The sequence below is a fragment of the Acetobacter garciniae genome (genome assembly GCF_017377735.1).
Taxonomy (GTDB): Bacteria; Pseudomonadota; Alphaproteobacteria; order Acetobacterales; family Acetobacteraceae; genus Acetobacter; species Acetobacter garciniae.
Map to the genome: position 1 here is coordinate 1 of NZ_JAFVMH010000003.1, position 54899 is coordinate 54899.

At 58.0% G+C, this 54899-nt stretch carries 64 protein-coding genes and 1 pseudogene (1 of these 65 running past the window's edge); 42 read left to right on the forward strand and 23 right to left on the reverse strand.

Annotation, left to right across the window (positions count from 1 at the left end; genetic code table 11):
- Window positions 1-238: pseudogene (locus tag J2D77_RS07625) on the forward strand (DUF932 domain-containing protein); the annotation flags it as partial.
- Between the two features lie 77 nt (window positions 239-315).
- On the opposite strand, the gene J2D77_RS07630 reads toward J2D77_RS07625, so the two are convergent.
- Window positions 316-591 (reverse strand): HU family DNA-binding protein, encoded by a 276-nt coding sequence (locus tag J2D77_RS07630; protein WP_078527149.1) that lies wholly within the window; start codon window positions 589-591, stop codon window positions 316-318.
- 89 nt (window positions 592-680) lie between these two features.
- Between J2D77_RS07630 and J2D77_RS07635 the strand changes: the two genes are divergently transcribed.
- The 16 genes from J2D77_RS07635 to J2D77_RS07710 all read left to right on the forward strand — a co-directional run bounded on the left by J2D77_RS07635 (window position 681) and on the right by J2D77_RS07710 (window position 12065).
- A complete protein-coding gene (locus tag J2D77_RS07635; RefSeq protein WP_078527151.1) occupies window positions 681-1760 on the forward strand; it encodes a DUF7146 domain-containing protein in 1080 nt (359 codons plus the stop codon).
- A 312-nt stretch (window positions 1761-2072) separates the two neighbouring features.
- Entirely contained in the window at window positions 2073-3008 is a 936-nt protein-coding gene (locus tag J2D77_RS07640; protein WP_078527153.1) for a DUF2493 domain-containing protein, read from the forward strand.
- Between the two features lie 537 nt (window positions 3009-3545).
- Window positions 3546-3761 (forward strand): hypothetical protein, encoded by a 216-nt coding sequence (locus J2D77_RS07645; RefSeq protein ID WP_078527155.1) that lies wholly within the window; start codon window positions 3546-3548, stop codon window positions 3759-3761.
- A gap of 18 nt (window positions 3762-3779) precedes the next feature.
- Entirely contained in the window at window positions 3780-4103 is a 324-nt protein-coding gene (locus J2D77_RS07650; RefSeq protein WP_007396851.1) for a DUF736 domain-containing protein, read from the forward strand.
- Window positions 4104-4446: 343 nt separating this feature from the next.
- Window positions 4447-4584 (forward strand): hypothetical protein, encoded by a 138-nt coding sequence (locus J2D77_RS07655; protein WP_167370233.1) that lies wholly within the window; start codon window positions 4447-4449, stop codon window positions 4582-4584.
- A gap of 265 nt (window positions 4585-4849) precedes the next feature.
- On the forward strand, window positions 4850-5035 hold the full coding sequence (locus J2D77_RS07660; RefSeq protein ID WP_456304736.1) for an XRE family transcriptional regulator: 186 nt from the start codon (window positions 4850-4852) through the stop codon (window positions 5033-5035).
- Window positions 5036-5180: 145 nt separating this feature from the next.
- Entirely contained in the window at window positions 5181-5444 is a 264-nt protein-coding gene (locus J2D77_RS07665; protein WP_078527159.1) for a DUF2285 domain-containing protein, read from the forward strand.
- 138 nt (window positions 5445-5582) lie between these two features.
- On the forward strand, window positions 5583-5801 hold the full coding sequence (locus J2D77_RS07670; RefSeq protein WP_078527161.1) for a transcriptional regulator domain-containing protein: 219 nt from the start codon (window positions 5583-5585) through the stop codon (window positions 5799-5801).
- A 19-nt stretch (window positions 5802-5820) separates the two neighbouring features.
- Window positions 5821-6369, forward strand: a complete 549-nt coding sequence (locus J2D77_RS07675) for a DUF2285 domain-containing protein (protein WP_230975644.1) — start codon at window positions 5821-5823, stop codon at window positions 6367-6369.
- A gap of 220 nt (window positions 6370-6589) precedes the next feature.
- Complete coding sequence (locus J2D77_RS07680) at window positions 6590-6841, forward strand: helix-turn-helix transcriptional regulator (protein ID WP_078527163.1); 252 nt, start codon at window positions 6590-6592, stop codon at window positions 6839-6841.
- A gap of 13 nt (window positions 6842-6854) precedes the next feature.
- Entirely contained in the window at window positions 6855-7934 is a 1080-nt protein-coding gene (locus J2D77_RS07685) for a replication initiator protein A (protein WP_078528172.1), read from the forward strand.
- Window positions 7931-8428, forward strand: coding sequence for a DUF2840 domain-containing protein (locus J2D77_RS07690; RefSeq protein WP_078527165.1), 498 nt, complete (start codon window positions 7931-7933; stop codon window positions 8426-8428). Before J2D77_RS07685 ends, J2D77_RS07690 begins: the two co-directional genes overlap by 4 nt.
- A complete protein-coding gene (locus tag J2D77_RS07695; RefSeq protein WP_078527167.1) occupies window positions 8425-8982 on the forward strand; it encodes a S26 family signal peptidase in 558 nt (185 codons plus the stop codon). The genes J2D77_RS07690 and J2D77_RS07695 overlap by 4 nt, the downstream gene beginning before the upstream one ends.
- 1 nt (window position 8983) lies before the next feature.
- A complete protein-coding gene (locus tag J2D77_RS07700; RefSeq protein WP_039733991.1) occupies window positions 8984-9322 on the forward strand; it encodes a DUF736 domain-containing protein in 339 nt (112 codons plus the stop codon).
- A gap of 4 nt (window positions 9323-9326) precedes the next feature.
- Entirely contained in the window at window positions 9327-10043 is a 717-nt protein-coding gene (locus tag J2D77_RS07705) for a lytic transglycosylase domain-containing protein (RefSeq protein ID WP_078527169.1), read from the forward strand.
- 282 nt (window positions 10044-10325) lie between these two features.
- On the forward strand, window positions 10326-12065 hold the full coding sequence (locus tag J2D77_RS07710) for a relaxase/mobilization nuclease domain-containing protein (protein ID WP_078527171.1): 1740 nt from the start codon (window positions 10326-10328) through the stop codon (window positions 12063-12065).
- 12 nt (window positions 12066-12077) lie between these two features.
- On the opposite strand, the gene J2D77_RS07715 is transcribed toward J2D77_RS07710, so the two are convergent.
- Both J2D77_RS07715 and J2D77_RS07720 read right to left on the reverse strand, forming a co-directional pair.
- Window positions 12078-12506, reverse strand: a complete 429-nt coding sequence (locus J2D77_RS07715; protein ID WP_078527173.1) for a type II toxin-antitoxin system VapC family toxin — start codon at window positions 12504-12506, stop codon at window positions 12078-12080.
- Window positions 12506-12760, reverse strand: coding sequence for a type II toxin-antitoxin system Phd/YefM family antitoxin (locus J2D77_RS07720; RefSeq protein WP_078527175.1), 255 nt, complete (start codon window positions 12758-12760; stop codon window positions 12506-12508). Before J2D77_RS07720 ends, J2D77_RS07715 begins: the two co-directional genes overlap by 1 nt.
- 221 nt (window positions 12761-12981) lie before the next feature.
- On the opposite strand from J2D77_RS07720, the gene J2D77_RS07725 reads away from it, so the two are divergent.
- Complete coding sequence (locus J2D77_RS07725; RefSeq protein WP_078527177.1) at window positions 12982-13800, forward strand: abortive infection family protein; 819 nt, start codon at window positions 12982-12984, stop codon at window positions 13798-13800.
- Between the two features lie 94 nt (window positions 13801-13894).
- Here the strand turns inward: J2D77_RS07725 and J2D77_RS07730 are convergent, their stop codons facing one another.
- Window positions 13895-14068 (reverse strand): hypothetical protein, encoded by a 174-nt coding sequence (locus J2D77_RS07730; protein WP_165399215.1) that lies wholly within the window; start codon window positions 14066-14068, stop codon window positions 13895-13897.
- A 174-nt stretch (window positions 14069-14242) separates the two neighbouring features.
- Between J2D77_RS07730 and J2D77_RS07735 the strand changes: the two genes are divergently transcribed.
- The 12 genes from J2D77_RS07735 (at window position 14243) to J2D77_RS07790 (ending at window position 26190) form a co-directional block, all read left to right on the forward strand.
- Window positions 14243-16243 carry a conjugal transfer protein TraG gene (locus J2D77_RS07735; protein ID WP_078527179.1) on the forward strand — a complete coding sequence of 667 codons (2001 nt, stop codon included), beginning with the start codon at window positions 14243-14245 and terminating at the stop codon, window positions 16241-16243.
- A 7-nt stretch (window positions 16244-16250) separates the two neighbouring features.
- Window positions 16251-16697, forward strand: a complete 447-nt coding sequence (locus J2D77_RS07740; protein ID WP_023979799.1) for a hypothetical protein — start codon at window positions 16251-16253, stop codon at window positions 16695-16697.
- A gap of 194 nt (window positions 16698-16891) precedes the next feature.
- A complete protein-coding gene (gene trbB, locus J2D77_RS07745; protein ID WP_078528175.1) occupies window positions 16892-17848 on the forward strand; it encodes a P-type conjugative transfer ATPase TrbB in 957 nt (318 codons plus the stop codon).
- Window positions 17845-18213, forward strand: coding sequence for a TrbC/VirB2 family protein (locus J2D77_RS07750; RefSeq protein ID WP_078527181.1), 369 nt, complete (start codon window positions 17845-17847; stop codon window positions 18211-18213). Before trbB ends, J2D77_RS07750 begins: the two co-directional genes overlap by 4 nt.
- Window positions 18213-18488 carry a VirB3 family type IV secretion system protein gene (locus J2D77_RS07755; RefSeq protein WP_078527183.1) on the forward strand — a complete coding sequence of 92 codons (276 nt, stop codon included), beginning with the start codon at window positions 18213-18215 and terminating at the stop codon, window positions 18486-18488. Before J2D77_RS07750 ends, J2D77_RS07755 begins: the two co-directional genes overlap by 1 nt.
- Window positions 18489-18501: 13 nt before the next feature.
- Window positions 18502-20943, forward strand: coding sequence for a conjugal transfer protein TrbE (gene trbE / locus J2D77_RS07760; protein WP_207845735.1), 2442 nt, complete (start codon window positions 18502-18504; stop codon window positions 20941-20943).
- A complete protein-coding gene (trbJ, locus tag J2D77_RS07765) occupies window positions 20940-21674 on the forward strand; it encodes a P-type conjugative transfer protein TrbJ (RefSeq protein ID WP_078527187.1) in 735 nt (244 codons plus the stop codon). The genes trbE and trbJ overlap by 4 nt, the downstream gene beginning before the upstream one ends.
- A 5-nt stretch (window positions 21675-21679) precedes the next feature.
- The gene (trbL, locus tag J2D77_RS07770; protein WP_078527189.1) at window positions 21680-23092 is read left to right on the forward strand and encodes a P-type conjugative transfer protein TrbL; all 1413 of its coding nucleotides are present in this window, start codon (window positions 21680-21682) and stop codon (window positions 23090-23092) included.
- A 5-nt stretch (window positions 23093-23097) separates the two neighbouring features.
- Window positions 23098-23781, forward strand: a complete 684-nt coding sequence (gene trbF, locus J2D77_RS07775) for a conjugal transfer protein TrbF (RefSeq protein WP_207845736.1) — start codon at window positions 23098-23100, stop codon at window positions 23779-23781.
- Window positions 23778-24779, forward strand: a complete 1002-nt coding sequence (gene trbG, locus J2D77_RS07780) for a P-type conjugative transfer protein TrbG (RefSeq protein WP_207845737.1) — start codon at window positions 23778-23780, stop codon at window positions 24777-24779. The genes trbF and trbG overlap by 4 nt, the downstream gene beginning before the upstream one ends.
- A complete protein-coding gene (locus J2D77_RS07785; protein ID WP_078527193.1) occupies window positions 24776-25954 on the forward strand; it encodes a TrbI/VirB10 family protein in 1179 nt (392 codons plus the stop codon). Before trbG ends, J2D77_RS07785 begins: the two co-directional genes overlap by 4 nt.
- Window positions 25951-26190: a DUF2274 domain-containing protein gene (locus J2D77_RS07790; RefSeq protein WP_078527195.1), complete on the forward strand. Its 240-nt coding sequence runs from the start codon at window positions 25951-25953 to the stop codon at window positions 26188-26190. Before J2D77_RS07785 ends, J2D77_RS07790 begins: the two co-directional genes overlap by 4 nt.
- 1 nt (window position 26191) lies before the next feature.
- On the opposite strand, the gene J2D77_RS07795 is transcribed toward J2D77_RS07790, so the two are convergent.
- From J2D77_RS07795 to J2D77_RS07855, 13 genes are all read right to left on the reverse strand, one after another.
- Window positions 26192-27112 (reverse strand): LysR family transcriptional regulator, encoded by a 921-nt coding sequence (locus tag J2D77_RS07795; protein WP_078527197.1) that lies wholly within the window; start codon window positions 27110-27112, stop codon window positions 26192-26194.
- 179 nt (window positions 27113-27291) lie between these two features.
- On the reverse strand, window positions 27292-28182 hold the full coding sequence (locus tag J2D77_RS07800; RefSeq protein ID WP_078527199.1) for a CopD family protein: 891 nt from the start codon (window positions 28180-28182) through the stop codon (window positions 27292-27294).
- The gene (gene copC, locus J2D77_RS07805; RefSeq protein ID WP_078527201.1) at window positions 28179-28556 is read right to left on the reverse strand and encodes a copper homeostasis periplasmic binding protein CopC; all 378 of its coding nucleotides are present in this window, start codon (window positions 28554-28556) and stop codon (window positions 28179-28181) included. Before copC ends, J2D77_RS07800 begins: the two co-directional genes overlap by 4 nt.
- A 99-nt stretch (window positions 28557-28655) precedes the next feature.
- Window positions 28656-29945 carry an aminotransferase class III-fold pyridoxal phosphate-dependent enzyme gene (locus tag J2D77_RS07810; RefSeq protein WP_230975645.1) on the reverse strand — a complete coding sequence of 430 codons (1290 nt, stop codon included), beginning with the start codon at window positions 29943-29945 and terminating at the stop codon, window positions 28656-28658.
- A gap of 47 nt (window positions 29946-29992) precedes the next feature.
- A complete protein-coding gene (locus J2D77_RS07815) occupies window positions 29993-31168 on the reverse strand; it encodes a methanobactin export MATE transporter MbnM (protein WP_230975646.1) in 1176 nt (391 codons plus the stop codon).
- Window position 31169: 1 nt separating this feature from the next.
- On the reverse strand, window positions 31170-32039 hold the full coding sequence (locus J2D77_RS07820; RefSeq protein WP_230975647.1) for an MbnP family copper-binding protein: 870 nt from the start codon (window positions 32037-32039) through the stop codon (window positions 31170-31172).
- A gap of 41 nt (window positions 32040-32080) precedes the next feature.
- Entirely contained in the window at window positions 32081-32668 is a 588-nt protein-coding gene (gene mbnC / locus J2D77_RS07825; RefSeq protein ID WP_124297930.1) for a methanobactin biosynthesis protein MbnC, read from the reverse strand.
- On the reverse strand, window positions 32665-33471 hold the full coding sequence (gene mbnB, locus J2D77_RS07830) for a methanobactin biosynthesis protein MbnB (protein WP_078527205.1): 807 nt from the start codon (window positions 33469-33471) through the stop codon (window positions 32665-32667). Before mbnB ends, mbnC begins: the two co-directional genes overlap by 4 nt.
- A 59-nt stretch (window positions 33472-33530) precedes the next feature.
- Window positions 33531-33626 carry a methanobactin gene (mbnA, locus tag J2D77_RS07835; RefSeq protein WP_120357830.1) on the reverse strand — a complete coding sequence of 32 codons (96 nt, stop codon included), beginning with the start codon at window positions 33624-33626 and terminating at the stop codon, window positions 33531-33533.
- A 100-nt stretch (window positions 33627-33726) separates the two neighbouring features.
- Complete coding sequence (locus tag J2D77_RS07840; RefSeq protein ID WP_110571425.1) at window positions 33727-35943, reverse strand: TonB-dependent receptor domain-containing protein; 2217 nt, start codon at window positions 35941-35943, stop codon at window positions 33727-33729.
- Between the two features lie 145 nt (window positions 35944-36088).
- Window positions 36089-36580: a DUF2946 family protein gene (locus tag J2D77_RS17260; RefSeq protein WP_078527209.1), complete on the reverse strand. Its 492-nt coding sequence runs from the start codon at window positions 36578-36580 to the stop codon at window positions 36089-36091.
- Window positions 36581-36881: 301 nt separating this feature from the next.
- Complete coding sequence (locus tag J2D77_RS07850) at window positions 36882-37964, reverse strand: IS5 family transposase (RefSeq protein ID WP_167370262.1); 1083 nt, start codon at window positions 37962-37964, stop codon at window positions 36882-36884.
- An 80-nt stretch (window positions 37965-38044) separates the two neighbouring features.
- Window positions 38045-39214, reverse strand: a complete 1170-nt coding sequence (locus tag J2D77_RS07855) for a site-specific integrase (RefSeq protein ID WP_078527213.1) — start codon at window positions 39212-39214, stop codon at window positions 38045-38047.
- A 434-nt stretch (window positions 39215-39648) separates the two neighbouring features.
- On the opposite strand from J2D77_RS07855, the gene J2D77_RS07860 reads away from it, so the two are divergent.
- From J2D77_RS07860 to J2D77_RS17520, 5 genes are all read left to right on the forward strand, one after another.
- Entirely contained in the window at window positions 39649-40155 is a 507-nt protein-coding gene (locus J2D77_RS07860) for an RNA polymerase sigma factor (protein ID WP_207845738.1), read from the forward strand.
- A gap of 134 nt (window positions 40156-40289) precedes the next feature.
- Window positions 40290-41258 carry a FecR family protein gene (locus J2D77_RS07865; protein ID WP_207845739.1) on the forward strand — a complete coding sequence of 323 codons (969 nt, stop codon included), beginning with the start codon at window positions 40290-40292 and terminating at the stop codon, window positions 41256-41258.
- A gap of 200 nt (window positions 41259-41458) precedes the next feature.
- Window positions 41459-44029, forward strand: coding sequence for a TonB-dependent siderophore receptor (locus J2D77_RS07870; protein WP_207845740.1), 2571 nt, complete (start codon window positions 41459-41461; stop codon window positions 44027-44029).
- A gap of 194 nt (window positions 44030-44223) precedes the next feature.
- Window positions 44224-44436 (forward strand): transcriptional regulator domain-containing protein, encoded by a 213-nt coding sequence (locus tag J2D77_RS07875; protein ID WP_207845741.1) that lies wholly within the window; start codon window positions 44224-44226, stop codon window positions 44434-44436.
- A complete protein-coding gene (locus J2D77_RS17520) occupies window positions 44399-45004 on the forward strand; it encodes a DUF2285 domain-containing protein (protein ID WP_207845742.1) in 606 nt (201 codons plus the stop codon). Before J2D77_RS07875 ends, J2D77_RS17520 begins: the two co-directional genes overlap by 38 nt.
- Before the next feature lie 42 nt (window positions 45005-45046).
- On the opposite strand, the gene J2D77_RS07885 is transcribed toward J2D77_RS17520, so the two are convergent.
- Window positions 45047-45517 (reverse strand): hypothetical protein, encoded by a 471-nt coding sequence (locus J2D77_RS07885; protein ID WP_207845743.1) that lies wholly within the window; start codon window positions 45515-45517, stop codon window positions 45047-45049.
- A 653-nt stretch (window positions 45518-46170) separates the two neighbouring features.
- Between J2D77_RS07885 and J2D77_RS07890 the strand changes: the two genes are divergently transcribed.
- From J2D77_RS07890 to J2D77_RS07905, 4 genes are all read left to right on the forward strand, one after another.
- On the forward strand, window positions 46171-46407 hold the full coding sequence (locus J2D77_RS07890; RefSeq protein WP_007398869.1) for a type II toxin-antitoxin system Phd/YefM family antitoxin: 237 nt from the start codon (window positions 46171-46173) through the stop codon (window positions 46405-46407).
- A gap of 1 nt (window position 46408) precedes the next feature.
- Window positions 46409-46858 (forward strand): type II toxin-antitoxin system VapC family toxin, encoded by a 450-nt coding sequence (locus J2D77_RS07895; RefSeq protein ID WP_207845744.1) that lies wholly within the window; start codon window positions 46409-46411, stop codon window positions 46856-46858.
- 167 nt (window positions 46859-47025) lie between these two features.
- Window positions 47026-47256 carry a hypothetical protein gene (locus tag J2D77_RS07900; RefSeq protein WP_207845745.1) on the forward strand — a complete coding sequence of 77 codons (231 nt, stop codon included), beginning with the start codon at window positions 47026-47028 and terminating at the stop codon, window positions 47254-47256.
- Window positions 47257-48963 (forward strand): recombinase family protein, encoded by a 1707-nt coding sequence (locus J2D77_RS07905; RefSeq protein ID WP_207845746.1) that lies wholly within the window; start codon window positions 47257-47259, stop codon window positions 48961-48963.
- 212 nt (window positions 48964-49175) lie between these two features.
- Here J2D77_RS07905 and J2D77_RS07910 read toward each other — a convergent pair whose 3' ends face one another.
- A complete protein-coding gene (locus J2D77_RS07910; RefSeq protein ID WP_207845747.1) occupies window positions 49176-49946 on the reverse strand; it encodes an alpha/beta fold hydrolase in 771 nt (256 codons plus the stop codon).
- 27 nt (window positions 49947-49973) lie between these two features.
- Window positions 49974-51194 (reverse strand): acyl-CoA dehydrogenase family protein, encoded by a 1221-nt coding sequence (locus J2D77_RS07915; protein ID WP_207845748.1) that lies wholly within the window; start codon window positions 51192-51194, stop codon window positions 49974-49976.
- 170 nt (window positions 51195-51364) lie between these two features.
- Here J2D77_RS07915 and J2D77_RS07920 point away from each other — a divergent pair, with 170 nt between their 5' ends.
- The 3 genes from J2D77_RS07920 (at window position 51365) to J2D77_RS07930 (ending at window position 54004) form a co-directional block, all read left to right on the forward strand.
- Window positions 51365-51799, forward strand: a complete 435-nt coding sequence (locus tag J2D77_RS07920) for a cupin domain-containing protein (protein WP_207845749.1) — start codon at window positions 51365-51367, stop codon at window positions 51797-51799.
- An 82-nt stretch (window positions 51800-51881) separates the two neighbouring features.
- A complete protein-coding gene (locus tag J2D77_RS07925; protein ID WP_207845750.1) occupies window positions 51882-53108 on the forward strand; it encodes a flavin-dependent oxidoreductase in 1227 nt (408 codons plus the stop codon).
- Complete coding sequence (locus tag J2D77_RS07930; protein ID WP_207845751.1) at window positions 53105-54004, forward strand: alpha/beta hydrolase; 900 nt, start codon at window positions 53105-53107, stop codon at window positions 54002-54004. The genes J2D77_RS07925 and J2D77_RS07930 overlap by 4 nt, the downstream gene beginning before the upstream one ends.
- Here the strand turns inward: J2D77_RS07930 and J2D77_RS07935 are convergent.
- The 3 genes in view from J2D77_RS07935 to J2D77_RS07945 are tightly spaced (each overlapping or abutting the next) and all read right to left on the reverse strand, a layout consistent with a single transcriptional unit that may run on beyond the window.
- On the reverse strand, window positions 53982-54386 hold the full coding sequence (locus J2D77_RS07935; RefSeq protein WP_207845752.1) for an acyl-CoA thioesterase: 405 nt from the start codon (window positions 54384-54386) through the stop codon (window positions 53982-53984). The two genes, J2D77_RS07930 and J2D77_RS07935, sit on opposite strands and share 23 nt — an antisense overlap.
- Complete coding sequence (locus tag J2D77_RS07940) at window positions 54379-54789, reverse strand: RidA family protein (RefSeq protein ID WP_207845753.1); 411 nt, start codon at window positions 54787-54789, stop codon at window positions 54379-54381. The genes J2D77_RS07935 and J2D77_RS07940 overlap by 8 nt, the downstream gene beginning before the upstream one ends.
- On the reverse strand, window positions 54782-54899 hold the 3' portion of the coding sequence (locus J2D77_RS07945) for an acyl-CoA thioesterase (RefSeq protein WP_207845754.1). The gene runs 302 nt beyond the window's last position; 118 of the gene's 420 nt are visible here — the last part of the coding sequence; its start codon lies off the right edge, out of view; the stop codon is at window positions 54782-54784. Before J2D77_RS07945 ends, J2D77_RS07940 begins: the two co-directional genes overlap by 8 nt.

The following is a 54899-nucleotide window of genomic DNA, read 5'->3' on the forward strand; positions in this document are numbered from 1 at the left end:
TCGAGCGCTGGTGGCAAAAACCGACGAAGATCGGGAAACCTTCCTGCGTCGTCGTGGGTTCTCCAAACCGGAAACCACCAGGATCATCGAAACAGTGCTGAACGAGGAGGGACGCAAGCCCGAGAGCGTGTTCGATTTCGTACAGGGAATTACGGCGTTGGCCCGTACGAAGACCAACCAGGACACACGACTGGATCTGGAGGGCAGGGCACGCAAGCTGATGGAGAAGGTCGGATGAACGCGCCCATCATCAGAAAGTGGCATGATGGGGAAGGGGCGGCGGACGAGGTCCGCCGCCTTTTGCCTGTCGGCAGGTCAGTCGTTCAGGTTGTCCTTGAGCGCCTTGGCGGGCGTGAAGGCCAGCTTGCGCGAGGCCGCGATCTGGATGGTCGCTCCCGTGGCCGGGTTGCGGCCTTCGCGGGCGGCGACTTCCCTGACCTTGAACTTGCCGAAGTTTGGCAGGGTGATTTCATCACCGGCCTTGGCGGCAGTGGTCATCGCCTCGATCAGGGCGTCCAGCACCTTGCGGGTATCGGTCTTGCTCGTGTCGGTGGTGGTGGCGATATGATCGACCAGATCGGCAATCTTCATGAAACTATCCTTTTGCATTCGGGCCTGTGCCCGTTGCCTCTGCCGTTACGGGGGAATCATGGCGGCATCAAGCCTGCAGGGAGGGTGAGATGACAGATACGCAATCATGGGGTGCTGGCGATCTGGCCCGCAGGCTGGCCGAGAACGCCGAGGCGGTCTGTCGCCATTACCTCTCGGCCGGGCGACGGCACGGCAATTACTGGCTGGTCGGGGATGTTCATAACACCCCGGGGCGGTCGCTCTATGTCCGCCTGCATGGTGGACCGGACGGGCGTGGTCGCGCGGGGAAATGGACGGATGGCGCGACGGGACAGCATGGCGATCTGCTCGACATCATCCGTGAAAGCCTCGGGCTGCTGGATTTTCGTGATGTCGCCGACGAGGCCCGGCGCTTTCTCTGTCTGCCGCAGTCCGAGCCACGATCGGCCCCTGATCGCGGCCGTTCCCATGCGTTCAGCCACGATACTTCGGGGCAGGCATCTGGCACCGCAGACGCCGCACGTCGGCTCTGGTCCATGTCCCGCCCGATTGCGGGCACACGGGCGGAAACCTGGCTGCGGCATCGTGACCTGACCCGCCTGACGGACCTGTCGTCCCTGCGTTTCCACTCGGATTGCTACTATCGCGTCGATGCCGATAGTCCGACTGAGACATGGCCCGCGCTGATCGCCGCTGTCACCGATCTGAATGGCCGCGTCACCGGTATTCATCGTACCTGGCTGGCGCGGGACGGAAAAGGCAAGGCCCCCGTCGCCATGCCCCGTCGGGCGATGGGTGACCTGCTCGGCCACGCCGTACGCTTTGGCATGGTGTCCGACGTTCTGGCCGCGGGCGAGGGGATCGAGACGGCGCTGTCGCTCCATGAGATCATGCCCGCTCTGCCACTGGCCGCCTGCCTGTCCTCGGCGCATCTCGCCGCCCTGATGTTTCCGTTCACGTTGCGCCGCCTCTACGTGCTGCGCGATGATGATCCGGCCGGGGATCATGCGGTGATGACCCTGCAGGCCCGGACGCAGGAGGCCGGGATCGAATGCCTTGTGCTGTCACCGCGTCTGGCAGATTTCAACGATGATCTCCGCTATCTCGGGCGTGGGGCGATGCGGGCGATCCTGCATCCCCAGCTTGCCCCGCAGGACGTGGTGCGGTTCCTGCATCCGGTCACGCACTGAGGCGGGCCGGGAAAGGGAGGAGGGTCATCGTCGTTTCCTGCCGTGCGGGGGCTGTCCCATTTCCTGATGGGGCGCGCCCGCGGCCTTTCAGGAAGGGGAGCGGGCGTCAGCCAGACCGGGCCTGCAATGGCGGAGACGGCTATTTTCCGCCGCGCGTGCCGCGCTTTGCATCGCGAAGCAAAATAGCCGTCTCCCTGCCATCCTCCACTGCGTTCCGGCCGCGCGTTGCGCGGTTCCGGCCCGGCCCTCGTCTGCCGCTATCCGCCCCCGGAAAGGCCGCGAGGGGCGCGGCCAGAACCGGAGGACAGACCCATGACCCGCACACAGGACGATTTCGAACCCGCCCACGCTACCTCTTCCACCGCCCATGTGCTGACGGAACTTCAGCTTTACGGCCACCGTCCGTTTGAGGACGAGCCGGACGCGAGGCCGCTGCCCGACGCCAGCCAGATCGAGGGCGCGGTTGCCGATATCTTCGACGCCCTGTCAGCCACTCTGACGGACACGCGGCTGGAACCCGATCTCGAACCGTTGCTCTGGTCCACGGTCAACGTCTTTCACCGCATGGTCGGGCAGGTAGAGCGTGATCTTGACCGCAACGAGGTGGCGCAGAAACGCAGCCAGCAGGAGCAGGATGGCAGCGAGATCCGCTCGGTGGAACTGGAGCGCCTCATCGCCGAGGGCCTGACCCTGCTGGAGCGACGCAATGCTTACGAGATCTTCCGCGACCTGGCCTGCGACCAGTTCGAACGCCTGACGATGTCGCCCTGGCGGCCACGTTCCGGTTCGCTGGTCAGCCGCAGCACCCTGACGGCGTCGATGATCGACAGCCGCGATTTCCTCAACGCCCGCCGCAAGGCCGAAACCGAATTGCTCGTGCCCCCCGGACCGAAGGTCGCGGTCACCGGCGGGCTCGACTACGAGGACCATCACCTGATCTGGAACCGTCTCGACAAGGTGCGGGAGAAGCACCCCGATATGGTGTTGCTGCATGGTGGCTCGCCCAAGGGAGCGGAATTCATCGCTTCCCGCTGGGCCGATCATCGTGATGTCGCGCAGATTGCCTTCAAACCTGACTGGAACCGGCACGGCAAGGCCGCCCCGTTCCGGCGCAACGACGCCCTGCTGAAAGTCCTGCCCATCGGGGTCATGGTGTTTCCGGGTTCCGGTATTCAGGATAATCTGGCCGACAAGGCGAAACAGATAGGCATCCCGGTCTGGAGGTTTCGCAAGGATAGTGGCGCGTAAGCGCCATTGTCTCTTTCGACTACATCCCGAAAACGATGATCGCTGCTTACGATTTTTCGCTGAGCGTCGATCGATCAGAAGTATCCGTCGGGCTCCCCGTTGCCCGCGCTTCCGGTTGAAGCAAACGGGACTGCCCGCGCGCCGGGAGGCCCCACCCGGAGAGAACGGGTGCGGGGCGTGACCTTTCGCCCCATTCCAACTGCGGGGACGATGGATGAGGGAGGCGGTGGCCCCCTTCCTCGGCGGTGAACAGGTCGAAACAGCAGCGGCGAAGGAGGGATCGTCCAGCGGGCAACCGGCTGGCAGGCCTTCGTTGGAACGACGGGTCCGTAGGATGCGGCCCGAACCGTTCGCAGCAGGGACGTGGCAGTCGGGGGCGGGTGTCAGGCCGCAGCCCGTGTCACCAGCATGGAAGACGGTCGCACCGGGCGAGCGCGATATTCTTCTGTGTCGCACGTTCCCCACCTGTCGGACCGGTCATGCCGGCATCGTCTCTCCTGGGGGGCTGTCGGGTCCGCACACCATGGCCTCTGTTGGATGGCTGATCTAGCCGAAGACCGGCTGCGCCTCGATCGGCTGGCCGCAACGGCGTTCCGGAACTTTCTTCCCCTGACGGCTGCGCCGTCATTCCTCGCGAGACAAGAAAGTTCCGGCCCTGCCGTCCTCCGCTGCGCTGCGGCCCTGAAGGGTGCTCTGCCGCTCGCCTCCGGCTGGTCGATCGCCATCGAGGCCACGGTGGTCGCGGCCCGATAACAGCATGGAGACACGACAATGGCTAACATCGGTTCCTTCAAGAAGGTGGGCGAAGGCTTCGAAGGCGAAATCGTCACCCTGGCCCTGCAGGCCCGCAACGTCCGGCTGGTGGCCGAAACCAACCGTCCCAACGACAACGCCCCCAACTACCGCGTCTATCTGGGCAGGATTGAACTCGGTGCGGCCTGGACCCGCCGCTCCAGCGAAGGGCGCACCTATCTGAGCCTGAAGCTGGATGATCCCTCTTTCGCCGCCCCGATCTTCGCAAACCTGTTCACCGACGAGGACGGCGAGGGCTACTCCCTGATCTGGACCCGGCCCCGCAGCCGGAACGGGGACTGACCCTCCCACACCCAACCCCGCCCGGTCTCCCCGGGCGGGGCCTTCCGGGTCTTTTTTTCCACGTGCTTTTCCGGGGTGTGGGTGGCAATCCTGGTCGCCCCACGTGGGACGCAGGAGGAACACGAGGCTTTCCCTTAGCCTTCCCATTGTACCATGCGCGAGGGCGAACCGCGTCAAGGACGCGTGGTCCCCCCAATTTTGCCCGACGCACCCGTGCCGGGCACGCCGAACAAAATCGGCTCCCCCACGCGCCGGCGAGCCGGTCGCCTGCGGCGATCCTTGACCCGGTCCGCCCCGGCATGAGCCGTGCGTCCTGTCTTCGAGAAACGAAAGGAGCAGGACGATGACCACGCTATACGACCACATCCAGATGCTGTGCGCCGAACTGACCAGCTTTCACCTCAGCCGGCGCGAGCGCCGGCAGATCGAGCGCGAACTCAAAGAAGCGCTTGCCCGACGCGATGCCGAGCCCCCCGCCTGACGGGGGCTTTTTTCTGGTCAGCCCGACGGTCTTGTCCGACAGGACTGGAGCCGCCTGAATGGTGCGTGGACGCCGATTCCTTTTTCCTATCGTCCGGAAAGAACGACGTTGAATATTCACAATGCGACTATTATAGTCGTATTTCTGGTGTGCAGGCCTTGCGTGTCGGATGTGATCGCGGATGATCACTGGCCGACAGGTAAGGGCGGCACGGGCACTTCTGAACTGGACACAGGAAAGGCTCGCTGAAAAGGCCCTCGTAGCATTGACCGCGCTCAAGCGCCTTGAATCCGAACGCGGTCTGGGCGTTCATGAGGGCACAATCGATCAGGTCCGTCGCGCGCTGGAAGCGGCGGGCATTCTGTTCATCGAGTCCGGACAGGGACGCGGCGTCATGTTTCTAAACGAGACTTCCGATATCCAGACGCGGCAGGGTCGGGGACGTGGCTGAGCGGATTTCTCCTGATCCGCTCCGTTCATGTCGTTCTTTTCCCCTTGCGTGCGCTGATTTCTGGCGGGGCGTGCGAGCCAGGCCGGTCAGCAATCCCGATCTTTGTTATCGAACCGATCTGGCAGCGGTATCATGAGGAGCCGCCATGACCGACCCGTCTTTCCTCGACCATCCCCCTCTCACCGTACGGGTGAACGCCTACGACGAAGCGCATCTCGGGCTCTACCTGCGCCTTCTGGTTGCGGAAGAAGAAGGGGCGGACTGGCGCGAAGTCGTTGCCGTGCTGTTCGAAATTGATCCGGTTCGTGAACCGGTGCGTGCGAAGGCTGTTCATGACAGGCATCTGGCACGGGCGCGCTGGATGACCGAAGCCGGTTTCCAGCATCTGTTGCAACCGCGCCTGCAATAGCCGGGCTTCGCCCCGGCTCGCGCATCGGCCCTGCGCTTCTCTCCCTGATAAGAAATCAGGGTCTATGCACTCCCGTTTCCGATCTGGCTGATGGAATCTCCCCCTTTTGCCGCATGGGGGACAGACAGGGAGGCCCGTATGCCCACATCCTTCTGGCGTTCACCGGAACTGCGCGACCATATCAGCCGTCTGGACCGCTCCGGTTTCGCCGTCGAATTTCTCCGCCGTAACACCACCTATCGCCGCGATTATGCCCGTCTGCAACGGCGGCTTGGCCGCCGGGGCGTGGATTCCGCTGCCGAGTGCGCGGCGTTCGCCCAACGCTGGGGGCTCTGTTTTTGTCCATGCGCCCGATAAGCCCGCTCCTCAGGGGCGCATGGTCTGGCGGCCCGAGGTTTCACCGGCCACGCTGATCCTCACACCCGCGCCACCGGATTTCGCCATTGTGACCCCGATCAATCCGGCGGTGCTCGGAACCATCCTGGCCCGTCATGATGCGGAAGACGACACGTGGCTGGTGATCGGCGATGCGACGGGCGATCTTTACCTCCGGCTTCTGAACCCGCTGGCCATCGGTCGCCCCGCTGTGCTTCTGCCGATGGATGACGCCGCCGAACTGCGTCTCGACGTGGCGCTGCGTTTCTTTCGCAGGCAGCGCGGTCAGCGCGTTGGCCTGCTTCCGCGCGCTCTTCAACTCACGCCGCTGCAGCGCGCGCGGCAGATGCAGCTCCTGCTCGCCTTCGATATTCACGAAGCGGGCGGCACCACCCGTGATATCGCCATCGCGGTCAATCGTTCATGGCAGGCCGCTTTACCGGCGGTCGAATGGCGCAACACGGCGGCGCGTCGCCATGCGGAGCGCCTGCTTCTTGACGCCCGGAACCGGGTCAGCGGCGGCTATCTGGATTTTTTACGCGGGCGATAACATAGCCGGTTTTCGCTCCTTCCCGCTGCTTTCCCCCATTTTCCTCACGCTGCTTCACGTCCGGCTCCGCCCGGCACCTCCTGCATACGCTCCGACGCGCGGGGGTGGACACTGACCTCGAAAAATCTTCGTCCACCCCCAACGCCCGCTTTCTCCGCCACCGTCATCCCGATCCGCCGCACCATCCCCGCGGCGCTTCGAGACCAGATGGAGGTATACCATGCTCGACAGACACGCGCCGTCACCGGCGCGCTACCTGCGCACACATCAGGCCGCGCAGATTCTTGGCCTTTCTCCCCGCACGCTGGAGAAATACCGCTGCCATGGCAGTGGCCCGACCTTCCGCAAGCTTGGCGGTCGTGTCGTCTACCTGATCGACGACCTCGACGCCTGGGCTGCCGCCAGCGCCTGCCGGTCCACGTCTGATCCGAATTATGACGAGGCCCGCTCCGCCGGCCTTGATCGCCGGTGAGGGGAGGATGGACATGCAGGCCCGTCATACCCTCACGGCCAGCGAGCGCAGCAGGCTCCTGCCGTTCGTTGTCGCCAGTGGCGAGATCAGCCCGCGCGACCAGCGCGATCTGATGGAGCGACCGTTTTTCTCGCTGTCCAAAACGAAGCGCACGACGCCAATCCTCTACGCGGCAGGGGACACGCGCGTCGAGGTGTTCGGGATGCCCGAGCACGGCATGGCGACGATCTGGGACGCTGACGTGCTGATCTGGGCTGCCAGCCAGATTGTCGAGGCGGAAAATCTCGGCCTTACAACGTCACGCTTCCTGCGCTTCACCCCCTACCAGTTGCTCACCGGTATTGGCCGACAGACCGGGGCGCGGGATTATGGGCTCCTCAGGGCGGCACTTGCCCGGCTCCAGTCCACCGTGGTCGCCACCACGATCCGCCACGGCCAGAACTGGCGACGGCAGCAGTTTTCCTGGATTACCGAGTGGGAAATCTGCGCCAGCCGCAACGGTCGCGCCGCTGGTGTCGAGATCGTCATTCCGGAATGGCTCTATCGTGGCGTGATCGACCGGTCGCTGGTGCTGGCCATCGACCCGGCCTATTTCCGGCTGACGGGCGGCATCGAGCGCTGGCTTTACCGCGTGGCCCGCAAACACGCGGGTCGCCAACCTACCGGCTGGACTTTCGAGATCGGGCATCTGCACCAGAAATCCGGCAGCCTGATGCGTCCCTCGGACTTTGCCATCCAGATCCGGCGTGCCGCCGCCAGCCAGCCCTTGCCAGGCTATCGCCTGAGCATTGAGCGTGCCGGCGTGCGCGAGTTGTTGCGCATCCTGCCAACCGACTTATCCACACATCCTGTGGATAATTATGTGAATAGTATCAGGACATCACACGCATCCACTATCGGGACATCACACGCAGGACTATCGGGACTTCACACGCACAAACCCCAGCTAAGTCTTTGGCCTGAAACGGCGATTCCGGCCCTTAACTTATCTAACTTAGACTCTAACTCTTATGTTGATGGGAAGCGCCGTTCTGCGGATAACCCCTCTTGCCCGTCCATTGCCCCCTTCACGGGGCCGGGAGACGGGCCATGACCCGGCATCCTCCCATCTCCCATCGGCATCCGGCGGCACTGACGCATGTCGAACTGACCTGGATCGACAGGCGCATCGAACACTGGCTGCGCTTCGGGCATTGCAGCGACGAGCAGATACTTGATGACCGCCGTCGCATTTCCAGTTTTGCGCCAGGAAGTGTTTTCGCCTTTGTGCGCTGGGCGTCCAATGACCTCGGTATCACCGTCTCCCGGCTGGATATCGTGCGCGCGGTCAGGGCTGGCGAAGTGTTCCAGACTTTGCCGTTCGTGCGTCCCGGCGGCGAAATCCTCCTGCGTGTCGATAGCTGGCCACGGGTCGAACATGTGCTTCGGGTGGTCGACGCCATTGAGGCGCTGGGTCTCGATCCGGCGGATGCGGCGCCCGAATACTGGCGGCATCTGCACCATCGCATCACGGCCGGACATGAGCCGCGTGCCTATACGCGCGAGCAGCATTCAGCATGGCTCAAGCGGCGGCAGGTGATGTCATGACCCGGCGTGGCTGGTTCTTTGCGACCTATTTCGCCGTGCTCGGTGTTGGCGCGTCGATGGTCGTTCATCCTGCGCCACGCCTGATCTGGAACGAGACGGCGAGCGTGCCCGTCGGGCTCTACCGATTGCACCCGGTTCCCGCGCCGCATGTCGGTGATCTGGTCGCTGTCCGCCTGCCCGAGCGCGAGGCGAGGCTGCTTGCAACGCGCGGTTACCTTCCTCTCGCTGTTCCCCTGCTCAAGCCCGTAGCGGCTGTCGCGGGGCAGTCCGTGTGCCGTACCGGGCAGCGCGTCACCATCGACGGAAAATTCGCAGGCGATGCGCAATCCCTCGATCACCGGGGCCGTCCATTGCCCGTCTGGCAGGGGTGCCAGCACCTCGCTCCAGACCAGCTCTTCGTCATGAACCCGGCCGAGCCACGCAGTCTCGACGGTCGGTATTTTGGCCTGTTGCCCCTGTCCACCGTCATCGGTCGCGCCACCCCGGTCTGGCTTCTGTCCGGGAGCAGGCAGCCTGTCACCGTGACCTTCAATCCGTCCCCGAAAGGGCAATGAAATGGCACAGATCGGTCTTTTCACGCGCACGAAAACCGGTTTTGCCGGGCGCATCCGCACCCTCACCGTGGCGCAGGATATCCTTCTCGTTCCGGCCGAGTTTTCCGACGCCGAACATGCCCCGGATTACCGCATCCATCTCACCGATGCCGATGGCCCGGAGGTTGGTGCTGGCTGGAAACGCACCGGCGAGAGGGCTGGTGAATACATCGCCGTAGCCCTCGACGACCCCGCCTTTGCACAGCCGATCCGTGCCAATCTCTTCCGTGCCGGTGGGGAGCGTGCGGTCTGGGTGCTGAACTGGACGCGTCCGTCACGGCGTGTCGAACGCGGGGAATGAGACCATGCGACGCACGGTTTTCCTCGCTGTTGGTGTCATTGCAATCGGTGTATCGGGCGTCATCGATCCGTCACGGGCAGCATCGGTTCCAGCGCCCGCTGACACCGATCCTTATGCTGCCGTGATCGCTGAAGCCGTGCAGCGCTTCAACATTCCCGCCACATGGATACGGGCCGTCATGAGCGCTGAGAGCGGTGGTGATATTGGCGCGATTTCATCGAAAGGCGCGCTCGGCCTCATGCAGATCATGCCCGCGACCTGGAGCGACCTTCGTACCCGTTACGGGCTGGGAAGCGATCCGTTCGATGTGCATGACAACATCCTCGCGGGCGCTGCGTTCCTGCGCGAGATGCACGATCGTTACGGCTTGCCGGGTTTCCTGGCAGCCTATAACGCCGGGCCGGGGCGCTATGAGGACTACCGTGATCGGCAACGTCCGCTGCCACCCGAAACGCGCGCCTATGTCGCCGGATTGCTGTCCCTGATCGGTCAGGGCGGTGCTGAATCGTTGCTGCCGGTTTCGCATCCTGATCCGCTGTTCTGGACCCGTGCACCGATTTTCGTCATGCAATCGGACGACGCGAGGAAAGGCGTTCCGGTTGCAATGAAGCTGCCGTCGAAGGATGTTCGAAGTGACATCATCGCGCATGGTCTTGCACCTGTCAGGCCGCTTTCCGATGGGCTTTTTGTCGCTTCTTCCGCATCGGTGGCAACGCCATGAATACGCGTTCACGCATCCTTTCCCTTGCCGGTTTGCAGTGGTTCGCGCACGGCCATTGGAGCAGGCACCAGCATCGCGGATTGGGTGCTGGTAGGGTGGAACAGGCACTTTGGGGCATGGGGAATGAGAGGCGAGATAAAAGGGCGCACATTGCGCCTCGGTTGGGGTGTTGGTTTTCCTGCATTTTTTCGTTCTCCCAGCAATGTTTCCTCTTCTTCGGCAATGTTTGCCGACCCTGTTTTGCCCTGTTGCTCCGGGCTTTTTCGCACATTGGAGGGTCCGATGGCGCGCGAGAATGACTTCCAGCCCCGTCTGGGTCGTATCCGCTCGCCGCGCGCCCAGCGGCTCAAGCCCTTCGTCGCCCAGGCCCTCGCTTCGGCCCAGCGCGCCGGAGGTGGCGGGTTCCGATCGGGCCGCAGCGGCGGCGGTTCCCGTTCGTCCTTCGGGCGTGGCCGTGTCGCGGCAGCCAGGGCCAACCGCCTACTGACCAGCCGTGCCCGTCGCGTGACCGTTAAGGCCCGTGTCGTACGCCACAGTGGGCGCAAGGCGCCACTCGCCGCCCATCTTCGCTACCTGCGCCGGGACGGGGTGACGAAGGATGGCGAGAAGGCGCGGCTCTTCGGCCCCGGCATCGACGATGCCGACCCGAAGGCGTTCGCCGAACGCTGCGAGGACGACCGTCACCATTTCCGTTTCATCGTCTCGCCTGAAGATGCCCCCGATATGGCTGACCTCAAGGGTTACGCCCGCGAACTGGTCGGGCAGATGGAAAAAGACCTCGGCACGAAGCTGGACTGGGTGGGGGTGGACCACTGGAACACCCAGCACCCCCATGTCCACATTCTTGTGCGTGGCGTGGCCGAGGATGGTAGCGATCTCGTAATCTCCCGCGACTATATCAAGGAGGGCCTGCGTGCTCGCGCCCAGGATCTGGTGACGCAGGAACTCGGGCTGCGCAATGATGTTGAAATTCATCGTGCGCTGGAACGTCAGGTCGATGCCGAATACTGGACCCAGCTTGACCGGCAACTGACCCGTGATGCGGGCCGCAACGGCATCATCGACATGGCGCCAGCGCCGGATCGGCAGCCTGATCCGTTCGGGGCATTGAAGGTCGGACGTCTGCGTCGGCTGGAAGGGCTTGGTCTCGCCCATCAGGTCGGGCAGGGGCAATGGATGCTGGATGAGTCCGCCGAGGCGACGTTGCGCGAACTGGGCGAACGCGGCGACATCATCAAGCGCATCCACCGATCGCTGACCGAGCGCGGGATCGAGCGGAGCACGTCGAGTTATGTGCTGGCGGGCGAAAGCCTGGATGTTCCCGTCATCGGCAGGCTGGTTGATCGTGGTCTGGACGATGAACTGAAAGGCACGGCCTATGCGGTCATCGACGGCGTGGACGGGCGTACGCATCATATCCGCTTTCCCGATCTCGATGCGACGGGGGACAGTGTAATGGGTTCGGTGGTGGAACTGCGCGCCTTCGATGACAGGAAGGGGCAGCGTCGTGTTGCGCTGGCTGTTCGTTCTGACCTGTCGATCGAGGATCAGGTGATGGCGCGCGGGGCTACCTGGCTCGACCGGCAGGCAGTGGCGCGCGATCCTGTTGCATTGGGGCAGGCGGGCTTCGGTGCCGAAGTGCGCGAGGCGATGGAGCGGCGCACGGAGCAGTTGATCGAGCAGGGGCTTGCCGAGCGCCGCGCACAGGGATTGGTGTTGGCGCGCAACCTGATCGGGAAATTGCGGGATCGCGAGGTTCAGGAAGTCGGAGAGCGGCTGGCCACCGAGACGGGCCGGACGTTCAGCCAGTCGGCATCGGGAGATTACGTCACGGGTACCTATCGTCAGCGCATGGTGCTGGCCTCGGGTCGCTATGCGATGATCGATGACGGGCTTCAGTTCCAGCTCGTGCCGTGGACGCCATCGCTGGAGAAGCAGCGAGGCCAGCATGTGTCCGGGGTTACGCGCGGTGATGGCGGGATTGACTGGAGCTTTACCCGTAATCGGGGGCTTGGTTTATGAGTGGCGCGCAAGTTAGTCCGGTTGAGGTTCCCACGGATTGAGCAGGGGGACGCCGCATGGCAGGAAATCCACGATGTTGCGGGTCACGACCGTCTTGCCATGCACCAGCGCGGTCGCGGCGATGAGCGCATCACGCTCTGAGCGGGGGTTAGGCACATGCAATCGGGCGCAGCGCAGGGCCACCGATGCATCGACGGGTAAAATCCGCCCCTCGAACGCCGGAAGGACATACCGATCCAGCCACGTCCGCAGGATCATACCCGTCGTTTCGTCCCGCCGCTCCATACGCAGGATTCCGGTCTCCAGTTCCATGACGGTTATGGCGGAGAGGTACAGACTTTCCGCGTCGACACTATCGGCCCATTTCGCGACGTTCGGATCGGACTTTCCGGCGCGGACCTTTCTCAATTCTGAAACGACGTTCGTGTCCAGCAGGAACATCAAGAAAAATCGGCCGATCGAAGCGTGATATTCGCGCGGGGTGGGTCGAACTCGATATCTGCCAGTCCCGGCATCGCCAGCGCGTCCGCGATTTTTCGTGGGTGGTTCGTCAATCGCCGGTATTCCTCAATGCTGAGGAGGACGTGGGCAGTCCTGCCCCTGTCGGTGATGAACACCGGTCCATCGGCTGCCGCCTTTTTGGCTCGGCTGGTATCCTGGTTAAACTCGCGGCTTGAAAGTGTGGTGATGCTCATGTCATCGCCTCCCTGTCATAATGTAGTCACGTTACTACATTTGGGGCGGGGAGGCCAGTAAATTCAATGCTCGTCCGTTTGGGCCATGCATAGGTATCCTGCCATGCGGGCCGCCAGCCCGGCGCAGATGCTGGCAGAAAAGGGAAATATAGGTTAAATTTGTGGTCGCATTTTCTCTCGATTAAAAACAAAACGGAAAAGTAATTAACACTGTGAATGTGATGGAAAAAATACCTACCAGCATTATTGGGTTGTTAAGTCAGATTTTCCCTGATCGTTATACTCAGGCTGAAATAGATGCGTTGTTTCTATTCTCGGGTGCTCCAGAGCCAATCCCAGACGGAAGCAAGGCGACGAAAGTTCAGGCATGGCTGAGACAGATTAATTCAAGGTGCAATGAACCGCTGAAAATTCTCGGCTCCATATTAGATGATTTTTTGGAAAAACAGTCACCTGGGAATACGTTCTGGCTGAATTCCACTGATGACCATGTTGCGAAGCTGGCGGCAGAAAAAGATCGTATCCGCGAGACCCTGACACGCGAAGGGCTGACATATGTTCGGGGTGGCAATATCGTTAAAGGAGGTGCCGTATCGACCCTATCGCTTGATGAGAGCGTCAAGAAATATGGACTCAAATCTGTTGATATCGAGATTCAGAGGGCACTTTCGCAGATCGAACAAGATCCGCATGCTGCAGCCCAATATGCCGGGAATGTTCTTGAGGCTGTGCTTAAGGCGTATCTTGATCACAAACGAAAGGCCTATAATACAACTGATACGCTTGCAGAACTCTGGAAATCGGCAGCAGACGTGATCGGGCTGAGGCCAGCCGATTGGGATAATAAAGACCTCAAGAGGATTGCATCAGGTTTGTACGGTATCGTTGATGGCATTGCACATCTGCGTAATGCCAAAAGCAGTGCGCATGGGAGATCGGAAGAACAGTTTCAGAACATTACAATCAAGCCGCGTCATGCAAGGCTTGCAATACATTCGGCACATACGGTGTGCGCATACGTCTTGGAGCTTTTTGAGTAATCCCAAGGATCACACGAATTTTGTGTCGAGTAAGGAAAAACGGTCTTCCTGTATATGCTATGTGGTCGGAATAATAGCGAAACACGGTGACGGGTTAAAGGTTGAAGAACTTGTTGCTCAGAAAGCCCAGTTGTTCATGCAATTCTTTCATTGCGTCGATCACGCCGTCAAGTATCTGCTGATCTTCTTCGACGTTTCCGCTAGTAACTGCCGTCTTGGCATCCTGTTGTGCATGAGACGCTGGGGTATGAATAACTTGCCTTGCCAAGTCTCGACTCCTTAATGCAGATCGTGCGCGTATTCTGAGAGAATTCGAGAGCCTGCCGCACCCTGCAAGTATTTTTTCGCTCCTGAACGACCGGGCACGATCGGGGCAACAAGCTGCTTGCTTCCGATAAAATGACGGCTGTCCGCTGTTTCTCCTATGGATCGGAGAGCGCAGATGGAACAGCCCGGAACACGTATTCAATGGGGACAGGTCGCGGTGGTCCTGTCCATGATCGTCCTGTCCTGGTGGACTGCAACCGAATGGACAGCATGGGAACTGGCCTTTCAACCTGAACTCGGGCGGCCCTGGTTCGTGCTGTTTCACCGTTGGCCGGTCTATGCCCCACCGCTGTTCTTCTGGTGGTGGTATGTCTTCGATGCCTATGCCCCGGCTGTGTTCGCACGCGGCGCCTGGATCGCTGGATCTGGCGGCGTGCTGGCCTTTGCCGCTGCCGTCGCATTGTCTGTCCATCGCGCCCGCGAGGCAAAGAAGATCGAGACCTACGGATCGGCGCGCTGGGCAGGGTCGGATGAAATCGCCCAGGCCGGGCTGCTTGACCCGGATGGGGTGGTGCTTGGCCGGTACGGCAAGGCCTACCTGCGGCATGACGGGCCGGAGCATGTCCTGACCTTCGCACCGACCCGCAGCGGCAAGGGTGTCGGCATGGTCATTCCTACGCTTCTGACCTGGCCGGGTTCCGCCATCGTCCACGACATCAAGGGCGAGAACTGGGAACTGACGGCGGGATTCCGTGCCCGTTTCGGTCGCGTCGTGCTGTTCGACCCCACCAATGCGGCCTCCGCTGCCTACAACCCGTTACTGGAAATCCGGCGTGGGGAGCGGGAAGTCCGCGATGCCCAGAACGTCGCCGATATCCTCGTGGACCCGGAAGGCAGTCTGGAGAAGCGCAACCACTGGGAGAAGACTTCGCACTCCCTGCTGGTCGGCGCCATCCTGCATGTGCTCTACGCCGAGCCCGACAAGACGCTGGCCGGTGTCGCCAGTTTTCTGTCGGACCCGAAACGCCCGATCGCCACAACGCTGTCAGCGATGATGCGGACAAACCATCTCGGGAAGAAAGGACCGCACCCCGTCGTTGCCTCGGCTGCGCGCGAATTGCTGAACAAGTCTCCCAACGAGCGGTCAGGCGTGCTGTCCACCGCCATGTCCTTTCTCGGCCTCTATCGCGATCCCGTGGTTGCGGAGGTGACGCGGCGCTGCGAATGGCGGATATCCGACATAGTTGATGGTGATCGCCCGGTGACGCTCTATCTGACCGTGCCGCCATCGGACATCAGCCGCACCAAGCCACTGATCCGTCTGGTGCTGAACCAGATCGGCCGGCGCCTGACGGAAGACCTTGATGCCGCGGCGCGGCGGCGACGTGTGCTGCTGATGCTCGACGAATTCCCGGCCCTCGGGCGGCTGGATTTCTTTGAATCGGCGCTGGCCTTCATGGCGGGCTACCGGATCAAGAGCTTCCTGATCGCCCAGTCCCTCAACCAGATCGAGCGGGCCTACGGGCCGAACAATTCGATCCTCGACAACTGTCATGTCCGGGTGAGCTTCGCCACCAACGACGAACGGACGGCAAAACGTGTCTCCGACGCGCTCGGGACCGCCACCGAGATGAAGGCGATGAAGAACTACGCGGGCCACCGTCTTTCGCCCTGGCTGGGCCATCTGATGGTTTCGCGCTCGGAGACGGCACGCCCGCTGCTGACGGCGGGAGAAGTCATGCAGCTCCCGCCAGCGGATGAGATCGTCATGGCCTCCGGCCTCTATCCGATCCGTGCGAAGAAGGCCCGTTACTTCGAGGATGCGCGCTTCCAGGAACGCATTCTGCCGCCGCCAAAGCCTACGCCCCCGAAGGATGGGTGCCCGGACGACTGGAGTAGCCGTCCCCTGCCGCCCAGGCCGCCGGCACCCGATGCGGCGGCCGAAACGCGGACAGGGGACGATGAGGAAGAAGACCCGAAGCAGTCCGCCCGACGCCATCAGCCCGAACTGGACGAAGGCACTGTCGAGAAAAAGGAGCCGTTGGAGAACGAGTTCACGCCCGATCCGGTCGATGAGTTCGACGACATCGCGCCCCGCAACAACCGGATGAACGATCTCAGGCGCGGCATCGCCCGGCAGGCGTCGCTCGACCGTGGCGATGAGCTTGGACTGTGAGGCAGACATGGCGATACCGAAAAAGAAGGCCCAGATCTCCGTCTATCTCGATCCCGATGTGATGAAGACCCTGTCTGCCTATGCCGCGCGACGCGCGCAGCCGATGTCGCTGATCGTCGAGGCCGCCGTTGCTTCCTTCCTCTCGCCCGACGGGGAAGAGCGCCGCGAGGCTGCTACATCGAAGCGCCTCGACCGGCAGGACCGACGTCTCGCGCGGCTGGAGCGCGATATCGGCATCACGGTGGAGACACTAGCGCTGTTCATCCGTTTCTGGCTGACCACGACCCCGCCGCTGCCCGAACCGGCCGCGAAGGCGGCGCGCGCGCAGGCCGGGGTGCGCTACGATAATTTTGTCGCCGCCCTCGGCCGTAGGCTGGCCCAGGGGCCAAGACTCCAGCAGGAAATCCCGGAGGATGTTTTGGACCCCGGCGCACGGGATGAACCGGAGGCGTAAAATCCGCACCCCGCAAGTATTTTTGCCCTGTGTTTCGCCGCCGTTCTACGACCTCTGAATTCTTGTTGAAACGCGCTGTTTCCAGCCTTTCTTAATGATCCCCGTCGCTGTTCGTCCGTCGCGTGCGGCCCATACGGGGGAAGGTCATGTCGGTTTCCGTCATCCATGAAGGGGCCAGAGTGCGCGGCGTGTCCATGCTGCGCACAGCGATGGGGCCGGCGATTGCCCGGCACCTTGCCGATCCCTCTGTGGTCGAGGTCATGCTTAATCCCGATGGGCGGCTGTGGATCGATCGGCTGTCAGAGGGCATGGCCAACACGGGCGAAACCATCACACCTGCCGACGCCGAGCGCATCGTGCGTCTGGTTGCACACCACGTCGGGGCTGAGGTGCATGAGGGTGCGCCCCGTGTCTCGGCCGAGTTGCCAACCGGCGAACGGTTCGAGGGATTGCTGCCGCCCGTGGTGACGGCCCCCAGTTTCGCGATCCGCAAGCCCGCCGTCGCGGTGTTCACCCTCGATGACTATGTCGCCGCCGGGATCATGACAGAAGGGCTGGCGGTGTCTCTGCGCCGCGCTGTTTCGGAACGGAAGAACATCCTGGTCGCAGGCGGCACATCCACGGGCAAGACCACGCTGGTCAACGCCCTGCTGGCCGAGGTCGCGAAAACCGGCGATCGCGTCGTCCTGATCGAGGACACGCGCGAGTTGCAATGCATGGCGCCCAATCTCATCGCCCTGCGGACCCGTGAAGGCGTGATTACCCTTTCGGACCTTGTCCGGTCCGGTCTACGTCTGCGTCCTGACCGTATTCCCATCGGTGAGGTGCGCGGGGCCGAAGCCCTCGATCTGGTCAAGGCATGGGGCACCGGCCATCCGGGTGGCATCGGCACCCTGCACGCCGGATCGGTGCTGGCTGCTCTGTATCGGCTGGAACAACTCATCCAGGAGGCGGTGGTCACGGTGCCGCGCGCCATGATCGCCGAAACCATCGATGTGATCGCGGTCCTGTCCGGGCGCGGCAATTCCCGCCGCCTGTCCGAACTGGCGGAAATTGACGGTCTCGATCCCACGACCGGAACCTATCGCATCCGTCCGGTCAGCCTCTCTTCTCCCGAAACACCATTCTCTGCCAATGGAGAATCATCATGATGCCGCCTTCACGTCTGCGCGCCGTGGTGCGCGCTGTCGCACGTCCTGACCGGCATGTGCCGGATCTGCGTGTGTTTGGAACCTCCATGCTGCTGTCGCTTGCTTTCGCGTCATCGGCATGGGCGTCAGGATCCAGCATGCCGTGGGAAACGCCCCTGAACGAGATTCTGGAATCCGTGCAGGGACCGGTGGCGAAAATCATCTCGGTGATCATCATCACGGTCACGGGTCTGACCCTGGCCTTCGGGGAAACATCCGGCGGGTTCCGCCGCCTGATCCAGATTGTCTTTGGACTAAGCATCGCTTTTGCAGCGTCCAGCTTCTTCCTGTCGTTCTTCTCCTTCTCGGGCGGAGCGCTAATCTGATGGCGGGATATGACGATGACGCGGTGCCGGGCTTCCATGTCCCGGTGCATCGCTCGCTGACCGACCCGATCCTGCTGGGTGGCGCGCCCCGTGCTGTCGCCATCGCTAATGGCACGCTGGCGGCTGCGATCGCCCTTGGCCTGCGGCTGTGGCTGATCGGGGCCGCATTCTGGATCGTGGGTCATGGGCTCGCGGTCTGGGGTGCCAGGCGCGATCCTTTCTTCATCGAGGTGGGGCGGCGGCATCTGCGCTATCCCGCCTGGTTGCGGGTCTAAGGAGGGCAGGGCGATGATGTCGCTTGGCGAATATCGCAGTCGTGCCGCCCTCCTGTCTGATTTCCTGCCCTGGGCCGCGCTCGTTGAGAAAGGTGTAGTGCTGAACAAGGACGGCAGTTTCCAGCGCACGGCAAAAATTCGTGGCCCTGATCTGGACAGTGCGACACCAGCGGAACTGGTCGGTGTGACCGGTAGGTTGAACAATGCCCTGCGTCGCCTTGGCTCCGGCTGGGCGGTGTTCGTGGAGGCGCAGCGCGTTCCCGCCACGCTTTATCCCGACAGCGATTTTCCCGATGCGGCTAGTCAGATGGTCGATCTGGAGCGCCGGGAGCAGTTCGAGGACGACGGCGCGCATTTCGAGAGCCGGTATTTCCTGACCCTGGTCTGGCTGCCACCGGCGGAATCATCGGGCCGAGCCGAGCATTTTCTCTATGAAGGCAGGGAACGGGACGGCCCCGATCCGCACGGCATATTGAATTCCTTCATTGATCGTAGTGATCGTCTTCTCGCTTTACTCGATGGTTTCATGCCCGAAGCAACGTGGCTGGATGACGGCGAAACCCTGACCTATTTGCATTCGACCATTTCAACCCGGAACCAGCGCGTCAGAGTGTCGGAAATTCCGATGCATCTTGATGCGCTCCTGGTGGACCAGCCGCTGGCGGGTGGTCTGGAGCCGAAACTCGGCGATGCTTTCCTCAAGACGCTGACGATCACCGGTTTCCCCAGCCGCACCTTTCCCGGAATTCTGGACGATCTGAACCGGCTGGCGATGCCGTATCGCTGGTCTACCCGTGCCATCCTGCTCGACAAGACCGACGCCACCAAGGTTCTGACGAAGATCCGGCGGCAATGGTTTGCAAAGCGCAAGAGCCTTGCAGCCATCGTCCGGGAGGTGATGACCAATGAGGCTTCGGTCCTCGTGGACAACGACGCCGCCAACAAGGCGGCCGACGCCGATCTGGCTTTGCAGTCCCTTGGTGCTGACGATGTCGGGCAGGCCTATATCACCGCGACCGTCACGGTCTGGGATGGGTCAGCCTCCATCGCGGACGAAAAGCTTCGTCTGGTCGAAAAGATCATTCAGGGCCGCGACTTCACCTGCATGGTGGAAAGCCTGAACGCGGTGGAAGCGTGGCTGGGGAGTCTGCCCGGCCATGTCTACGCCAATGTGCGTCAGCCCCCGGTCTCGACCCTGAATCTGGCGCATATGATTCCGCTCTCTGCCGTGTGGGCCGGGCCGGAGCAGGACGGGCATTTCAGGGCAGCCCCTCTGTTCTACGGCAGGACGGCGGGTGCCACACCGTTCCGGTTCAGCCTTCACGTCGGCGATGTGGGGCATATGCTGATCGCGGGACCGACAGGCGCGGGCAAATCTGTCCTGCTGGCGTTGATGGCGTTGCAGTTCCGTCGCTATGCGGGATCGCAGATTTTCGCCTTCGATTTTGGCGGGTCGATGCGGGCGGCAACGCTGGCGATGGGCGGTGACTGGCACGATCTCGGCGGTGGGCTGACAGACGCTGATCTGTCGGGAGAACAGGGTGGCAGTGTCTCGCTCCAGCCTCTGGCGCGAATTGATGATCCCGACGAACGGAAATGGGCCAGCGAATGGCTCGGCCAGATCCTTGTCGGTGAAGGGGTAACGCTGACCCCGGAGGTGAAGTCTCACCTTTGGTCGGCCCTGAATTCCCTAGCGTCTTCGCCCGATTATGAACGCACGATCTCAGGTCTGGTCGCACTCCTCCAGTCCAACGCTCTGAAGCAGGCCCTGACGCCATACTGCCTGGGTGGCCCTTATGGTCGCCTGCTCGACGCGGATGTCGAGCGTCTGGGCGATGCCGATGTGGTGGTGTTCGAGACGGAGGGGCTGATCGGTTCTGGCGCAGCCTCTTCCGTGCTGTCCTATCTGTTCCATCGCATTGAGGGCCATCTGGATGGCCGGCCGACCCTGCTGGTGATCGACGAGGGCTGGCTGGTGCTGGATGACGGCGATTTTGCCGGCCAGCTCCGGGAATGGCTGAAAACGCTGCGCAAGAAGAACGCCAGCGTCATCTTCGCCACGCAGTCCCTGTCGGATATTGCCAATTCCCGCATTGCCCCGGCGGTGGTGGAAAGCTGTCCGACGCGCATTTTCCTGCCCAATGAGCGGGCGATCGAGCCGCAGATCATGGCGCTTTATCGGGACTTCGGCCTGAACGACCGGCAGATTGCCATCATCGCCCGTGCGGCCTCGAAGCGGGAGTATTACTGCCAGACGCAACGGGGCAACCGGTTGTTTGAACTTGGGCTTGGTCCTGTTGCCCTGGCGCTGTGCGCGGCCTCCGGCAAGGACGATCACCGGCAGATCGACAGTGTGCTGGCGGAACACGGACGTGGTGGCTTTCTGTCTGCCTGGTTCGACGTGCGTGGCGTGTCATGGGCTGCGGACCTTCTGCGGGAAGGGGACGTGTCATGAGGCAGGTGATCTTTTTCTGCGGTGCAGCGGCCCTGTTGTCGATTGGCGTGCCGGAGGCCCGGGCACAATGGGCTGTGTATGATGGAGCCAACCATGTCCAGAATGTTCTCATCGCGGCACGGACCCTCCAGCAGATCGATAATCAGATCACCTCGCTGGCCAACCAGGCACAGATGCTGGTCAATCAGGGACGTAATCTGGCGAGCCTGCCGCTTTCGACATTGTCATCGTTGCAATCAACGATTTCCCAGACCACGGCACTGCTCGCGCAGGCGCAGAACATTGCCTACAGCGTCCAGTCCGTCGAGCAGCAATATCAGCAGTCCTATACGTCGGTCTCATCGGGCATGTCCGACAGCGCCCTGTTCAGCCAGGCGCAGACAAGGTGGCAGAATTCCGTAGGCGGCTTTGAAGATGCTCTGAAACTGCAGGCGCGTGTTGTGGGGAATATTCCTTCCGACAGCAGTGCCATGACCCAACTTGTTTCGGCCAGCCAGGATTCCACAGGTGCCCTGCAGGCGGCGCAGGCCGGCAATCAGCTTCTAGCACTTCAGTCGCGCCAGTTGTCCGACATCCTGGCCGAACTCGCCGCCAACGGGCGTGCCACGGCGCTGGAGCGGGCGCGAAATGCTGCCACCGAAGCCGAGAGCGAAGCTCAGTATCAGCATTTTTCCCAATATAATGCCTATAGCCCGACTTCGGTCTCCATGTTCGGCAGCAGCGGGAACTGACCGCCATGGCGATGGGCAATGTGGGCGTTATCGACACCTTCCTGAATACCTTCACCACCACCATCGACAGCGGCTTCGGTCTGGTGAAGGGGAATGTGATTTCGCTGGCAGGTACGCTGTCGGTGCTGGATATGGTACTGGCTGGCCTGTTCTGGGCCTGGGCTGCGGATGAGGACATCATCCAGCGGCTGGTGAAGAAGACGCTGTATATCGGCTTCTTTTCCTTTCTGATCAGCAATTTTTCCAGTCTGTCGAAGACCGTCTTTGACAGTTTTGCGGCCCTCGGCCTGAAGGTCGGAGGTGGGAGTCTGGCACTCGGAGACTTCCTGCGGCCCGGCCGACTGGCATCCACGGGCTTCGATGCGGCGCAGCCGCTCCTGGACTCTGTCCACAATCTGCTTGGTCCTGTCGCCTTCTTTACGAACTTCATCCAGATCTTCGTGCTCTGCCTGTCCTGGCTGATCGTGCTGGCGGCGTTCTTCATTCTGGCCGTGCAGCTTTTCGTGGCGCTGATCGAGTTCAAGCTGACCACGCTGGCGGGTTTCATTCTGATCCCGTTCGCCCTGTTCAATCGCACGGCTTTCCTTGCCGAGAAGGTGCTGGGCAATGTCGTCTCCTCGGGCGTGAAGATCATGGTGCTGGCGGTCATTTCCGCCATTGCGTCCGTTCTGTTCGCCCAGTTCACGACGTCCTATGGCAGTGACGTTCCCACGATCGGGCAGTCCGTCTCGGTGGTGCTGGCCTCGCTTGCAATTGTCGGCCTGTCCATTTTTGGCGGCAGCATCGCCAATGGCCTGATCTCCGGTGCGCCCCAGCTTGGGGCTGGCGCGGCCGTCGGCACGGGCATGGCGGTGGGTGCCATGGGCGCTGCTGCTGCGGCCGGTGTCGGGGCTGTCGCATCCGGTGGTGCCGCAGCCCTCGGCGCCACGGCTGCCGCCGCGCGGGGCGGGGCCGCGATCGCCGGGGCCGCCACCTCCGCCTATTCGGCTGGTGCTGCTGGCGCATCAGGTGGTGCGGGCAGCATGGCCGCCGGGATCGGAGGTATGGGCCGGGCCGTCGGCGGGAACGTCGCGAATGCCGTCAAAGGGGCGGCCTCACGTGCCGGTTCATCGCTCAAGGAAAGCTATGCCGCCGGTGGACGCTGGGCCGCGCGCGGGATGGGGGAGGGAGGCGAAGGCGGCGAAGGCGGAGCCGGGGATAGTGGACCGGCACCTTCTGGAGGCGGTGGCCCGGCTGGAGGAGGTGATGGCGGTGGAAACGGCGGTCCTTCTGGTGGCGGTTCCGGCGAACCGCCCCGCTGGGCGCAAAAGATGAAGCGCCGCAATGCCGCAGCCCATGCCGCCGAGGCGGCGCATGTCATCCGCTCCGCCGATGGCGGGGGCGGAAGTTCCAGCATTGATCTTTCGGAAAAGGAATGAGGACGATGTTCCGTCGCTCCACCACACGCTACGGGACCACACCCGAGCCTGTCACCCCGTACCAGAAAGCCGCGCAGGCGTGGGATGAACGGATCGGTTCCGCCCGCATCCAGGCCCGTAACTGGCGGCTGATGGCGTTCGGCTCCCTGTTTCAGTCCGCGGGCCTTGGCGTAGGGCTGGTCTGGCAATCCGCGCGCGGCACCATCACGCCGTGGGTCGTGCAGGTGGACCGGCTGGGGCAGGCGCAGGTCGTGGCCCCCGCAACAGCGGGCTATATGCCCGCTGATCCGCAGATCGCCTGGTATCTGGCGCAGTTCGTTCACGACGTGCGCGCCCTGTCGTCGGACCCCGTTGTGGTCCGGCAGAACTGGCTGCGGTCCTATGATTTCACCACCACGTCAGGCGCGCAGACGCTCAACGATTATGCCCGTCTGAATGATCCGTTCTCGCGCATCGGGCATGAGCAGATCGAGGTGGACATCGCCTCGGTGATCCGGGCCTCGCCCGGCAGCTTCCGGGTCGCCTGGACCGAGCGTCATTACCGCGACGGCGCTTTCACCGGCACCGAGCGCTGGACCGCCATTGTGTCGGTCGTTCTGCGTACACCCCGCGACGCGGATCACCTTCGGAAAAACCCTCTGGGCATCTACGTCTCTGCCATCAACTGGTCGAAGGAGCTGAGCCAATGATCCGTCGTGCTCTTCGTGTCCTGCCGCTGCTGATCCTGCCCCTGGCCGGCTGCGCGCAGCATTACCATCCGCCGGTCATCCGCTATGATGACGCTGTTCAGGCGACACGTCTGCCGGATCCGCCGAAACCGGTACAGGTCGTCGAAGTCCCGCAGCCACTTCCCCTGCCGGGGCAGCTCAAGCCGCTGCCGTCGCGACGCACGGCCCATCCGGCCCCCGAGGCTGCCGACCCGACAGCGCGTGTGACACAGGCCAATCTGGCAGCGCGCATCCAGCCCACGCGAGCCGGGTTCATCAACGCGGTGCAGGTCTATTCTTATTCTCCGGGTGCCCTCTATCAGGTCTATGCATCGCCCGGCGAAATCACCGACATCATGCTCCAGCCAGGCGAGAAGCTGGTCGGCACCGGACCCGTGGCGGCAGGTGACACCGTACGTTGGATCATCGGTGATACCGAAAGCGGGGCAGGGGCGACGAAGCGTATCCATATCCTGGTCAAGCCGACCCGGCCGGACCTGACCACCAACCTGATCGTTAACACCGACCGGCGGACCTATCTGGCGGAACTGCGTGCCACCCCCGCCACCTATATGGCGTCGGTGTCGTGGGATTACCCCGAGGACGACCTGATCGCCTTGCACCGGCAGGACAGCGCCGCCGATGATGCCAGCCCACTGGATACAGGGCTGGACCTGAACGCGCTGAATTTCCGCTATGCCATCCAGCCGGTGAAAGGCGGGACGCCGCCCTGGCTGCCTGGCCGGGCGTTCGATGACGGTCATAAGGTCTATATAGCCTTTCCATCAGGGATCGGGCAGGGGGAACTGCCCCCTCTGTTCGTGCTGGGGGCGGATGGCGGGCCGGAACTGGTGAATTACCGGGTGCGGCAGAACTGGATGATCGTGGACCGGCTGTTCGCTGCCGCCGAACTGCGGCTGGGCGACAAGCATTCCGAGCAACGGGTGCGCATTGTTCGAACCGATGGACGGAAGTCATGACCGGGCAATCACCGGCAGAGGGCGGGACGTCCTCGCCCCCACATCCATCACCACCGCCCGATCTGCGCCTGCGGGCGGAACGGCCGCGCGTCGTGCGGCTGTCGCGCACTGTGGTCTGGGCGCTCGGTGGGGGAGGGATGCTCGCCATTGGTCTGGCACTTGGCTACGCGCTGGAGAACAGCAGCCACAAAGCGCCACTGGCCGCCAGCCAGGACACGGATGTGCGTCCGTCCGCCGATGGGCTGGCGGGGCTGCCCTCAGACTATGTCGGCAGTGGCGTCCCGAAGCTCGGTCCCGCGCTGCCCGGCGATCTCGGGCACACTATCCTGAAAGCAGAGGAGCAGGGAAAAGTCGCATCCGGTGGGGAGGATCGCCGGGCAGCGCAGGAGGTGGAGGCGGCAATCGCCAGCAAATTGTTCGTGCAGACAGGGGAGCGTGACCGTGTCGGCACACAGGCGGCGGCGCCTGTATCGGGTGCCTCAACTTCTCCGGGACCAGCAGCCCCTGCGACCGACGCACAGTCTGGCAATCGCGCTTTTCTGGCGGGTCAGCCTGACCGCGCGACGCTCAGCCCCGATCGGATCGCGCCTCCTGCTTCGCCTTATATCCTTCAGGCAGGCACCGTGATCGCGGGTGCGCTAAACACGAAAATCAGTTCCGACCTACCGGGCCAGATTACCGGCCATGTGACTCAGAACGTCTATGACAGCCCGACCGGCCACTATCTCCTGATCCCGCAGGGAAGCCTGCTGTTCGGGGCCTATAACAGCGGGATTGCCTTCGGGCAGCAGCGCACCCAGATCATCTGGACCCGGCTGATCTTTCCCGATGGCGAAAGCCTGGTGTTGGAAAAACTGCCGGGCGGCGGCGCTATCGGCCAGTCTGGCCTGTCCGACGAGGTGAACAATCACTGGGGTCAGCTTTTCAAGGCGGCTCTGGTCACGACCCTGCTCAGCGTGGGTTCGGAGGCGGGCACGTCGTGGAATGAAAACAATCTCATGCAGGCAATCCGCTCCGGCGCCAGCAACGGCTTCTCCATGGTCGGCAACCGCCTGATCGACCGCAGCCTCAACGTCCAGCCCACCCTGACCGACCGGCCGGGGCTGCCGTTCACCCTCATTCTGAATCGCGACCTGATCCTGAAACCTTGGCACGTAAAGGCACTGCCTCGATGACGAAGTTGCGTATCACCGAAATACCTGATGAAAAGCCGGTTCGTGTCACTGTGGACCTCCCGGCGGATCTCCATCGCGATCTCGTCGCCTACGCGGCGCTGGTCAGCCAGAACGGCCAGCCCGTCGATCCGACCCGTCTCGTACCGCACATGATCCGTGGATTCATTGCATCTGATCGAGCTTTCGCGAAGCTTAGGCGTGCGCGAGTTAAGCAGATACTAAGCAGAGAAAGTTAGTCTATTCAATATTCTTCTTTCTCAAGAAAGAAAGTATTTTATGTACGACGGTCGACGAATTTCTATCACGCCATCCAATGCCGTAATCAAGATGTGAAAAACCGTCGCCGTCGCGCACTTCCAGCACAGTTACCTGCTCAAGGATCGTATCTGGAAAAAACGCGAGCCAGCCAGTCGGCATAAGCGTAATACCATGCCCGTTTATAACGAGAGCGATCGTCCGCAGACTTCTGATTTCTTCCCTACGCACTGTTGGCAGAAAGCCAGCAATGCTCGCTTTGCGTTTTAACAGTGTATGCATGTCCTCTCCTGTATCATCATTGCCGAAGACAAAAGTTGCTTCCTGTAAATCGCTCCAACACGTTGTTACAGATGAGGCAAGAGGATGGTGTGTCGGTGTCACAGCGACAATTCGATCGCTCCACAGTGGTAAGGTAGCTGCGCCAGGTTCGTTCAGTGGAAGGGTTATAATTACTAAATCAACGATACCGTCGAAAAGCGCCGAAATTACATCTCTGTGGGATGCGTCACGATATATAAAAGAGATACCGGGGTGAAGAATTCTATAAGGTTCGATGAAGTCCGATACTCGTCCTGGCGGTATATTGCTTTGTATTCCTATTGATACGATAACGCTTTCGCCAAAGGCGCATCTCCGAGTATATTCATAAAGAGTATTTGTGTCGTGCAGCAGAGCCTCAGCCTGTCGGAGGAATGCTTCGCCGACTGGCGTAGGCGTTGTGCCAGATGATGTCCTGCGGAAAAGCTGAATTCCGACGCGCTCCTCAAGTAGTCGAAGTGAACGACTGACTGCGGACTGTTTGGAATTTAGAGCGCGCGCCGCGCCATGGATACTTCCTTGAAGAGCAATTGCGCACACGCATTGCAGTTCCCGTAGATCAAGAGGAGGGTGTCTTACCATTTTATTTCTGCCCTCACATACAAATTAAAATTAGATATTTTGTAGTGTGAGTGTTGTAGAATGCGAGAATATGATTCATTGATACCTAAAAAATATAAGGAAATATTGGAATAAATATGATACTCCATAATTAAGCTCCCATTCGATTCATTTGCATATATAGCTATGTCGACATGGCTCTAGTTTGTAGGTAGAGATAAGGTTGTCGGGTCCATTCGCCCAGCAACGGCAACAATTGCAATAATAGCAGCAGAAAATGCAATTTCGGCTATTGTTCCGCGTTGAAGATATTTAAGGCTTGCCGTAATGTTTCTCTTCTGTCGTAGATTTCTTACGTAAACATATCGGTTGACGCAGGCGATACAGACCATACCGCTCGTTAATCCCAGCTTGAGAATGAGTAGTGTAGAATAGACAGTGAAATGCTTCGGCCATCCGCCCAGGATGTTCAGGCCCAGTCCAGAACCGGTAAGTAGGACCAAAGGCACCGCGATATGTCCCGCAGCCGAATACCGTGCTAACGCCATTTGCATGGAGAGATCCCACTTCTTTTTTCGTGTATCACTGACAAGCATGGCAACGGGGATGAGGCCCCCGCACCAGAAACCACCTGCAAGCAAATGCACGGCCTGGAAGAACATCGCGCCCATACCGATCATGCGCACGTGACCTGTCAGAGCTGTCGCCGTCAGAAGCAAGCATGCGGGTATGACCGACAGGAGCGCGCCGCATTTACGCCAAGTTAGAAGTAGAAGACAGACACCAGCTACGGCCTGAATGATCCACGCCTGTCCAATGGTGGTGTCAACAAGCACGGCTTTGCTTAAAGTCGGCGAGAAGGCATCCTGCCACCCATCTCCGACCTCGGAGACTTCGGCTGGCAGTGTTGCAATGACTATTACTGTCGTAAAAACGCTCCCCCATGCCCAAAACTTTCTCAGGCGGGCAGAGAGTGCGATTCCGAGGTCGCGCGGAGCCAGCCACCCTGCAAAAAGCAGGCTACCTGTAAGAAAGAGCGCCAGGCTGTCTCGTGCGGCGCGACATAGGATCAGGAAAGCATCCGGTGTCATCGGTTAGTAACTGTGAACCCATAGACGCCATGAGTCTTGTGTCCATCGACGGCAAGGGCGTGCCAGGTTACGGAATACCGTCCAGGCACGAGCTCAATTTTGAGCGGGACCGTCAGAGTCTTGCCGTCATCCGACAGGGCAACGTTTCCTGTTTCTATAACATTACCCTTGGGGCCAGTGACAACGACGCCGGTGAGCTTGACAACTACTGCTTCAGTAAAGCCTAGCGTCAGGCTCTGCGGTGCCGTTCCCGTGCTATCCGCAGCGGGTATTTCGGCGTTCAGGTGGGCATGTGCATAGGCAGGGTCCCCCATCTGCAGAACGAAGTTCCCTGCGAGACACATAGAGGCAACGATTTTACGGATAGAAGTCATGTTTACTTTCCTTGCTTGGTGTGAATTACAGCAGAAAGACAAATATTTTCAGAGAAAAAAGTCTCTTATTGACCAACGAAAGGGATACCTTCGACGCAGCTATGCTGTTGAAAACAGAATAGTATTGAAAGCTTTCGTCATGCGTTGCTCAAGCTCATCAATGTCTTTTTTAGAAATAATGAGAGGAGGTGCTAAAATTATGCTGTCGTATGAGATTCTTATCAGCACGCCGTGTTCCATACACGCTTTCACAACTGACCGTTTTATGTCTGTCTTCTCATCATTTCGGAAATCAAGCTCCCTGTAGCTACAAAATCCGACTTCAATCGCGCTTAATAATCCGATTGTCCGTGTGGATCGGACCAGCTCGTGTGCCGCAAGTTTCGAAATCATCTTTATCCAATGTTCCGAAATATCCTGCACATGATCTACTATTCTTTCATCCTCGTAGATTTTTAGCGTTTCAAGGGCGACGGCAGCGGCAACAGGATGTGCGTGATATGTGCCGCCATGATGAAACCCATGGTGCATAATCGAGCAGTCCACCAATGCGGAGTGAAAATCATCATTCATGACGACCGCCGAAATCGGTTGATAGGCCGCTGAAAGCCCCTTCGATGCGACGAGGCAGTCGGGCGTCTGGTTGACGGTCTGGCTTCCCCACATCTTTCCGGTTCGACCGAAGCCCGTCACGATTTCATCGAAATAAAGAGGAATATCGCGCATCGACAAGACATTGCGTATTGCTTCAAAATATCCTTTCGGCGCTGGGTACATGCCGCCAGCAATCGAGACTGGCTCGCAGAGGAAGGCCGCGATATTTTCGGCACCCGTGTGATCTATCAGTTCTGCCAGTTCCCGCGCCAGGCGATGTGCATAATCTTCTTCTGTTTCTCCAGCCAACGCGTCGCGTGGCCAGCGCGGTTGCGCAGCATACAGAATATCGTCACCCGTCAGATCGAATGAATTGATAATGCTTTCGATCCCGCCAAGTCTCGTGGCAAATATCGTCGATCCATGATAGCTCCCCCGACGCGTGATTATTTTATGCCGTTTTGGATTTCGTTGTTTATTGATGTACCACGTTGTTTTAATGAGAGTTTCGATTGCTTCCGATCCGGTTGTGGCGAAAAGAACGTGAGCGTCCGGTATCGGCGCTGCCGCGCTGAGCGCGTCCGAAAGCGCGTGGACGACAGGGACCGTCCGGTTTAGCGCGGTGGGATAGACTGGCAGCTCTCGCATCTGGCGTGTGGCGGCTTCGATCAGGCGTTCATTATGAAAGCCGAGCGTGGCACAAAACAGTGCCGACACCGCGTCGATATAGTCTTTACCCGAAGAATCGAAGACGAAGACACCAGATCCAGATACCATATCGACGCCTGATGACATGGCGGAGTTGCTAAGATGCGATAAGCCGTACACTAGTCGCGAAGTCATCATTGTGCGCCTTTACCAGAGGGAGAGGCTGAGGGCAGAGCCAAAGGGCAGGTCTTTCCCGGATCTGAGAACGCCGGGTTAGTGAGGAAGCTCTGATCCGTTAGGGAGTTCAGGAAGGCGATCACGTCCGCGATCTCCGCCTCGCTGATTTCGAACGGCTCGATGAACTGGTCGCGTAACGGGTTCTCTCCGTGTGGCCCTGTCGCCGACCGACCTCCCTTCGAGTAATGTGCTGCCAGCACGTCGTGCAGCGTGGCGATGGAGCCATCATGCATATAGGGACCCGTCAGGGCGACGTTACGCAGGCTTTCCGTGCGGAATTTCCCCTCATCGTCGGCATTGCCCGTCACAGTCCGCAATCCGTGATCACTGGCAGGATAGGCCCCCTTGCTGTCCTCGTTATACAAGCCGGTATTGTGAAAACCTGTTTCCGGGAAAGGCATGTTCGCGGAGCGGATATTGTCGGTCAGGTTCAGGCCGTTATGGCAATGTGAACATTCCAGCTTCTCGCCGAAGAACAGCGCCTCGCCCCGTTGCGCGGCCGGGGACAGCGCCGTCTTGTCGCCATGCAGCGAGTGGTCGTAGGGGCTGTCGAAGGACAGCAGTGTGCGCTCGAAGGATGCAATCGCCTTCGTGACTGTGGAAAGTGTGATCGCGCCCTTCGCCTCGGGAAAGGCGATGCGAAACAGGTGCGTATAGCAGGGATCACCCGAGAGCCTAGCGAACAGAGCTTTTTCCTGGCCGCCCATGCCCAGCTCGACCGGTTGGTCGCCGAACATCGGGATCAGCATCTGTTTCTCCAGCGTGGTGAGTTGTGGATTGGCCCAGGTATAGCTCGGCAGATAGGCTACGTTCGCTAGCGGCATCGGTGTGCGTAGTCCTGGCTCGCCATGCGCGCCTACATGCGTCGGGACACCAGAGGCGAAGCCCAGATTCTGGAGATGGCACGACGCGCAGGCAAGCGTCCCGTTCTCCGATAGCCGCTTGTCGTAAAACAGCCGCCGCCCCAGTGCGACCTTCTCCGCCGTCATCGGATTGTCGGACGGGACGACTGGCGCAGGCGCCCAGGAAGGGATATCCCAATGCCACGTCGCGGGCTGGGCTGCGGCCGATAGAAGCAGCGCGCCCCCACCCATAAGGGCCATCTGGAGAACTTTGCGAATAAACGTGCGCATCCTATCGACCCCGAAATACCGACTGAGCGGGTGGGGAGGTCTCTGATCCGAATGGCAGGCCGAACTCACGGAATACACCTGCGCAATCCTTGTCGTCCGGTCCAGACATGCAACCTGGCGCACTATTAATCTGGTTGGTGCTGACATTACTCAGAGCGAGCAGTCGACTTATGTCGAGCTTCACGGTCTGATGCGCCGGATTGAACTCCGGCAGCGTGACCGTGACGAGGTTCGGGGCCGTGCACGCGCCCTTCGGCGCCTCGACCGGACTGGCGGACTCACAGCCGGTGCTACCGATGTGGACAGGGAAGCCATGGGGTCGCGCTTTGTCGCCAGGCTTCGGAATCATCATGATATCAAGTGTAAAAAAACGATATCCTGACTGCCAGGTCCAAAACATGCTCGTCATGTTCAGCGGTGGCTGTGCAATCGTAGGATCGCCGTGATTGGCGGCCATAGGTAGCCCAACGGTGAAGCGCAGGCCGGCGAAATGGCCTTGCGGCCAGACAAAACTGATAGTCGAGTTCGGCGACGGAGCCGTATCGCTGCATGGAATATTGCGATCAATCAGGTCGATCAGCGCGATCCCGTCACGCTGCCAGAGGCCTGACGGCCCTGGCTTGACCGGCACCGCACGACCGTCCTTTGTGAGTAGCGCCACATCGTGGATGTAAAAGCGTAGATCGTTGACCCGGACCGTGTCGCCCTGCGTGCCGACCGGCGAAAGCGTGCGGGTGCAGCTTATCGGCTGATCGCCGAATACAGCTTGGAACGTCAGGTGCCCGAGTTTTGGCGCCGCATAGGTGTTTGACGACACCCCCGTTATCAAAGCGCTAGCGAACAACGCTCTAAACATCATCAACGATTTCATTACCATCTCCCGATAACGGTCCAAAACGCGACTTATACGTCTCAATTCTGCGATGCGGCGTTATTCAGCAACGTCCACCCTGGAAATGTTTCCAAATCCCATGACGGAATTAGAAAGTATCCGAATCCGTTCTCTGGTGGGGACGGTGGCGAGCCGATATTTATTTCTTCGATGCTCCTTACTAGGTGGACGTTCCGTGCCTTGAATGCGACAGTCCATGTCGGATCGGAGCTATGTGCTATCGCAATCCCCAGAAAGGACGAGCGGTCGAGGGCCGCCCATTGGGCAGCAGCAACAGCACGCACTTCACGGCAGACCTGTTTTGTTAATTTCCCGGCCAATGGAGATTGAGCAAGCCAGTCATAGACTGACAAGTGAAGGGTCCAATCCAAGGGATCGCGGTGCTCATAGGCCCATTCCATAAACGGCCTGAATATGACGCCGTTATTTTCGTCATCTATTTCCTGTAAAGAAGGGCAGGGATCGAATATCGCGTGCCACGTTCCTCGTAACGCTATATTTATCCTTACCTGTTGGCGGTGAGAAAGATTGAAATCTCTTTCTCGTGAAGGGCGCGTCATGCTGCTGATAACATCGCAATCACGCTCTAAATTATGGTCAGAAGTCATTTAACAGCGTTCTTCTGCAATGTAAGTTGTTGTCGTATTCTTGTGATATCTTGAACAATACTGTCATATTCAACATTACGATCTCGTTCGTACGTGATAGTCGTTTCTGAATGGCAAAGCCTTGATCTCAGGTCGGAGAGAAAACTCAGTGTTTCCACAGAAATCTCGGTGCCGTGTGTGTCGATCATTACATTCGGATCACTTACCGACGGCTCGTAACTTCCTACATGAAAATGCCGTGTTTCGTTTGCTTCGCTGATCCAGCTTTCCGTGGAGGCGCCACAATTTATCTCGGAACAGACAGCGTTCGATATATCAAACAATAGCCCTGTCCCGACTTCCCTTCGCAGATCAGAAAAGAATTCGGGCGCTTCAAATCCACCATCTAATATAGACGGAAAATTTTCTAGAAATAATTTCTCACCAATTTGCTCCTGCCACCACGATGCTTTCTCAATTAAAACTTTTCTGTTCCTGTAGTCTATCTCGGAAAGGAATGAGAGATTTTGGCCATTGCACGAAAAAGACGCAAGGTGGTCAGAAATGTATATAGGCTTTAGAATATGTGCATGATAGCGAATTTGTTCAGCCATCTGGCTCAGAGATTCTCTATCATTTTCTAAAAATCTGGAGCGCATAATGTGGAAAGAAACTGGACATTTGACAGTTGCCAGTAGCTCGTGCGGATCTAGATGAAGAAAGTTATCTATAAGAATTTCGTAGTAATCTATATGACCATCATTTAGTAATTTGTTTGCAATTGGCAGAACTTCGCTTCTGGTAAAATTAAAACCGATGCGCATGATGGTCTCCCTTAATTAGAATAGGAAAGGGTGCGCGCATGGCGCGCACCCCCTATGGTTCAGTTATAACCACCACAGACCGTACCCGGACCGCAGATCGAACCGGCCATTGTTGAGACCTTGATCTCGCGACGAGAAAGAATGGTGATTTTCATTGATAGACTCCTTGTCTTTGAAATTGCCGATCATCACATCGATGTATCGGCAAAGTATAATAACATATATTGTTCAAGTAAACAAAGTAAAAACGCAAATTTAAAACTTATATGAAATATTGAACCTGAAGCTTCGTCCAATTTCAGGTACGTCATTATTGCTGGCGATAGATTTGTACATATAATATGTCTTATTGGTCAGATTGGTGACGGCAAAATTTACGCGCCACGGCTTGCCTGGCATTTGCCAGTCAAAAAGAATGTCATGCAACATATAGCCTGGTCTTCTGCGTGCTATCGTAGAGTCATAGTCTTGGGCTTCTACAGCGGTGAGGTTATACGTGGCGGTCAACCCAATTTTTGGAAAAGTGTAACTCGCATCTGCTGCTACTTTATCTGGTTGAGCCAGAAGGTTGGCTCCGGTGTTTGCATCTCTCACACGGAGGTGGCTGTAACTTACGCCAAGATTGATGTTCTCTATATTGTAGGTTGCGCGAAGTTCAATTCCATAGCGGGTGGCGTGTTGAATGTTCGTATATTGATAGTTTATCTCGTTTGTTTTGTAGAGTGGGCTCCAGTGATGTCCGACCACAGATAGCTGAATAAGGTTCGTAGCATCTTCGTAGAAGCCTGTAGCACGCACCAATGCATGATCCTTGCGTGAGAACAATCCACTTTTATTATAACTAAATCCACCTTCGTATGTACGAGCGCTTTCTGGTCTTAAGTTATTATTTGGAAGAAAATAATAACTATTTGGCGTTATGGCATAGTTCATATTTGTTTCTTGAATTGTTGGGGCGCGGTAATTTTTTCCCCAACTAAGATAGACCATCCAATTTCGATTTGGATGCCATGCTAAGGTAATTTTGGGTAGAATTGCACCGCTAGTGCTGGTGGACGAGCCAGACCCAAAGGTATTGTAGCGATCGTAACGAAGGCTTGGCGTTAGTACGATGCCGTACGGAAGTTTAATCTCATCTGATCCGTAGAATCCGTAAACTTGCTGTTGCCCGTCGGGGATAGTTCCTCCTCCTTGCCCGTTTTTTTGAAGAGTATGATTGATGTCTCGATAGTAATTTGCTCCAACTACAAACATATGTGAACCAAGATAGCCAAAATTTTCCCTGAATATTTTTTGAATATCAGCCCCATAAGTTTCCAGTGTTTGCGTCTCGCCCACTATTGATGTCTTAATAAAAGGACCGTACCATGACGTCATTTTTGATCTATAGAGCGTCAGTCTTCCATCTTCTTTTCCGTCAGAGTCCTTAGTGGTTAGGTGAATATTTGAGTCGTCTTGCCTGGTTCCGGTTTGTCGATAATAAGGAATATATGTCTTTGTTGACGAATTATAAACGGTAAATTTTTGTGCTTGTGCGTTGGCTGGACGATAATTTTCAATATAATAAAAACTCTGCCCGAAATCGACTCTGATCCGGTCTGTAATGTCGTAGCCCAGTTTTAAGAGTGCGCTATTGCTCGTACCGTTGTTCGGAGATAATTTTTGTCCTCCGCCTAGAGAAATCGGCCCGAATGACTGTCCTGCATACGCCAGCAGTCCGTCGAACTTTCCCCATTTTCCATACACTTTGGCAGCACCTTTGGCATTTTCATTTGCACTCTGATAACCGCCGTCTAACTCTGCACCCCATTTTCGGCCAGGCGCGAGGAGATCTTTGGCTTCGAGCGTCTTGATTGACATGACGCCTCCCATGGAGCCGCTGCCGTAAAGAGTTGATGCGGCCCCCATTACGACTTCGACAGACTGCACGAATGCTGGATCGATATAGAGCGGTGTCTGGAAGCCGGCAAAACCATTGTCCGCATTGCGGCGTGCGCCATCGACCAAGAGGATAATGTCTCTTCCGTTGAAGCCTCGAATTTCAGGGATCTGGCCTTCGGTCCGTGCTCCGCCTGCCATATCAGCGTCAGGTAAACGATTGATGACATCAGCGAGCGTTGAAGACATACGTCTTTCAATATCCTGACGGGTTATCAGGCTGACCGAGGCGGGAACATCCTGGATCCGCTGTGGCGTTCGCGTAGCTGTGACAACGAGCCGCTCAGCTGCGTTACTGGATATGGGGATGGCGGCTCCTGTTCTTACATGAGCACCAAGTTGTTTTGACGTGTTTCGCGATGACTGTTCCGGAGTTTTTTTAATCGCCGCCTGCCTGGTTGATGCGGCATTCTCACGCTCTTTTCCGGGCAGTTCATTGGCATGCGCCGCGAAGGACGGGATAAGAAAAATTGCGGCGGCAGAAAGTAAGTGCGCGCGGTGGAACGTGTGTGCGCAAACATGTGTCGAAGACATGGAAGCTGATCCTGAGCTGAGAATATCGTTCAGCCAGCAGGACGGTCATTGTCTTTTTCGTCATTAGTTTATGACGTCAGCGACGCACTATGCGTTAAGTGAACGCGTACGGTCGATGAATGACAGCTTAAACGGCCTGCGGGCGCTAGAAGACCGCAGACACAGGGGGGCCACAGGAGAAAGGAACACCAAGTGTGATGACAGGTGGAGCACGGGGGTTAACGATGTTGACGTGGCGTTGCCAACGAATAAACGCCAGTGCCAGCAAGATAACGAGAGCTGTGAACAGGAATACTGGCAGGTGCAGGAGAGGGCATAACGGACAGCTTCCATCGTGATGAGAAGGATGCCCGGACATGTGGTCGTGGTCGCCCTCATTGTCGGCTGACACAGCCTGCGTCACATTGTCCATTGTCATGCCAGGCATATCCGCACAGACGGAGTGCTTATCTGGCGTGTGATAAACATGTGGAGCGATATCAATGCCTGTCAGGCGCAGGATGGTAGCACGAGGCATTTCTCCCGGCATTGCCTGACTCTGGATCAGGAGTTGCCCCAGAAAGCCCATGAGCGTGAACGCGACCAGAAACCAACGGCTCAATGAAGAGCGGGGCGCAGGATGTATGGCATGGGCCATCTTTTGAAAACATATGCTCCTGTCACGGTAGACTTTTTATAAAATCCATTGTGGTTGCGAGCCTGTCAACCCGATATTGCACACACATGGCAGGCATTCCTACCAGGATGCTTGAAGAGCCCATTTTGGCTTGGCGGCAGTCGATTTTATAATCTCTGCCTGAGGAATGTGGAGGGATCGAAGAACCCTTGATTGATACGCTTGGCTGTTGATTTCAGGTTTTTGGCGATTTGATTGACTACTTTTGGGTTGGTTTTCGATCTGCGTTTTAAGCAGATCGAGTGCTGCCCCCGCTGGATTGCTATGCATTCGCGCTGATCCGCTCCAGGAAGAGGAAGCGGCGCATATTATAGACGATATTGGCCAGGCCGATCCTCATGGTGGCCCGGGTGATACCGACAGTTCGGACGAACAGACCCATTTGCGATTTCTGGTCAGCAAAGACATGCTCGACGCGTGATCGGATCACGGACTTTCCGGCGTTGGATTTCTGGAGATGCCTGGGCATAGGCTTGAGATGCGGCTTTTTCCTGTGAACTTTCGAGACAAAGCCCTGCTCCTCCATGAAGTCCTCATTCGCTTTTGAGCGATAGGCCGTGTCAGCCCAGACCGTTGAGGCCGTATTGGTTTTATCCAGCAGCCCCTCTCTCAATCGCGCGCCATCACTGGCGGCGGCATGCGTTGTTTTCCATTTCCGGATGAACCGGTATTTCCGATCGATGGAAACATGCGATTTATAGCCAAAGAACGGGATGGCGAGATCGCTGGAGGGCATGGCTCCATCATCCTGCCGCTTCGCCTTCGTGAACTTCAGTGTCCAGCGCGCATGACGATCCTTGTGCGACAGCTTTGCGGGTTTGTCCTGCCAGTCTTCAGGAATACGTCCTTCCCGAAGATCGGCTTTCTCTGCATTGGTGTTCCGCTGCTTCGGAGCCGCTACCAGCGTGGCATCCAGGATCTGGCCTGACATCGGTAAATACCCGGCGTTACGCAGGGTCGCATCAAAGCGGTTGAACAGCCCATCGATCGCACCCGCCTGGGTCAGACGCTTTTGATACAGCCAGACCGTTTTGGCATCCGGCACCCGATCTGAAAGTCCCAGACCAAGGAAACGCATAAAGGAGAGGCGATCGTTGATCAGATATTCCGTCCGCTCATCAGACAAATTGTTGAGCGTCTGGATCACCAGGATCTTGAACATCAGCACCGGATCAAATGGCGGTCGTCCGCCTTTGCTTCCGTCAGAATACGCCAGAGCCTTCTCCAGGTCAGGGCGGAAGACTTCAAAATCCACAGTCCGGGAAAATGCTTCGAGCTGATCACCAAGCCCGCTCAACCGAGCAAGCCGCTCTTCAACGTCAAAAAATCCCGCCTGCTTCATGATCCATACTCCAATCAACTAAGGGGAAATGGAATCACAGAGCAGACCTCAATACCAGGGGGTTTTTCGAACCCTCCACGTGTTCAGACGTTGCTCTTGCTGTCTCCTGAAACAAGTGCCGTAAAAATTTTCAGATCGATCTCTTTGACTGCACGCTGGATTGGTTCTTTCTTGAGGTGAGCATAACGTGCAGTCGATTTGAGATCGCGATGGCCCAGCAGTTTCCCGATCATGATCAGATCTTCGCCGAGTTCAAGCGCATCGGATGCGAAGGAATGACGAAGATCGTGAATGCGGACGTCCACTAGCCCGGCTTCCTTTCGGATGCGTCGCCACGGCTTCTCCAGATCGGTCAGATGACCACCGTCCTTCCGTCCAGTGATGACATACGGATTGCCCGCGATCATGGGAATGCTCTTCAGCAGGCCTACTGCACTCTCGCCCAACTGAACGGTTCGAGCGCCATTTTTGCTGTCGGGTAGTCTGATTACCCCTTCGTCCAGAAAAACATATTCCCATTTCAGACGTTGAATTTCCCGAAGGCGGCAACCTGTTAAAAGCAGGAGTTGAAACGCATTGACGGCTTCCGGCATCGCGGAACGGGCGTCGTCGAGTGCTTTGCCGAGACGCTGATGTTCTTCTGTTGTGAGGTAGCGCTCGCGCTTCTGCTCCTTATAGCGTTTCACGCCCCTGCATGGATTGACGTTGTCTGTCCGCACACCCCATAGGATTGCCAGAGAGAACATTTTCGACAGTACCCCCAGCGTTCGGTTCGCCTGATATGGGATATGCCGGTAGGTATGGTGAAATGTAACGATATCAGAATGAGTGACAGAGGCTAGCTTCCGGCTGCCAATTTTTTTCGTAATGAACAGGTCAATCGCGCGTTGATATTCGCCTTGTGTGGTTTGTTTCAGATGCGTCTTCACATGCCGTTCAATGAAAATCTTACAGAACTGGCTGACGGTGGGAGAAGCCCGCTCTTCGTCGCGTTCTGTGTTTGGATCGTTGCCGTCTTTCACGCGGGCGAGGATTTTGATCGCTTCGTCGCGTGCTTTGTCTGCCGTCCAGGGACCATGATGGCCAATCGTATAACGTCGGAACCGGCCATTGGCTCGATAATGGACCACGTAGCTCATTCGGCCTGAAGGCCAGACCCGCAAGGCGAAGCCGGCGACTTGATCGTCCCAGACGATGTAGTCCTTCTCAGCAGGCTGGAGGGTGGCGATTATGCGCTTTGATATCCGGGGCATGGCTGCCTCCACAGGATGCGTATAGGATGCAAATGGGACTGAAACGTCAGTGTGAGTAAGCGTAGACAGAAGAACCAAAATGAACAACTTATTCAATTAAAATAATGGGATAGTAGTGGTTCTTCGGGATGCATCGGGGAGTTTCGTGGCAGGGCGTAGCTCTTGCCTACAAACTCATAACCTGAAGGCCGCAGGTTCAAATCCTGCCCCCGCAACCACTTCCATCATAAATCCCTCATCATAGACGTGTAGAACCCGCTGCCGTTAGCCCTATCGGGCCTATGGCAGCGGGCCATGCCTTTATGAGAGTGAACACGTTGGCTTGGGGCGATCCCATTCCCAGTTGCGAATCAAACTTTCCTATGTCATTCAACTGAGAAGGACTCTCAAGTTAATTTTGGCGAGGGTAGGGGAGCTTCTGGAGGTATTTCGCCTTGAAGGCGCAGCGCACGTCTTGGCAGCTATACGAAGCTCATCGTGAGAACCTGTTATCCTACGCAAACCGACTTTGCGGGGATAAGACACTCGCAGAAGATATCGTTCAGGATGCCTGGTTGCTTTTTAGCCGCCAGCAAGTCGAACGCATCGCTTCGCCCTTACATTACCTTCGTACGATTGTTCGCAATCTACTTTTGACCCGAGGCCGCCGTGTTTCAAAGGCGGGACTTGTCGAGACGGATTTTGATATCGTCACCCTTAACGTGGAAGATCAAACCGCTTCTCCAGAGGCCTCCGTTGCTGCTCGGGAGGTTATGCGGCGCGTTTTTGACGCAATAAACCTCATGCCAGAGCGGCAGCGGGATGCTCTCATGATGTATCATTTCAAGGGAATGAAGCTGCGGGAGATTGCTGCTCATCTGGGCGTTTCCCATGCGCTGGTTCATCGGTTGATTGCCGATGGTGTTGCGATCTGTGATCGCATTCGCGAGGAAGGGCTGTAGATTCCTCGTGCCTCTTCAAATAGTGCTGAAAAACGCTACTCTCCGTACATCTCTAATGTATGGACCTTTCGTTCCGTGCCGTATTCGCCGGAACGTATGTTCGACCATATTGTTCGCGGGGAGGGCTGCGTTCGATGACTGAGCAGCGGACGCCCCGGCAAGCTGCGGTCGATTGGCTTCTCTTCCTGAGAGATGACCCAGACGACGAAGAGTTAAATGCCAGATTTCGCGAATGGCTTGCCGAAGACCCTGCTCATGAGCAGGCATGGGCAAATATCAATAAGACAAGCGTCATGCTTACTGACGCGCCGCAGACGATGTGGGAGGCAACTCCTGTTAAGAAGATCAGGTTCGGGCGTCAGATAGAGGGCGGTTGGTTACATCGTCTTCTGTGGCCCGTGGCGGGTGCGAGTGTTGCCCTGGCGTGTGGTGTTGCTCTTCTGGCGACGCCTGATCTACTGCTTCGCCTCAGAGCGGACCAGTATACGCCGGTCGGAATGACGAAAGATGTTCTCCTGACCGATGGGAGCCATATCACGCTGGCTCCACGTTCAGCCATCAAGATCGAAATGGCTGGAACGGAGCGTCATGTCCGTTTGTTGCAGGGAGAAGCCCTGTTCGAAGTTCGACATGATGAAAGTCGACCGTTTCGTGTTTTTGCCGATGATTTTATCGCTACTGACATTGGTACGGTGTTTGACGTGCGGACAGACGCAACGACGACAGTCGTTGCCGTGCGACAAGGGGCGGTGCATGTCGCTTCGCTGCGCGTTCCTGCGGTAGATCGTGATTTACATGCGGGAGAATGGGTCAGGGTTTCGAATGGCCAGCCTGTTGCGGGTATGTCCGCGATAGAGGCAATCGGGGCTTGGCGTGGTGGGACATTAATCACCGACGATGAAGCCGTGAGTGATGTTATCGCCGCATTACGTCCATGGACAACGGCAAAAATTGTCGTCACCGGGCAAAAGCTGGCTGACCAGCGGGTGACTGGTACTTATGACCTGCGGCAGCCTGAGGCTTCTCTCAGGTTGCTCGTTACAACATACGGGGGGAAAGTTCGGTTCTTCACTCCTTGGCTGGGGCTGGTGACAGACCACTGAGCTAGATCGCTCGGCATGAAAAAATATCAAAAAATAAAGCCAATTTTATCAAAGAGATAAGGGTTTTCTGTCGCATCTTGTCGTAAAAAAATCGCTAAGCGAGTTACCAAACCGGGCTGTCGTGCATCTTCATAATTAGAAGATTGGAATGCGAATGAATTGCACTCCATGCAAACTATATGATGGAAAGCGTAGTGCCGATGGAACCTTCCCCCAGCCTCAGAAGGCCTTTTACCGCCTCTATGTTTCTCTTGGGGGCCACAACGGCTTTAACAGCCGTTATGATGGCAAAGGCGAATGCCCAGACAAGTGTTTCCGCGCCAGCCACATCAGCCGCCGTATCGGCTCAGGCCGTTAATTTTGATATTCCAGCGGGTAAGTTATCGAGTGCTCTCGTAGCATTTAGCACACAGGCGCATGTCCCTTTGAGTTCTCAGACGCCTGTTCTTGCAGGTAAAATGTCGTCGGAGTTGCGTGGGCAATTTACGCCTTCCGCGGCGCTTTCTCACATTTTGTCAGGTAGCGGGCTCAGCTACCGGGTAGTTGGGGGGAGCGGTTTTCAAATTGTTCCCGCTTCCAGCGCAGCCACTATAACCCTCGGTCCTGTGCGCGTAGGTGGGACGGTCGCGCATCAAGACCCTACCGGGCCTGGTGTAGGGTACGTTGCCACGACAACGATGTCGGGTACTAAAACAGACACTCCGATCACCGAAATACCTAATTCTATATATGTGATTACAAAACAGTTGATGAGTGACCAACAGCCCCAGAATGTGGCTGAAGCATTACGTTACACGCCGGGTGTCTATTCGGAAAGTTTAGGCAATTACAGTAATGGCAGCGGCATTTTAGGGGGCGCTGATGGCATCATGCAACGAGGGTTTAGCACAACATCGTTTGTAGATGGTTTGGCGCTTAACAGTGCCAGTGCAGGAGAAACTGCCTTTATTGAGCGGATTGAAGCCGTAAATGGACCCGCGTCTGTGATGTATGGCCAGACTAACCCTGGTGGTATGATAGGTATTAGCCTTAAAAAACCTACGGAGACGCCTCTTCATCAGGTGTCTGTGGGTTTTGGTAGTTGGGGGCGTTACGAAGCGACGGCTGACGTAAGTGATAAAATCACAAAAAGCGGTAATCTGCGTTATCGTATCGCTGCCATTGGAGTAACATCAGGGACACAGGTCGATCAGATTGGATACCATCGTGTCGGCGTTCTACCTTCTCTTACATGGGATATTGATCCGAAGACATCTCTTACGTTACTTGGGATGTATATGTACACACCCGGAAATGGGACAAATTACATGCAATATCCGACGTGTGGAACTTTAATCCAGAGTAGTGAGTGCCCACGTATTCCAAAAAATACGTTTACAGGTTATAAAAGCTGGAATCAAAATGGCTCCAGAGAAGCGATGTTTGAATATTTATTCAAGCATGAATTTAGTAAATATATCTCCTTTTCGCAGACATTCAGGTATGAAAATTCGGAAAGTAATAAAAAAGACACTTATACAAGTGAGTTTATAAATTCAAATGAAGTAGCAATTGTGCCGTGGTCTATTCAGGGGCGTGCAGAAACAATAGGCTTGGATTCCCGTATTTATGGAAATTTTTCCACGGGTCCAGTCAATCATACGTGGGTTGTGGGATCCGATTTTAGGAAAGTCTCATACCTACAAAATGCGTTGTATGACCGAACTGCAACATACACCCAGAGTATTTATAATCCATCAACGGATGCTATACCTTGCTTAGATCTTTATTCGACTGCTTGTAAGGTTCGAGGAAGTATGGGGCCTTACTCGTATTTTCAAGAAGGTGTCTATTTTCAGGATCAAATTAAATGGAAGGGATTCTCGGTTCTTCTGGGTGGGCGAGAAGATTGGGTTAACTATAAAAGTGATAGATATTCAGTCAGCACGAACAATTCAAGCAATACACTAATAAAGTCAGACGCTTCAGATGTGCCAGAGCCTCAGCATGCCTTCACGTGGAGAGCTGGTTTGACATATAATACAAAATTCGGACTGGCGCCTTATTTTAGTTATTCAACATCCTTTGTTCCGCAAGCAGGATCAACAAATTATTTAGGACAGCCATTTTCTCCATTGACGGGAAACCAGCTTGAGGCCGGATTAAAATATAAAATCCCTAACAGAGATGTTCTTTTAACGGCAGCCGCATTTCATATTAACGAAAATCATTATCTTATTAGCGATCTTGAACATTCAGGGTTTAGCACTGACGTTGGTAAAGTAAGATCTCAAGGTTTTGAGGTTGCGGCAAATGCAAATATTACGCGAGATTTTAGGGTCGTTGCATCGTACACGTATACGGACATGCGTTTCGCTAATACTAATGTGACAGCAAAACGTACCGATCCATTGACCGGATCCACGTATGGCAATGCTGTTTCTGAAGAAGGCAAGGTAGTTCCTCAAATGCCACGGAATATGTTTTCTATATTTGCTGATTATACCATTCCTTCAGGATTAGCCAAAGGTCTCGGGATTAATTGGGGTTTGAGGTATATAGGATATTCGTACGCAACGAACGTCGAATCATTTAAGGTCCCGTCATATATTTTATTTGACATCGGAACTCATTACGATCTTGGTCAGGTGTTTCCTGCTTTGAAAGGTTTGAAGGCGCAGCTAGCAGTATCAAATCTTACGAACAAGTATTACGTAACAAGCTGTGGAACATTGTTTTGTTATGTCGGGCAGGGTCGGCGATTTTATGGGAATCTGACCTACAACTGGTGAAATTTTCTTCCCCCAACTCACGCGATTTCTAGCTGAAATTCCAATACTTTGTAACGGACGCCCCTGCCAGACCCGTGAGGTCACACTTTCAACGTGAGAACCCAATTTAGACAGTAACGCGGGGCCACCTGAAAGGCGCGGCATGTCTTGTCGCGCCCGGTCGGTGGCTCCCCAGCCGATAAGGGACGTCTCCCATGCCACTGGACATCTGGCATTCCGAGGCCGATCTGGCCATCCTCAGAACCCTGTCAGCCTCCGCCCTTGCGGGGGCCTTCATGCGCCGCTGGTCCCGCTATGGCGATGACTACCGCGATACCGGCCTGCGGGCAGGGGCGAGCGACAATCCCTCTCTCCTGTGGGCGGCTTTCCGTGACCGTTGGAGGTTGCAGTTTTGTCCACGATCCTGACATCCCCATCACCCGCAAGCCTGTTATCTGGCGCAGGGAAGACACAACCCGCATAATCAGCCTGACAGAGGCCCCGCGCGGCTTTTCCGACTTCCTGTCGCTGAATTTCGAAGCCCTGGGGCGTGTTCTGCTGGATCATGAAGATGATGCCGGTCGCGGCGTGACCGTGGCTGGTCCCTTCGGGACGTTCTCCTTCCTGATGGATAATCCTGACGTCATGAAACGTCCGGCGGTGGCTATCCCGCTCGATCCCCTGTTCAGGAGCCGTTATTACGAGGCGGGACGCTTCATGTTTCGGTATCTCGGGTTCAGTATTCCTCACCGTATTCCGCCGGTCATCACGCCGTTCCGGTCCCTGCATCTGATCCGCTGTCTGCATGCGTTCGATATGGACAGGGCAGGTTTTGGTAAGCGCCAGATCGCGGCCCGTTTGATCAACTCACAGGCGCTGACACTTTCCAATCATGAATGGATCGATCATGGCTGGCGACGGTCCGCCAGAGACTGGACGGCGGAAGGGCTGCGTCTGGTCGAAGGGGGTTATGTTGCTCTCCGTATGGAAGGATGATCAGGGAAAGACGTTTTGTGCTAAAAATAGCCTCTGTGCGGATCAGAGAAGCAGAAAACTGCGCCAGAACCGAAAACCCTGCACACGACCGACCCGACCTGCACACAGAAAGACAAGGCGCGACCGCGCCTCGTCGCCCGACGTGGCAGGTCGTTTTATCTTGCCTTCCTCTTTCTCTGCTTCGTTCTGTCTGCCGAATGCCAGAAACCATCCCGAAAAGATTGCGCCAGGATAGCATGATCCTGCGACCGGGAGCGCTGGAATATGCTCTTTCACGCTCTGGGCGGAAATCGACCGGATCGCGGGCCGAAAAACTGCGCATCGGGCTGCTTTTGGGATGCAAAAGACCACGTCATTTTGTGCTTGTTTTTGTGTTTGTCGAATGCGGGAAAACTGACTCCCGAACAGCGTTCCGTGTGATGGTCGGCGCGCAAAATCCATGTAGGAAGGGTGTTGTTTTTTCACTCCCGAATGTGCGCTTATTATCTGTCTGTTCTGTCTGTCAATCTGCACGGGTTTCGCTTTCCTGGTGCATGAACATTCGTGTCTTTGCACGTTCAATATGTGACGATTACCGCTTGGTCGGCATGCTTCCGATGTGCGAGGTTGGGCACATGGAAACGATGGTTCTGCGGTCCACTCCCTGCGCCGTGAGCCATATGAAGGTGCCCGGTTCCGGTGTCTTATCTGGCTCCGGGCGAGCGCAGCGCGGGAGCGCCGTAGGCCGTCTATAAGACGCCGGAGTAGGGGTTAAAGAGCCACGGAACAAGACAGACAAACAGCAGCGACGGCGTAGCCGACGCCTTCTATTCGCGATGCGGAGTATCGCGTTGGCCCGGCAAAAAATGGATCGGGTGGAAGGTGGATTGTCCAGCTTGCGAAGGGTATCGAATCTGGAAAGCCTAGGCCGAGAAGAGGAAGAATGAGGAGGGCAAGATAAAGGCATCCGGCACTCCTGACGTCGCGGGCCGGATTTTTCTCTGTCTGCACATGGGGTTGGGAGCTTTTCGAGTGGCACCGTGGAAAAGAGGCCCGCGTGCCGCTCTCTTCCAGAGAAGGCGGAAAAGTGCGCCCTCCGTTGGCACCATGCGTCCTGATGCAATGGTTTTTCTGGCGAGGGGGATATGACCGTGCTAATATGACCACTGTAGTCACAGGAGGCTTCAATGCAGGAAATCCAGATCAGGGACGCCAAGGCCAATCTGTCGGCGGTGATCGATCACGCCACGCAGGGAGAACCGTCGATCATTACGCGCCACGGCAAGCCCACAGCGGTCGTGCTGTCCTATGAGGAATATCGCCGGTTGAGCGCCGTGCCCTCGTTCGGGCGGCTGCTGATGTCCCTTCCCGATGAGATCGAGACAGAGCGGGGCGGCGAGGGGCTACGGGACGTGGCGTTCTGACGTGTATCTGCTCGATACGAACGTCATTTCAGAGTCCGCCCCGTCGAAAAAGGCCGCCAGCCCTGAACTGCGCCACTGGATGGATGCGAACAGCGATCGTCTCTTCCTTAGCGTGATTACCGTCGCGGAGATCGTTGCCGGGATCGAGAAGGTAAAACGCGCAGGGCACGAGGCGAAAGCCGGACGACTGGGGGAATGGCTGGCGACGCTTGTGCATCTCTACGCACGGCGGATATTGCCGGTCGATCTGCCTGTGTCGCAGGCGCTGGGAATACTGACCGATCAGGTTCGGGCGCGTGGACATGATCCACAAATGGGCGACCTGACAATCGCCGCGACGGCCCGTGTTCATGGCCTGACCGTCCTGACCCGGAATGTGCGGCACTTCCAGTTGCCTGGACTCGTGGTGGTCAATCCCTTTGAAGAACTGCCGGGCGACCCTCTCCCGTAAACGTGATCGGACCGTCTTTTCTTCGTTTGTTTTCTTTTTGAACGTCACGAATACGCTGCGTATACTTCTAATACCACACACGGTTTTTCTGTATGTTGCAGGAGTTCTTGCGTTAAAGTGGCCGTGGCGTTGAGGTTTGTCCTTTCCAGCGAGGAAAGGGCGCAACCATGACGCAGACGGAACCTGGCGGCATCGTCCCAGTCAACGATAACGGGCCGATCGATCCTGCCGCGAAAGCGCGGTGCGATGGACTGGTGTTCGCCTTGGCGAGCGCGCTGGGCCGCCAGATCGCCCGCGAAGAGTTTGCCCGCCGGAAACACGGACGGGCCGTCAACGACAATCTTCCTCTTCCCGGCCATCGCCCGGACGGGAAGGACAGGCCGGAAAGGGGAGAGTGAATGACCCGCGTAGCTCTTTATGCCCGCTATTCGTCTGACAACCAGAGCGCGGCCTCTATCGAGGACCAGTTGCGCCTGTGCGATGAAATGGCCCGGCGCGAGGGCTGGCCCGTCGTGCAGACCTATCGGGATGCCGCGATTTCCGGGGCCAGCATGATCCTGCGCCCCGGTATTCAGGCGGTGCTTGAGGATGCCCGCGCTGGTATCTTCAACGTGCTGATGGCCGAGGCACTGGACCGTATTTCGCGCGATCAGGCGGACGTGGCGACGCTGTTCAAGCATCTGCGTTTCGCGGGGGTGAAGATCGTCACTCTGGCCGAGGGCGAAATCTCCGAATTGCATGTCGGCCTCAAGGGCACGATGAACGCCCTGTTCCTCAAAGATCTCGCCATGAAAACGCATCGCGGGCTTCGGGGCCGGGTAGAGAAAGGGCGGTCTGGTGGTGGCCTCTGCTACGGTTATCGCGTGGTCAAAAAGCTGGACGCCAACGGCGAGCCGATCCGGGGTGATCGTGAGATCATCCCCGAGGAGGCCGAGATCATCCGTCGTATTTTTCGGGAGTTCGCGGCGGGCAAAGGGCCGAAAAGCATCGCCCGCGACCTGAACGCGGATGGCATCACGGGACCACTGGGCCGGTCATGGGGTGGCACCACCATAAGGGGCCACGCCTCACGCGGGACAGGGATCATCAATAACGAGCTTTACGCGGGTGTGCTGGTCTGGAACCGGCTGCGCTACGTCAAAGACCCCAGCACCGGCAAGCGGGTGTCGCGCGTCAATCCCGAGGACCAATGGATCCGGACGGAAGTGCCGCACCTGCGGATTGTCCCTGATGATCTGTGGCAGGGCGTAAAAATCCAACAGGACAGGATTGCCCGGCTGATGGCGGTGCGTGAGACCGCCAACGATGACGGCAAGGCGCACGCGCGCCGTATCCATGCCGGGAAACGGCCTGTGTCGCTGCTGTCCGGGCTGATGACCTGCGGCATTTGCGGCGGGAAGGTCGGGATCATCGTCAACAGCCGGTTCGGCTGCCTGAACCATCATCGCGGGATGCTCTGCGCCAATAACCGCACCATCAAACGGGACGTGATTGAGGCGCGGGTGCTGGCGGGGCTGACTGAGCGCATGGCGTCGCCCGATGCGGTAGCAAAGGCGGTCAAAGCCTACCATGAGGAAAACAACCGGCTGAACCAGGCGCGCCGCGCGCAGGAACAGGCGGACCGGAAGGCGCTGGACAGGATCGAGCGGTCAATACGGGGCATCATTACCGCCATTGAGGACGGGATGTATCAGCCCGCCATGAAAGCCCGGATGCAGGAGCTTGAGCGCCAGAAGGCGGAGATAGCCGCTCGCATGGCTGACGTCCCGGTGGACCTGCCCGATGTGCATCCCAACGTCTCGAAACTCTACCGGGCCAAGGCCGCGCGTCTTGTCGAAGCAGTCAATGACCCGGAAGGGGGCAGGGAGGTGGCGGAAGCGATCCGCGCCCTGATCGGGGGCGTTGTGCTGACGCCCGGCCCGAACCGGGGTGAGGTTCATGCCAGCCTACGCGGCGAACTGATGGCGATCCTCGATCTGGCGAACGGGAGCGCGGCCCGTCGTGCCCGAGGCGGGAATGGCGCAAAGGCGGAAGGTTCTGCCCTTATGACAAAGGCCATTGCCAGCCCCCGCAACCAAAATCCACAAACAAAATCAATACCTTAAAAGGCCGCGCAAGCGGCCTTTTGGCGTTTAGGAACACACAACTGGAATCATATGGGAAGCAGTCGGCGCGCGCGCTGCGTTCCAGCAGCCCAAAAACTCACTCCCCTCATGAGTTGGATCTTTGTGTTTGGCGTTTTTCGCCAAATCCCTCCAGAATGTAAATGGAAATAAGCGGGGGCTCATCCTCTCTCATACCCTACGATATCATAGTACTAATTTAGGAAGATCGTGACAGTCTCGGTTGCGATCTGGGTCTGTTCTTCAAAGAGCAGGTGTCCTGTGCGGGGCAGGCGCACGAGCGTGGCGTCGCGCAGCAGGTTTTGCCAGGCATTTGCTTGCCCGACGGGACGGATACGATCTTGCTCCCCCCACAGGAGCAAGGTTGGGCAGGTGATCCGGTGACACCAATAATCGAGCTGCGGGTTGCCCTGAACACAGTCAGATGTCAGCCTGAGATAGGCGGACACTTCCCGCTCCAGCCTTGTCGTGAAAACAGGGTCAGGGGTCGATGGGAAAAAGCTGCCGGCTACTGCGGGATTGAAGGTGAGGTAGGCGGGTAGATCCGGTGGTGGAATGGATGTCAGTGCCGGTGCTGGACAATCTGACACGACTAGTCCGGCCGGTGCGGCCAGAACCAGCCGACGCAAACGTGCTGGCTGGCGTATTGCGATTTCCGCCGCCAGCCATCCGCCCAGGGACAACCCGGCCAGGTCACAGTGCTGGACGCCAAGATGATCGAGGTAATCGAGATAGAACAGCACATAATCGTTTATGGTGGCGATCCGCTTCTGCGACCCCGAATCACCGAAATTGGGATGATATGGGATGATGAGCGTGCGATTCCGCGCCAAAGGTAGCAGGGCGTTAAAGCCGGGAAACGTGCCCACCCCGTGAAGGAAAATCAGCGGCGGGCCGGAGCCCGCAGTAAGCCAGACGGTTCTGACTCCGCAGATATCCGCCTCGTGACGTGTAAAATGCTCCATGGTCCAGTCCTGTCTTGCGGGGGGGGGTTATCCGTCTATGCCAAAGACGGCCCAGCGGGCATTTGGTGCTGTCAGCCCCAGCAGGTCGCGACCACATTCCTCGATAACCTGATCGGCCATGAGAATATGCTGCGTGCCGGAATGGATATCGCGATACACGCGTTGCAGCAGGGTCTTGTGCAGGCCCGCCCCGCGTGAAATCCGGTAGCAGAAGGTGCCGACATCGGAAATCATGTCATGAACGTGCCGCAGGGCCAGTTTGGTCTGCGTCACATGCTGGCAGGTGGGGGGCAGGTCCCGGTCACATTGCGTCTGCACATCCTGCCAGACGCTGTAGGCATAGGCGCGGGCCGCACGGTAGGCGGTTTCGGCCTGCGCGTAGCGGTATCGCAGGGTGGCACTGTCGGATGCCTGGCCGAACAGGTCCCGGCGGGCCAGAATGACGGCGCGGGTTTCATCAAGAATGCGCCGCCCCACGCCCAGCGCCCAGCCGGTATGGGCCCACGCGGTATAGCCGGCCAGACCAAGATAGCCCTGTTTGCCGCCGCGCAGCGGGTCGCTGATGTTGAATTCGTAGCAGCGTTCCGCGGGAACGAAGATCTCCTGATTGTTCACGGCGTGGTAGTCGAAACTGCCGGTCGCCCGCAGGCCCAGCACGTCCCAGTTGCCTTGTAGGGTTATGGTGTTTCTGGGGTGATGCGCGATGATAATGCGGGGTTTGCCCTCCGCATCCGTTTCGATCTGGCCGTCTTTTCGGACGAAACAGCCCGAATGGATCCAGTCGGCATGGTAAATGGCGCTGCCATAGGCCCAGTCACCGATGATCATGAAGCCGCCTTCCACTTCCCGCGCATAGCCGCGTGGCACGCCGCTGCCCGCAATGGTGACATGGGGCCCTTGTGCAAAAATGTCGCGCAGTCCGCTTTGGGCAATATAAAGCGCCATGGTGACGCCTTCGGCATTGTTGACGGATGCGCACCACCCGGCGGAGGCATGCGCGTGCGACAGCCGTTCCAGATAATAGAGTCCACGCACGGCGGGAATTTCCGCCCCCCCGACCTCACGCGGGAAAATCATGGAATAGTAGCCGGCGTCCCGCATGGCGGCCACGGCGGTATCTGTCAGATGGCCAAGGTTTTCACCTTCCTGGGCCTGTTCCTCCAGCACGGGCAGTACGGTATGCAGGCTGGCGTCCAGACGGGCGATTGCCTCTCTCGTCGCTGCATCCGGTAGTGATTGAACAGTCATAAGGTTTTCTCCCACGGGTCCAGTGTATGGACATCTCCTTGTGCATGCGGTGATGTTCCGAAGTTTTCCAATGGGGAGGCAACCCCTCCTGATGGAGGGATTGCGGTCCATGTTCCGATATCGTTACGATAGAGGCATGGTATGAAACTTGGGAAAGAGGCAGATAAGCCATGCAAACCGGAATCGTTCACGAAAAGACAGGGCTGAATAATGTGGTGTGGGACGTGCTGGGCCAGACATACTGGCCCGCGGCGTTCTGCGATTCCACCTTCGCTTTCGATACGCTGTTCCCGCATGGCACCTTTGTACCGCCCCATATCCACCCCGATCAGGACGAATTTATCCGTATCCTGGAAGGCGAATTTGAATTCGTGGTCGATGGCGTCATCATGCCGGGCAAGGCGGGCGATCTTATCAGCCTGCCGCGCGGCACCAAGCATGGCATCTTCAACAAGAGCGGTCGCGATACGCGGGCGCTGTTCTGGGTTTCTCCATCCCAGAAGCTGTACGATCTGTTTGCGCAACTCGATGGCCTGAAGGACCCGAAGGAAGTCGTGCGCGTTTCCGCCGAGCATAATATCTTCTTCGATCCACTCACGGACTGAGGTTTTTCATTTTCGCAATCGCCATTTTTGCATGCTCCGGCGCCCCGACGGGGGCAGCTGGACTGCAACGGGGAAAGGTATCATGACAGTCATTATCGCGGGCGCGGGAATTGGCGGGCTGACATTGGCGCTTATGCTGCACCAGCGCGGAATAGCCTCGGCTGTCTATGAAGCCGCGCCGGAGGTCAAACCGCTTGGGGTGGGTATCAACGCGTTGCCTCACGCCATTCGGGAGCTGGAGGGCCTGGGCCTTTTGCCGCAACTGGATGAAATCGCCATCAGGACGCGTAGCCTGACCTACATGACCCACAAAGGCCAGATGATATGGAGCGAGCCCCGGGGACAATATGCGGGACATGACGTGCCGCAATTCTCCATTCATCGCGGATATCTCCAGTCCCTGCTCTGGAACACGGCCATGGAGCGCCTGCCCCCGGGCACACTCAGCCCTGGCCACCGGGTGGTTGATTTTGCGCAGGATGCTGACGGTGTCGATGTTCGCATCGGGACCGAGGCAGATACACAGCACATCCGGGGGGCCTGCCTGGTAGGGGCGGATGGCATTCATTCGACCCTGCGCGCCATCATGCATCCTGATGCACCGGGCATACGCTGGACCGGAATACAGATGTGGCGCGGTGCGCGGGAGTGGGAAAAATTCGACGGCGGAGATGCTATGGTGATCGCGGGCAACGAACGCACGAAAATCGTTCTCTATCCTATCGCCCCGGGCAGTACACCTTCGACCGTACTGATGAACTGGGTCGTCTATTCCCGTGTGGCGGTTCCCGATAGCCTGCTCCCCGAACGTGAAAGTTGGTCCCGCCGGGGCCGTTACGAGGACATAGCACCCCTTATTGCCGATTTTGCGCTCGACTTCATCGATATTCACGCGCTTATCCGGGAAACGTCGGATATTTTCCTCTACCCCATGTGCGACCGCGATCCCTTGCCCTGGTGGTCGCGCGGGCGTGTGACCCTGCTGGGTGACGCCGCACACCCGATGTATCCGGTCGGCTCGAACGGGGCATCGCAGGCTATTGTGGATGGTCGGTGCCTGACCGACCAGCTTGCATCCCAGGATGTGGCGCAGGCTTTTACGTTGTACGAACACGAACGCCTGCCGGTTACGGCCGGTGTTGTCATGTCCAACCGCAAGGGGGGGCCTGAACGGATGGTGGATCTGGTGGCGCAGCGCGCGCCTGATGGGTTCGACCGGTTGGAGGATGTTGTTTCGGTCGAGGAATTGCAGGATATATCAGGTAGTTATTCCAAGCTCGCCGGTTTTCATGTCGGGGCGCCGTCATGAACGACGTGGATGGTCCGGTCTATCAGTATATGACGGGGCAGGCCCAGCCCAGCTATGCGGAACTGCTGCCCGGTTTCGAAGCTCGCAGTGCTGCGGTGCGGGAGGCGGGGCTGGCGAATGGTACGGCTTTTGTGGATATTGCCTACGCATCCGCCCCGCGCTGCCAGTTCGATCTGTTTATAGCCCACACTCCGGCATCTGCCGTACCGTCGGGGGCCGTATTGTATCTGCATGCGGGGTACTGGCAGTCGCGCGATAAAAGCCAGTTCTCCTTTCTTGCGCCGGCTTTCAACGCCATGGGGCAGGATGTGGCAATTGCCAATTATCCGCTTTGCCCCGATGTGACGGTGGCCAATATTTCAGTCGTCTTGCGTCGGGCGGTTGTGGCGGTGCTTTCCCGCCTCGCCCGGATGGGGCGGGGCCAGGACAGGCTGACAATTATCGGACATTCGGCCGGCGCGCATCTGGCGGTGGAACTCGCCCTTGCTGATTGGGACAGGCCACTTCTCGCGGGCGACAGCACGCTACAGGCTGATACGACCTTGCGTGGTCCGGCCTGTCCCGTTCGCGCGATTGTGGGGCTGAGCGGTGTTTACGACCTGCGGCCCCTGCTCCAGACTCCCCTGAACGACAAATTATGTCTCAATGCCGAAACCGCGCGTGTGGCGTCCCCTGTCCTGCGTGTTCATCCGGTTGGAGTGCCCGCGCTGTTTGCCGTGGGGACAAAGGAAACTCAGGCTTTCCATGCGCAGACGGACATCATGGCCCATGCCTGGCGCCAGGCGGGCATGGGGGCGGATACGCTGCATGTAAGCGGCGCGGATCATTTCAGCCTGCTTGATGACATTGCCGGGCAGGGCGCGCTTTTTACCGCTATTCGGCAGGTGGTTGCGTAGCATCGCGCGCGGGCAAGACCTTCGGCTTTCCTTGCGCATCCAAGGCGACCATGGTGAAAATTGCGCTGGCAATACGCTCATGCCTGTCGGGGTTCGCACTGCTGGCCTGCATGACCAGGTCCAGCGTAACCGATGTCCTGCCCCAGCGCAGCAGGCTTGCATAGACAGATATGACCTGCCCCGCCCGGCCAGGTTTGTGGAACACCATTTCCCTAACGGCAACAGTCGTCACCAGCCCCTCTGTCAGGCTTGCGGCGTAAATTCCCGCCGCAATGTCCATCTGCGCCATGATCCACCCCCCGAACACGGTGCCAAGGGCATTCGTGTCGCCATTCAGCGGCATGGTCCGTACTGCCAGAAAGCCTGTCGTCTGCTCAGGCATCGTGCTGCCCCGGGCCGATAACGGCAACGGCCTGGATTTCAATCTGGGCACGGTCTTCCATCAGCCCTTTGACCTCGACAGCCGCCATGGATGGAAAATGGTACCCCATGATCCTGCGATACACAAAGCCGATTTCGCGGCTGTTCTGAAGATAGGCGCGCTTGTCCACCATATACCATGTCATGGAGGTGATATGTTCGGGCAGCCCGCCAGCTTCGGCCAGGACCGCCACCACGTTCTTGAGCGCCTGTTCGCATTGCATGACAAAATCGTCTGTTTCCAGAATAGAATGTTCATTCCAGCCGATCTGGCCGCTGATGAAAACCATTTCACCCGTGGCTTTCACGCCGTTCGCATAACCCAGGGGCTTGGCCCAGCCTGGGGGTTGCAGGATTTCATGCATTGGTGTCGTTCTCCAGGTAAAGCGAAAGACTGGCACGGGCGTTTTTCGGCCAGGTGCAGGATTTTCCAGTCGCGCGGGACATGGCCACAAGCCGGTGTCGCGCCTGCCAC

What these genes read in the sequence shown, in the direction of transcription:
- J2D77_RS07795 (WP_078527197.1), bottom strand. Translation starts at nt 27,112, where the DNA reads ATGGTAAGACACCCTCCTCTTGATCTACGGGAACTGCAATGCGTGTGC.
- J2D77_RS07695 (WP_078527167.1), top strand. Translation starts at nt 8,425, where the DNA reads ATGACCCGGCGTGGCTGGTTCTTTGCGACCTATTTCGCCGTGCTCGGT.
- J2D77_RS07755 (WP_078527183.1), top strand. Translation starts at nt 18,213, where the DNA reads ATGGCGGGATATGACGATGACGCGGTGCCGGGCTTCCATGTCCCGGTG.
- J2D77_RS07630 (WP_078527149.1), bottom strand. Translation starts at nt 591, where the DNA reads ATGAAGATTGCCGATCTGGTCGATCATATCGCCACCACCACCGACACG.
- J2D77_RS07705 (WP_078527169.1), top strand. Translation starts at nt 9,327, where the DNA reads ATGCGACGCACGGTTTTCCTCGCTGTTGGTGTCATTGCAATCGGTGTA.
- J2D77_RS07715 (WP_078527173.1), bottom strand. Translation starts at nt 12,506, where the DNA reads ATGTTCCTGCTGGACACGAACGTCGTTTCAGAATTGAGAAAGGTCCGC.
- J2D77_RS07650 (WP_007396851.1), top strand. Translation starts at nt 3,780, where the DNA reads ATGGCTAACATCGGTTCCTTCAAGAAGGTGGGCGAAGGCTTCGAAGGC.
- J2D77_RS07735 (WP_078527179.1), top strand. Translation starts at nt 14,243, where the DNA reads ATGGAACAGCCCGGAACACGTATTCAATGGGGACAGGTCGCGGTGGTC.
- J2D77_RS07930 (WP_207845751.1), top strand. Translation starts at nt 53,105, where the DNA reads ATGAACGACGTGGATGGTCCGGTCTATCAGTATATGACGGGGCAGGCC.
- copC (WP_078527201.1), bottom strand. Translation starts at nt 28,556, where the DNA reads ATGACTTCTATCCGTAAAATCGTTGCCTCTATGTGTCTCGCAGGGAAC.
- J2D77_RS07720 (WP_078527175.1), bottom strand. Translation starts at nt 12,760, where the DNA reads ATGAGCATCACCACACTTTCAAGCCGCGAGTTTAACCAGGATACCAGC.
- trbJ (WP_078527187.1), top strand. Translation starts at nt 20,940, where the DNA reads ATGAGGCAGGTGATCTTTTTCTGCGGTGCAGCGGCCCTGTTGTCGATT.
- J2D77_RS07790 (WP_078527195.1), top strand. Translation starts at nt 25,951, where the DNA reads ATGACGAAGTTGCGTATCACCGAAATACCTGATGAAAAGCCGGTTCGT.
- J2D77_RS07905 (WP_207845746.1), top strand. Translation starts at nt 47,257, where the DNA reads ATGACCCGCGTAGCTCTTTATGCCCGCTATTCGTCTGACAACCAGAGC.
- trbB (WP_078528175.1), top strand. Translation starts at nt 16,892, where the DNA reads ATGCTGCGCACAGCGATGGGGCCGGCGATTGCCCGGCACCTTGCCGAT.
- J2D77_RS07655 (WP_167370233.1), top strand. Translation starts at nt 4,447, where the DNA reads ATGACCACGCTATACGACCACATCCAGATGCTGTGCGCCGAACTGACC.
- J2D77_RS07685 (WP_078528172.1), top strand. Translation starts at nt 6,855, where the DNA reads ATGCAGGCCCGTCATACCCTCACGGCCAGCGAGCGCAGCAGGCTCCTG.
- J2D77_RS07810 (WP_230975645.1), bottom strand. Translation starts at nt 29,945, where the DNA reads ATGTCATCAGGCGTCGATATGGTATCTGGATCTGGTGTCTTCGTCTTC.
- trbF (WP_207845736.1), top strand. Translation starts at nt 23,098, where the DNA reads ATGTTCCGTCGCTCCACCACACGCTACGGGACCACACCCGAGCCTGTC.
- J2D77_RS07870 (WP_207845740.1), top strand. Translation starts at nt 41,459, where the DNA reads ATGGAACCTTCCCCCAGCCTCAGAAGGCCTTTTACCGCCTCTATGTTT.
- J2D77_RS07640 (WP_078527153.1), top strand. Translation starts at nt 2,073, where the DNA reads ATGACCCGCACACAGGACGATTTCGAACCCGCCCACGCTACCTCTTCC.
- J2D77_RS07665 (WP_078527159.1), top strand. Translation starts at nt 5,181, where the DNA reads ATGACCGACCCGTCTTTCCTCGACCATCCCCCTCTCACCGTACGGGTG.
- J2D77_RS07815 (WP_230975646.1), bottom strand. Translation starts at nt 31,168, where the DNA reads ATGCGCACGTTTATTCGCAAAGTTCTCCAGATGGCCCTTATGGGTGGG.
- J2D77_RS07915 (WP_207845748.1), bottom strand. Translation starts at nt 51,194, where the DNA reads ATGACTGTTCAATCACTACCGGATGCAGCGACGAGAGAGGCAATCGCC.
- J2D77_RS07840 (WP_110571425.1), bottom strand. Translation starts at nt 35,943, where the DNA reads ATGTCTTCGACACATGTTTGCGCACACACGTTCCACCGCGCGCACTTA.
- J2D77_RS07940 (WP_207845753.1), bottom strand. Translation starts at nt 54,789, where the DNA reads ATGCATGAAATCCTGCAACCCCCAGGCTGGGCCAAGCCCCTGGGTTAT.
- J2D77_RS07900 (WP_207845745.1), top strand. Translation starts at nt 47,026, where the DNA reads ATGACGCAGACGGAACCTGGCGGCATCGTCCCAGTCAACGATAACGGG.
- J2D77_RS07635 (WP_078527151.1), top strand. Translation starts at nt 681, where the DNA reads ATGACAGATACGCAATCATGGGGTGCTGGCGATCTGGCCCGCAGGCTG.
- J2D77_RS07675 (WP_230975644.1), top strand. Translation starts at nt 5,821, where the DNA reads ATGGTCTGGCGGCCCGAGGTTTCACCGGCCACGCTGATCCTCACACCC.
- mbnA (WP_120357830.1), bottom strand. Translation starts at nt 33,626, where the DNA reads ATGAAAATCACCATTCTTTCTCGTCGCGAGATCAAGGTCTCAACAATG.
- J2D77_RS07865 (WP_207845739.1), top strand. Translation starts at nt 40,290, where the DNA reads ATGACTGAGCAGCGGACGCCCCGGCAAGCTGCGGTCGATTGGCTTCTC.
- J2D77_RS07875 (WP_207845741.1), top strand. Translation starts at nt 44,224, where the DNA reads ATGCCACTGGACATCTGGCATTCCGAGGCCGATCTGGCCATCCTCAGA.
- J2D77_RS07920 (WP_207845749.1), top strand. Translation starts at nt 51,365, where the DNA reads ATGCAAACCGGAATCGTTCACGAAAAGACAGGGCTGAATAATGTGGTG.
- J2D77_RS07700 (WP_039733991.1), top strand. Translation starts at nt 8,984, where the DNA reads ATGGCACAGATCGGTCTTTTCACGCGCACGAAAACCGGTTTTGCCGGG.
- mbnB (WP_078527205.1), bottom strand. Translation starts at nt 33,471, where the DNA reads ATGCGCATCGGTTTTAATTTTACCAGAAGCGAAGTTCTGCCAATTGCA.
- J2D77_RS07800 (WP_078527199.1), bottom strand. Translation starts at nt 28,182, where the DNA reads ATGACACCGGATGCTTTCCTGATCCTATGTCGCGCCGCACGAGACAGC.
- J2D77_RS07645 (WP_078527155.1), top strand. Translation starts at nt 3,546, where the DNA reads ATGGCTGATCTAGCCGAAGACCGGCTGCGCCTCGATCGGCTGGCCGCA.
- J2D77_RS07670 (WP_078527161.1), top strand. Translation starts at nt 5,583, where the DNA reads ATGCCCACATCCTTCTGGCGTTCACCGGAACTGCGCGACCATATCAGC.
- trbG (WP_207845737.1), top strand. Translation starts at nt 23,778, where the DNA reads ATGATCCGTCGTGCTCTTCGTGTCCTGCCGCTGCTGATCCTGCCCCTG.
- J2D77_RS07785 (WP_078527193.1), top strand. Translation starts at nt 24,776, where the DNA reads ATGACCGGGCAATCACCGGCAGAGGGCGGGACGTCCTCGCCCCCACAT.
- J2D77_RS07740 (WP_023979799.1), top strand. Translation starts at nt 16,251, where the DNA reads ATGGCGATACCGAAAAAGAAGGCCCAGATCTCCGTCTATCTCGATCCC.
- J2D77_RS07910 (WP_207845747.1), bottom strand. Translation starts at nt 49,946, where the DNA reads ATGGAGCATTTTACACGTCACGAGGCGGATATCTGCGGAGTCAGAACC.
- J2D77_RS07750 (WP_078527181.1), top strand. Translation starts at nt 17,845, where the DNA reads ATGATGCCGCCTTCACGTCTGCGCGCCGTGGTGCGCGCTGTCGCACGT.
- trbE (WP_207845735.1), top strand. Translation starts at nt 18,502, where the DNA reads ATGATGTCGCTTGGCGAATATCGCAGTCGTGCCGCCCTCCTGTCTGAT.
- J2D77_RS07690 (WP_078527165.1), top strand. Translation starts at nt 7,931, where the DNA reads ATGACCCGGCATCCTCCCATCTCCCATCGGCATCCGGCGGCACTGACG.
- J2D77_RS07935 (WP_207845752.1), bottom strand. Translation starts at nt 54,386, where the DNA reads ATGCCTGAGCAGACGACAGGCTTTCTGGCAGTACGGACCATGCCGCTG.
- J2D77_RS07820 (WP_230975647.1), bottom strand. Translation starts at nt 32,039, where the DNA reads ATGAAATCGTTGATGATGTTTAGAGCGTTGTTCGCTAGCGCTTTGATA.
- J2D77_RS07725 (WP_078527177.1), top strand. Translation starts at nt 12,982, where the DNA reads ATGGAAAAAATACCTACCAGCATTATTGGGTTGTTAAGTCAGATTTTC.
- J2D77_RS07680 (WP_078527163.1), top strand. Translation starts at nt 6,590, where the DNA reads ATGCTCGACAGACACGCGCCGTCACCGGCGCGCTACCTGCGCACACAT.
- J2D77_RS07925 (WP_207845750.1), top strand. Translation starts at nt 51,882, where the DNA reads ATGACAGTCATTATCGCGGGCGCGGGAATTGGCGGGCTGACATTGGCG.
- J2D77_RS07710 (WP_078527171.1), top strand. Translation starts at nt 10,326, where the DNA reads ATGGCGCGCGAGAATGACTTCCAGCCCCGTCTGGGTCGTATCCGCTCG.
- J2D77_RS07855 (WP_078527213.1), bottom strand. Translation starts at nt 39,214, where the DNA reads ATGCCCCGGATATCAAAGCGCATAATCGCCACCCTCCAGCCTGCTGAG.
- mbnC (WP_124297930.1), bottom strand. Translation starts at nt 32,668, where the DNA reads ATGACTTCTGACCATAATTTAGAGCGTGATTGCGATGTTATCAGCAGC.
- trbL (WP_078527189.1), top strand. Translation starts at nt 21,680, where the DNA reads ATGGCGATGGGCAATGTGGGCGTTATCGACACCTTCCTGAATACCTTC.
- J2D77_RS07890 (WP_007398869.1), top strand. Translation starts at nt 46,171, where the DNA reads ATGCAGGAAATCCAGATCAGGGACGCCAAGGCCAATCTGTCGGCGGTG.
- J2D77_RS17260 (WP_078527209.1), bottom strand. Translation starts at nt 36,580, where the DNA reads ATGGCCCATGCCATACATCCTGCGCCCCGCTCTTCATTGAGCCGTTGG.